Genomic DNA, 53574 nt, shown 5'->3' with positions numbered 1-53574 from the left:
CGGCAGTTAAGCTCACCTGCGCCGAAAATACTTGCCTGGAGACGGGCCGGGAAGATAGGTAGCGCCGACACAAAAAACGGACTTCTTAGGAAGTCCGTTTTTTGCATGCCTAAAAAAATGTGGGCAGCGATGCCACCTCACGAATCCCGTGGTTCAAAAAAGCCTATTGGTGATTTGAAACCCCATAAAGACCCCTTGTTGAGTTTCAAGCGGAGAGGTGTTGCAAGAGCGGCATCCTTCCACCGCCTGTCGCGTAACGAGATCTACAGCACAGTATTTTTCTATGGTCTGCCTTTAGGACGTAGAACAATTTTCTCCTCTACCTTCTGGTGCTCTCTGCACCCTCGATTCAGCAGCCTTTTACCATGTACTTGCCCTAGTGCTCTGCGGGATTTTCCCTTTAAAATTGGTTTTGCCTCTGGCAGCAGAATCATGGCATAGGTGTCATTCTGCTACTCCATAACAATACCCCCTGATGTAGTTTATTTTCCTACATCAGGGGGTATTTTGTCACGATCCGTTTTTACTGGTTCAGTTCACTTACAGGCCATATTCCTTGGCCAACTTTTGGAAGATGGGGAGGGCCTTTTCCACCTGCTCAGTGGTGGTGCAGAAGGCAATACGACACCAGCCGGGGCAGGCAAAGTCATCGGTGGGTGGGAAAAGGAGGTCGTAGGCCTGGGCCCGCTTGCAGAACTCATTGGCGTCGGGTACCGGGGACTTGAGGAGCAGGTAGAAGGTGCCGCCGGGTTCCACACAGGTGTAGCCCATGGAGGTGAGGCCATTGTAAAGCAGGTCCCGGTTGGTCTGGTAGATGCTCAGATCGGAGGTCAGGCCGTCACAGACGGCGGCCACCCGCTGGAAGAGGCTGGGGGCGTTGACGTAGCCCAGAACCCGGCCGGCACCGCAGATGGCGGCATAGACGGCCTTGTGCTCGGCCACCTTCTCGCCCACCAGCACATAGCCAATACGCTCGCCGGGGAGGGAGATGGATTTGCTGTAGGAGTAGCACACCAAGGTGTCGTCGTAGAAGTCGGGAATCCAAGGTACGGTGAAGCCCTGGAAGACGATCTCCCGGTAGGGCTCATCGGAAATGAGGTAGATGGGGTGTCCGTACTCCGCGGCCTTCCGGCGCAGCAGGTCGGCCATGGCGGTGAGGGTCTCGGCGGAGTAGATGGCGCCGGAGGGGTTGTTGGGGGAGTTGACCACCAGGGCCTTGGTCTTGGGGTCGATGGCAGCCTCCAGGGCCTTCATGTCGGGCTGGAAGGTGTCGTAGTCCGGGGGGACCACCACGGGGATGCCGCCGTTGCCCCGGACGAAGATGTCGTACTCGGTGAAGTAGGGGGCCATGAGGACGAACTCATCCCCGGGGCAGGCCAGAGCCCGGAAGCAGCAGCACAGACCGGCGGCGGCGCCCACGGTGATGTAGAGGTCGTCGGGGCCGTAGTGCATGCCGAAGCGGCGGGTAAGGGAGGCGGCCAGGGCCTCCCGGACGGACAGGTCGCCCTGAGCGGAGGTGTAGGCGTGGATGGAGTCCCCTTGAGGACCATCCAGAATGGTCCGGATGGTGTCGTTAACCTGGGGCGGTGGGGGCACGCTGGGGTTGCCCAAGGAGAAGTCCAGCACGTTCTCGGCACCCACTTCCTTGGCGCGGAGCAGGCCGTACTCCCGGATCTCACGCATGATGTTCCGGCGGCTGCCCAAGTGCACCATGCTTTCAGGCAGATTGCTCATTCTGACACCTCCAGATCCACGCAGCAGCGCTCTTTGAAGTGTTCCTTGGCCCAACCCTTGAAGGCCACATGGGGGGGATAGTCCTGATAGGCGGCCAGGGCCTCCAGACTGTCCAGGTCGCAGCACAGGCCCACGTCATGGGTACCCATGCCCTGGTCAAAGCCGATGTGGGCGCAGCGCAGGCCAGGGACAGCCCCCACCATGGGATCGAAGGTGGATTTCAAGAAGGCCAACAGTTCCGAACGGTCCACGTTCGGGTCGGCCAGATCCCAGAAGATCATATGACGGATCACGATTTTTCAGCTCCTCCACAAAAAACTCTCGCATGCGCAGGCGCATGCTCGAAGGGGGTGCAGCCTGCTGCGGTCGCACTCGCTGCGCTCGCACGCTTGCAGGCTGAGCAGTGTTTTTTCCGAGGCACATGTCCCCGGAAAAAACAGATCTGACTCTTTTCCGCCGCCTGCGGGCGGCGGAACTCTGCGAGGCGTTGCAAGCTCCCCCATATGACTGCTTTTCGACAGTTTATGGAAGTATTATAGCACAGTAAAGCGGAAAAGAAAAGGGGAAGTTAATTAGGGAGGATGGTGAGGAGAAGCTCGCCGGACTTGACGGAGGCACCGGCAGAGGCGAGGACCTGGTCCACGGTGCCGGAGATGCGGGAGACCACGGAGGTTTCCATCTTCATGGCCTCGATGACGGCCACCACCTGATTCTCCTCCACCTGGTCGCCGGGCTTGACACTGATCTTGGAGACCATGCCGGGGATGGAGGCGCCCACCTGGCCCTTGTCCTCGGGGTCGGCCATGACCACGGGGTGGACCTGGACTTGGGCGTTGGGGTCGGGGACGGCCACAGTGCGGCCCATACCGTTGAGGTCAAAGTGGACGTTCCGGGTGCCGTCCTCATTGAGGTCGCCCAGGCCCAGGTACTTGATGACCAGGGTCTTGCCGTCCTCGATGCTGATGAGGTTGGTCTCGCCCAGAGCCATGCCGTTGAAAAAGACGTGGCTGCCCATGCGCATGATGTAGCCGTATTCCTGGCGGTGGCTGCGGTATTCCTCGTAGACCTTGGGGTAGAGGCAATAAGAGAGGATGGCACGCATGTTGATGGGGTCTTTGGTCACGTTCTGGAGCTTTTCCCGAACGGCGTCGAAGTCGATGGGCTCCAACAGCTCGCCGGGACGGCAGGTGATGGGCTGTTCGCCCTTGAGAACCACCTTCTGGAGGCCTTCGGGGAAGCCCCAGGCGGGTTGGCCCATCATGCCCTTAAAGTAGCTCACCACCGAGTCGGGGAAGGTGAGGGCCTCGCCCTTTTCCACAATGTTCTCGGGGGTCAGATCGTGCTGGACCATGAAGATGGCCAGGTCGCCCACCATCTTGGAGGAGGGGGTCACCTTAACAATGTCGCCCAGCATGTGGTTGACCTGGGTGTACATGTTCTTTACGTCGTCGAACTGCCCGCCCAGGCCCAGGCTCTCTACCTGAGACTTCAGGTTGGAGTACTGGCCGCCAGGCATCTCGTAGCGGTAGATATCGGTGGAGGGGTTCTTCATGCCGGTCTCGAAAGAGGCATACCGCAGGCGCACGTCGGACCAATAGTCGGAGAGCTCCTGGAGCCGGACCGGGTCCAGACCGGTGTCCCGCTCCTGGCCTTGGAGGGCGGTGACCACGGCGTTGAGGGAGGGCTGGCTGGTCATGGAGGACATGGAGTCGATGGCACAGTCCACGATGTCCACGCCGGCCTCGGCGGCCATGAGGTAGGTGGCCACCTGGTTGCCGGAGGTGTCGTGGGTATGGAGGTGGATGGGCAGGCCCACCTCTTCCTTGAGGGCCTTGACCAGCTTCTTGGCGGCATAGGGCTTCAGCAGGCCGGACATGTCCTTGACGCACAGGATATGGGCGCCCCGCTTCTCCAGCTCCTTTGCCATGTTGACGTAATATTCAATGGTATAGCGGTCCCGCTTGGGGTCCAGGATGTCGCCGGTATAGCACATGGTGGCCTCGCAGACCTTGCCCTGCTTGAGGACCTCGTCCATGGCCACCTCCATGCCGGGAATCCAGTTGAGAGAGTCGAAGATACGGAAGATGTCGATGCCGCTCTTGGCCGCCTCCTGAACGAAGGCGCGGATAAGGTTGTCGGGGTAGTTGGTGTAGCCCACGGCGTTGGCACCCCGGAGGAGCATCTGGAAGGGGATGTTGGGGATCTTCTTCCGCAGTAGGTCCAGCCGCTCCCAGGGGGACTCGTGGAGGAAGCGGTAAGCCACATCGAAGGTGGCGCCGCCCCACATTTCGAGGGAGAAGGCGTCGGCGAGGATCTCAGAGGTGCCGTCGGCGCCCAGCAGCAGGTCACGGGTACGCACACGGGTGGAGAGGAGGGACTGGTGGGCGTCCCGCATGGTAGTGTCCGTGATGAGGAGCTTCTTCTGCTCCTTTACCCAGTCCCGTAGGGCTTCAGGCCCCTTTTCATCCAGCAGAGACTTGAGGCCGGCACCACGTTCCCCGGTGACGATGGGGAAACGGGGGATATCGAACTGAGGCCGCTCAGCGGAGGGATTTTCGATCTGGCGCTGGGCAATGTATTTGAGGACCTTGGTAGCGCGGTCTTTGCCGTACTGCATCTCGAAGAGCTCAGGGGTCTCATCGATAAATTTCGTATGGCACTTCCCGGCCAGAAAAGTGGGGTGGCTGAGGATGTTGCTGATGAAGGGGATGTTGGTCTTGACGCCCCGGATGTGCTCCTCACGGACGGCCCGGGCGGCACGGCGGCAGGCGCCCTCAAAGGTGTTGTCCCAGGTGGTGACCTTGACCAGCAGGGAGTCGTAGTAGGGGGAGATGACGGCGCCGGTGTAGGCGTTGCCGCCGTCCAGGCGGACGCCGCAGCCGCCGCCGGAGCGGTAGGCGGTGATCTTACCGGTGTCGGGGGCGAAGTTGTTGGCGGGGTCCTCGGTGGTCACCCGGCACTGGATGGCGTAGCCGTTCATCCGCAGGTCGGACTGCTTGGCCATGCCGATGTAGGGGTGGGAGAGAGGGTGGCCCTCGGCGATGAGGATCTGGGCCCGGACCAGGTCCACACCGGTGACCTGCTCGGTGACGGTGTGCTCCACCTGGATGCGGGGGTTCATCTCAATAAAGTAGTGGTTGCCGTCCCGGTCCACCAGGAACTCCACGGTGCCGGCGTTGACGTAGCCCACGTACTTGGCGATCTTTACGGCGTCGGCGTGGAGCTTGTCCAGGGTGTCCTTGGGGACGCTCCAGGCGGGGGCGAACTCCACCACCTTCTGATACCGGCGCTGGAGGGAGCAGTCACGCTCACCCAGGTGGACCACGTTGCCGTACTGGTCACCCAGGATCTGGACCTCGATGTGCTTGGGCTCCACCAGGTATTTTTCAATAAAGATGTCGTCGTTGCCAAAGGCCTTCCGGGCCTCGCCCTGGACCAGCTCGAAGGCGGGTTTGACCTCCTCCGGGGTGTCGCAGCGGCGCATGCCCCGGCCGCCGCCGCCAGCGGCGGCCTTGAGGATGATGGGGAAGCCGTAGGAGATGGCCTTCTCCAGAGCCTCGTCGGCGCTCTTCAGGGGCTCAGTGGAGCCGGGGATGGTGGGGACGTTGCAGGCCAGGGCAGTAGCCTTGGCGGCCAGCTTGTCACCCATCTGGGCCAGGATCTTGGAGCTGGGGCCGATGAAGGTGATACCGGCACCCTCACAAGCCTTGGCGAACTCGGCGTTCTCAGAGAGGAACCCGTAGCCGGGGTGGATGGCGTCCACATGTCGGCGCTTGGCCAGATCGATGATACCGGGGATATCCAGATAGGCCCCCAGGGGGGATTTGCTCTCGCCGATGCGGTAGGCCTCGTCAGCCCGTGTGCGGAACAGGGCGAAGGTGTCCTCATTGGAGTACATGGCCACGGTGCGCAGGCCCAGGTCGTAACATGCGCGGAAGATGCGGATGGCGATCTCTCCGCGGTTTGCAGCCAGGACCTTCTGGAACTTGCATTCTGACACTTCGGGGTCCCTCACTTTCATTCAAAGGTAGGTCGTGTTGCGAAAAAAAGGGCGGGCGAAAAACCGCCTGCCCCGCCGCCAGGCAACCCTTGCCGGCGTTTCACGACCGATTATAGCTGTGTATGATTATACGCCGAAAAGATTAGATTTGCAATCTGTTTCTTCCAATGATGCAAAACTTGTCAGAACGCACAGCCCTAAAGGGACTTTTCTGCCCTGCTTTTTTAAAGTGGACAAAAGTCCGCGATAGACGGACAACGTGGGATTTCAAGAGAAGGAGAGAACTATTTCGAGAGAAAACAGAGCAGGAGCGGTTAATGTGGACGGCCCACAAAAAGATTGGAGGCAGAGATTCAATGTTATGAAATTCCACCCTGTGGGGATAAAATAAAAATCCCACAAGCATGTGTTTTTTTAAAATCTGAGGGAAACCGATCCCGAGATAGGGCAGCGTGCATTACTTGACATGAAATACCTGTGTTGCTATAATATCCAAAAAGATAAAAGGAGGAAATTTTGTGAAATTATCCCGTATTGTTACCGGATTTGCTCTGTCTCTGGCACTGCTCCTGCCGAGCGCTGCACTGGCCGCCTCATCGGAGGATATTCTGGTGAAGGACAGCACCGGAAATATGGTTTACAGCGGCACCTTCCTCAATGTGCTGGGCAAGACCCAGGGCACGCTGGGTCAGGACTTTGCTGACAAGTACGAGGATACGCCCTATACTTATGGCGTGCCCGGCCCTGTCACCATCTATGAGGTGGCCCCCGGCGAGATCTTCCGCAGCGATATCCTCTCTCCCCCCAATGTAGTGCCCCTGAAGGTGGGGGCGGACGGCGCCCTCTATTGGGATGCCTCCAAGCAGAACACCGACTATTACAGCGGCTATGTGGACGAGATGGAGGGGCTGACCGGGTTCAGCATCACCGAAGAGGGCTACTACTTCCTCCATCCCGATGATCCCACCTACCTAGGCAATGAGCTGGTATTCATCTTCCATGTGACCAATGGCCAGGAGGAGGTCCCCGCAGAGGAGAGCTTTGCCAGCTTTACCGATGTGAAGGCGGACGACTACTTTGCCCAGGCCGTCAAGTGGGCGGTGGAGATGGAGATCACCACCGGCACCAGCGCCACCACCTTCAGCCCCGACGCTGACTGCACTACAGCGCAGATTCTGACCTTCCTGTGGCGTGCCAACGGTTCCCCGGCTCCCGCTGGCAGCAGCGATTCTGTTCCCGCCGGACAGTATTACTCCGACGCGGCCAACTGGGCGCTGGAACAGGGCTTAACCGACGCCTTTTATCCCGATGCTCCTGCCACCCGTTCCGCCACCGTGACCTACCTGTGGAAGCTGGCAGGTAAGCCCGCCGTAGACGTCGCCGCGTTTACCGATGTGGACGCGGGCGCGGAGTATGCGCAGGCCGTTGCGTGGGCGGTCAAGGAGGGTGTTACCTCTGGTACCAGCGCAACCACATTCAGCCCTGATAACACCTGCACCCGTGGGCAGATTGTGACGTTCCTCTACCGCGATTTGGCACAGTAAGCCGAAATGTCATAGCCGCCCCTGCCTGATGTTCAGACAGGGGCGGCTTTTTGTACAAAGAAAACCACGCGTTAGGCGAGTGGTCCAAAAGAAGCCAGCTGGCGATGATGAAGGAAGAAAAACTCCCTTTGCTATCATAAAAGTGCGGTCTGCCAACTGCACAAGAAAAAGCAAAGGGAGGTCATCCAGATGAATGATGTAAATCGTTTATCTCATATCCGGTGAACTTGCAAATATCATATTGTGTTTGCCCCGATGTAGAAAAGGAAAGTATTTTATAGGGAAAATCGCCAAGAGATGGGAAAGATACTGTACGCGCTGTGTAATTGGAAGAAGATCTGGATTATTGAAGCGAAAGTGTGTCCAGATCATGTGCATATGCTGGTAGGGATACCACCGAAAGTAGCAATCTCGGGCTTTATGCGATATTTAAAAGGGAAAAACAGCCGAATGATCTACGAAAAATATCCAGAACTGCGATACAAATACCGGAACAGAGGGGTTTGTTGCCCAGGCTATTATGCAGATTACAGCAGGGAAGAATGCGAAGAAGATAAAGGGTGGAGAACAGTTGACGATGGGAAACTTTTAAACCCGTTTATGGGTAGTAAGTAGTAGAACTCTCGCGGCTGACAGCGCGTACTTGCATGACGTGACGTGCAGGCTAGTAACAAAGTTTTTTTATTCGTGCCTATGGGCAGAGCATGGAGAGCAGGTCCTCTACCGTGCTGCCGGCGATGTAGTCCCCCAGGGGGAGAGAGCGGAGGACGGGGAGAAGGGCCTCCCGCCGGTGAGGGAGCCCCACCAGCCGTTGGGACAGGCCGGCGCTGTCCAGCTGTCCGAAATAGTCCCCGTAGAGGGCGGCGGAGCGGATGACGCCCCGGTCCACATCCAGCCGGGCGTCTACCAGGCCAAAGGGAAATTTGGCGGCCCTGCTCCAGGTGTATCTGGGGGCGGAGCCAAAGTTCCAGTCCCAGGTGGCGTACTTTTCCTCCCGCAGAGCGTCCACGGCGGCCCGGTCGGCCTCTGTCAGGGCGTAAGGTGTCAGGTCAGGCACCGTTTTGAGAAAATAGGCCCGGAGCCGTTCCAGAAATTCTCCCACCGCCATGGGGAAGGGGAGATGGGAGGCCAGATTGGTTACTCGGCTGGACACCGACTTGACTCCCTTGCTCTCCAGCTTGATGTCCCGGGGCCGGAGGGCGCCGGAGAGCCGGGAGATGTCGGCGGAGAAGAGAAGGGTGCCGTGGTGGAGGATGCGCCCCTCCCGGACAGCCTGGGCGTTGCCGGAGAATTTTTGGCCGTCCACCAGCAGGTCATTCCGGCCGGAGAGCTCCGCCGTCACCCCCAGGGTGGCCAGAAAGTCCACAATGGGCTTGGTAAACTTGGCGTAATTGTTGAAGTCGCCCGCCCCGCAGGGCTGGACCAGAGTGTAGTTGATATTCCCTAGGTCGTGGAAAACCGCCCCGCCGCCGGTAAGCCGCCGGACCACCGGGATCTGGTGGGCACGGACAAAGTCCAGGTCAATCTCCTCAAGGGCGTTCTGGTTCTTGCCGATGATGACCGAGGGGCCGTTCCGCCAGAGGGTGAGGACCTCCCCGGGAAAGCGGGTGAGCAGGTATTCGTCCAGGGCCAGATTCCAGGCCGGGTCGGTGCAGTTGTTTTCCAGAAGGTACAAAGGCGCCCCCTCCTTTCTTTTTTCCATTATGGGGGGTAGGAGGGGGTTTGTCAACGGCCCTGAAATGTGGTATGCTTAGTGGCAAGAAGGAGCGTGAGCACACAATGGAACTCAAACAGATCGCCAGCTTCCAGGTGGACCACCGGAAGCTCACTGAGGGTATGTACACCTCCCGTGTGGACGGGGATGTGGTCACCTACGATATCCGCATGGTACGGCCCAACTGCGGAACCTACCTGGGCTACGGTGCTATCCACAGCTTTGAGCACCTCTTTGCCACCTACGTCCGCAGCGGACCACAGTCAGACAAGGTGATCTACGCCGGCCCCATGGGGTGCCGTACCGGCTTCTACTTCCTGGTGCGGGATATGGAACCGGCGGCGGCCATCGACCTGGTTCGGGAGACCATGGACTTCATCGCCGGGTACGAGGGCCCCATCCCCGGCGCCACCGAGGCCGAGTGCGGCAACTACCGGGAGCAGGACCTGGAGGGCGCCCGGGCGGCGGCCAAGAAGATGATCCCCATCCTGGCCGGCTGGACGGTAGACAAGCTGGTCTACGAGAAATAAAAATTCCGGAAGTGAGCAACGCTCACTTCCGGAATTTCTTTTTCAGCCGGTACCAGAGGGTGTCGGGTTCGTAGCCCTTGGAGGCCCGGAAGGCCCGCTCGGCCTCCTCCGCCCGCTTGAGGGCGGCCCGTTCATCGCGGCCCATACTCTCCCAGGGCTGGAGGGTCATGTTCAAGCGGGACTGCATGACGTACCAGAACATCAGTTGCTCCTTTCCCGTGTGCGGCTGCTTCTATCCCTATATCGATGCAGAGATGGAAAACGTGACAGGAAAGACCACTTTTTCTGATTTCACAATATCACAGGAAAGGACGTCCGTCAAGGGGGGTTAGAACAGTGCCGAGAGCATCTGTCGTACCCGCTCCACACCGTCCAGGAATAGACCCATGCCGTAGTAGATGAGGACCACGCCACAGACCACATTGATGATCTTCAAGAGCTTGGTACCGATATGGGCGCGGAAGAGGGAGATGATCAGGGTGATGCCGAAAAACCACAGGAAGGAGGCGCTGGAGGAGCCCAGGATGAGCTGGAGGCTCTCCCCCGGCGCCACGCCGCCGGCCCGGAAGCCACCGAAGATCATGGTGCCGTCCAGGATGGCCTGGGGGTTAAACCAGGTGACCACGCAGGCCTTCACCGCCACGTCCTTCAGAGAAAGGTCTACCTCCACCGACTGGTCCAGGGTGGGCTCCTCCTGGATGAGTCCCACGCCGATGCGAATGACGATGATGCCGCCGCACAGCAGCAGGAGAAGCTGGAGGAGGGTAAAGCGTTCCACCACTGTGCCTATGCCGAAGAAACAGAAAAGGGCTAGGGTGATGTCGAAGAAGATGACGATGAGGGCGGTGAGGAGGGCCCGGCGCCGGGGCTGGGTGAGAGCGGTGTTGATGACGAAGAGGTTCTGCATCCCAATGGGGGCCACATAGGCTAGGCCGATGGCCAGACCCTGAAAATAGGCGGGCATGGGAAGGCTCCTTTCCTGCTTGCATTTTTGGGGAAAGCTGGTATCATGGTGTCTGTAACCGATGAGACGTCTTGCTCACTAGGTATGTATATCATACCACGCCGGATAAAAAGAGCAAGAACGCAGAATAGACTGACCAGGTCAGGAGGAGCTTACCTTGGAACAGCCTCATGAGAACTGTCCCTGTATGGAGACCTGTCCCCTCAACCGCGCCATGGCCCTCATTGGGGGGAAGTGGAAGATGCAAATCCTCTGCGCGCTCTCCAACAATGGCGCCCTGCGCTACAACCGCTTGAAACGGTCCCTGGACGGGGTGTCCAACACGGTGTTGGCCTCCGCCCTTCGGGAGCTGGAGCGGGACGGGCTGGTGGTCCGGCGGGAGTATCTGGAGGTGCCGGTGCGGGTGGAGTACACCGTCACCGAGCACGGGGCGGCGCTGCTGCCCATCCTGGACGCCCTGGGTGATTGGAGCCAAAGTGTGAGCTAACAAAAAAGGTGGGGCGGTGCCAACAGCACCGCCCCACCTTAATAATTAGGAGCATGCTCAGCCCCGCTGCTTGAGGAGCTGCTGCTTAATGTCCCAGAGCTTCTGGGAGAGGTCCACATAGTAATTGTGGGGATTCTCAAAGCGCTTGACCTCGTCCCACAGGGTGTCGATCTGCCCGGCGCACCAGGTGCGCATCTCCTCGATGCTGGGCTTCTCATATACCAGCTTACCGCTCTGGAAAATGGGCACCAGCAGCGCCCGGACGGTGAAGTCGGTGATGGTCTTGCGCTTCCAGGTGGCTTCGGGGTCGAAGAGCTCCAGAGGCTGGCTGGGATCGATGACCTCGTCGTGGACGCAGATGAGGTCAGCGATGGCCTTCCCCGTGTCGTTTTCAAAGAGGCGGTAGACCTTCTTGAAGTGGGGATTGGTGATCTTGGACGGGTTCTCGCTGATCTTGATCTTGGGCAGGATGGTGCCGTCGGGCTGCTCCACGGCGGAGAGCTTGTAGACGCCGCCGAAGACGGGCTCCGACTTGGAGGTAATGAGCCGTTCACCCACACCGAAGGAGTCGATACAGGCGCCCTGCTGGAGGAGGTCCCGGATGATATACTCGTCCAGGGAGTTGGAGGCCACGATCTTGCAATCCTTGAGTCCCGCCTCGTCCAGCATGGCACGGGCCTTTCTGGAGAGGTAGGTGAGGTCGCCGGAGTCCAGCCGAATGGCGCAGTTGGTGATGCCCTGGGGCAGGAGGACCTCCTTAAATGCCCGGATGGCGTTGGGGACGCCGGACTTGAGAACGTTATAGGTGTCCACCAGCAGGGTGGCGGAGTGGGGGTAGAGCTCACAGTAGGTCTTAAAGGCGGTGTACTCGTCGGGGAACATCTGGACCCAGGAGTGGGCCATGGTGCCGCCGGCGGGGGAGCCGTACACCCGGTCGGCCAGGGTGCAGGCGGTGCCGGCGCAGCCGGCGATGTAGGAGGCCCGGGCACCCAAAACAGCGGCGTCGGGCCCCTGGGCCCGGCGGGAGCCAAACTCACTCACCGGACGGCCCTGGGCGGCCCGGACGATGCGATTGGACTTGGTGGCGATGAGGGACTGGTGGTTGAGGATGAGGAGGACGTAGGTCTCAATGAACTGGGCCTCGATGGCGGGCGCCCGGACGGTGAGAATGGGCTCGCCGGGGAAGATAGGGGTGCCCTCGGGTACGGCCCAGATGTCGCCGGTAAAGCGGAAGGTGGTCAGGTATTGGAGGAATTCCTCGGAAAAGACCCCCTTGCTCCGGAGAAAGTCGATGTCCTCAGGGGTGAATCGCAAATCTTGGATATAGTCGATGATCTGCTCCAGGCCAGCGGCGATGGCGAAGCCGCCGCCGTCGGGCACATCCCGGAAAAAGACGTCAAAATAGCAGATCTGCTTGTCGATGCCGGTCTGGAAATAGCCGTTGCCCATGGTGAGCTCGTAAAAATCGCACAAAAGGGTGTAATTGTCGGTATGCTTCATGTTCCGTTCGTCCTTTCGCCTGCCGGTCCAGCAGGGGCGGTGTTATCGGTCAGTTACCGTAATGTGGATGCCCTCCAGCACGTCCAGGGCCTTCTGGTGAAGGTCGGGGTCATAGGAGGCAGTGAGCCGGGCGTTCACGGTGATGGCGGCGTTGGGAAGGGCCGCCTTCACCATGACAGCATTGGAGAGCACACAGATGTGGGATACCAGCCCGCACAGCTCCACCGCGTCGTAATCCCGCTCCCGCAGCCAATCAGCCAGATCCAGAGAGGGAAAGGTCTCCTTCTCAAAAACCGGGTCACCGGGCAGAAGGGAGGCCCCCACCTGTCCGTAGAGCTGCCAGCCGAGGGTGTCCTTCAGGCAGTGGGCCACCGGCAGCTTCTTCCCCTCCATGGTATCGGCATAGTCGGCGCCGTGGGTGTCCATGGTGAAGATGACGTCGCCGCCGCCGGCCCGGACCACCGCGATGCGCTGGGCGATGGGGCCGTCCAGGGCTTCCGCCCCGGCAAAGCCAAGAGTGCCGTCCACAAAGTCCTTTTGATAATCCACTACGATGAGCAGTTCTTTCACAGTGCCCGCCTCCTGTTCTGCTGGAAAAGGGGGTAAAGTTAACCTATATTATATGCGTTTTTTACGAAAAATGCAAGGCCAAGGTGCCCACTCTATGGCGCAGACGCACAGAATTTGGAAAAGCACCACAAGGATATTTATTGTTTTTCGATAAAAAATAATTGACAAACAATAGAGACAATGGTATCCTGTTCACGAAGGGAGGGCTGCCCATGCCCGCGACAAGTGTGCAGAAGCTGGCCAGGGTGCTGAAGGTTCTGGTCACCATCACCTTTGTGTGTAACCTCATTGCCCTGGTCCTGGTGCCGGGACTGGCCATGATGAAGGGTTTTCAGCCTCTGCTGGACCTGACGCCCTATGAACGGAGCTGGGAGGTACCAGCCCGTGTTTTGATTGTTTTCCTGCTGGGCTGGAAGTGGGTGTGGACCTCCAGAGCCTATGATGTGGTGCTTACTCTTTTCCTGCTCTTCTGTGGTGTCTGTACTGCTGTCATTCTGCGGCAGGGGCGGCGGGTACTGGACACCATTCTGGCGGGCAATCCTTTTCAGAACGCCAACGGGATCAGTCTGCGCCGGGCGGCGGTGTGCTGCTTTCTCATCTCGGCCGCAGCCCTGATCCGGCTGCTGTGGGGTTTCTGGTATTACGCCTCCATCCAGCCCCTCCTGACCTACAATGCCCTCTTTGTACCCATCTTCTTTATGGGCGGGCTGCTGTGTCTGGTCATGTCCGCCCTCTTCCGCCAGGCGGCAGAGTTGAAGGCGGAGAATGATCTGACCATTTGAGGAGGGGAGACAATGCCCATTGTGGTGAATCTGGATGTGATGATGGCCAAGCGCAAAATGAGTCTGGGGGAGCTGGCTCAGAAAGTGGATATCACTCTGGCCAACCTCTCCATTTTGAAGAACAACCACGCCAAGGCGGTGCGTTTCACCACCCTGGAGGCCATCTGCAAGGCCCTGGACTGTCAGCCCGGGGACATTTTGGAGTATGTGCCTGAGAGGGAGGAGTAGCACATGGTGACGTTGATCCTGTTGGGGGCCTTGACGCTGGGGGGGCTCTCCTGGGCACTGGGAGGCACGGCTATTTTCCAGCGGGGCCAGGGGCTGTCCGCCCTGAGCCTGGGGAGCTGTGCCCTTGCCCTCCTGCTGGCCTGTGTCTATTTTGGCGAAGAAATCCGGGTGCAGCATTGGGACAATTTGACAGATACCGCCGATGCCATGCTGTTTGCCGCCGCCGTGCTGACGGCTGTGGCCCTGCTCCTGAACGCCGCCGCCTGGCTCAGGGCGCGGCTCCGTGACCGCCACGCATAGAAAAACAGCCCGTCGGTCCTCTGGACCGGCGGGCTGTTTGCTTCATTTGTGGTAATCATCGCCAATACAGGCAAAGTTGGCGGTGAACAGGGCCAGGAGGTTGCCGTCTGAGTCGGTGATGTCCACCTGAACCACACAGCTCCGACGGCCCCGGCGGATCAACACGGCGTTGGCGGTGATGACGCCCTCACGTACTCCCTTGAGGAAACGAATGTCGGCGCACTCCGTGACATACTTCCGTCCGTCGGCCCGGCACAGAACACCGGAGGCAGCATCAGCCAGGGTGAAGTAGACGCCGCCGTGGAGTCCGCCGCCGGCGTTCAGACTGTCGGGGCCGATCACGGCTTGGGCGGTGACCCGGTCAGGCGTCACGGTGAGCACCGTGATACCGCTGTGGATCATGTAGGCGTTTTTCTGATTGGTATAGTCCTTCAGCTCATCCAGGTCCATGGGGCTCAGTCCTCCTCGGCCAGGATGATGTGACCATCCTCTACGTGGGAGACCACCGCCAGGGACTCCACCCGGATGCCCATGCGGCGGAGTACGGAGCCGCCGTCTTTGGTGGCCTTCTCGATGGCCACGCCCACACCGGCCACCTCGGCTCCCGCCTTGGAGACGATCTCCAGCAGGCCAAGAGTAGCCTGGCCGCTGGCCAGAATGTCGTCTACCAGAAGCACCCGGTCGTCCTCATCCAGATAGCGTTTGGACACCCGGATGGTGTAGGACTTCTCCATAGAGAAGGAATGGACCTCGGCGGTGTAGACCTCAGGGTCGATGTATCCGGTCTGGAATTTCTTGGCGTAGATCGCGGGGACACCCAGGTAGAGGGCGGTGAAGCAGGCCACAGCGATGCCGGAGGACTCTACGGTGAGGACTTTGGTGATCCGATCGCCCTTGAAGCGCTTGGCCAGGGCCTTGCCCACTCGGTCCAGAAGTTCCACATCCATGCAGTGGTTGAGGAACATATCCACCCGGATGATGTCGCCGTTTCCCACCTCGGCATCTTTTAAAATACGCTTTTTCAGTTCTTCCATGTCGCTTTGCTGCCTCCGTTCTCTCGTGAACGCATCAAAGAAAAGGTGTTTGGGTGAAACTCACCGGCAATGGTCCATGAGCCAGTGAAAGAGTTTGGCACCGTCAGCGGTGTCCGGCCGCCGGAGCGCATAGGACATGCGCTCCGGGTGAAACTGAACGGCTAGGATGGGGAGCGATGTGTGTTCCATGGCCTCTACGACGCCAGATTCGCTCCAAGCAGTGGCTGTGAAGCCATCACCAAGGCGATCCACCGCCTGGTGGTGGGCGCTATTGGCGACAAATATGGTGCCGTAGAGCGCCGCGAGAGTGGAACCCTCCAAAGTTCGGACAGGGTGCACCTTATCTTTGGGAATGCCGGGAGTGCGGCGGTGGAACAGATTGCCTACAGGGCCCAGGTCCTGGATCAGAGAACCACCGAAGGCCACATTCAGGAGCTGGTGGCCGCGGCAGATGCCCAAAATGGGTTTCCCGGCGTCAGCAAACGCCTTGGCTAGAATCAGCTCAGCCTGATCTCTGGCAGAATCGATGCCCTCGGAGCCTTGATTGGTCTGACCGAAGAGCGCGGGATCCAGATCGTCACCGCCAGTAAGCAGAAGGCCGTCGCAGGAAAAATCGGGAGCCGGGCAGTAACCACCAACGGGGATGCCTCCAGCACCTAGTATGGCTTGTTCGTAATTTATCCACCGTTCGTTAGAGGTGGAGACCAAAATGCGTGGTCTGTCCATAGTAAAGCCTCGCTTCCCAATATGTTCTGCCGCCGGGGCAGGCAGCACCCGCGGCGGATGATCTATTGGTCCATATTATAGCGGAAAGCCTCCAGGACTTCAAGACGCGGCATTGACAAAGCGAAAAAAATAGGGTATCTTTTATAAAGTACGCTGTACGCGTACCATTTCATATGCAGCGGTATCGAAGTGGTCATAACGGGGCTGACTCGAAATCATGTTTCCACTTTGGAAGTCCAAACTGCCGAAAAGCCAGTAACCATGCGGGTTTGCGGGCAAGTTCAAATCGTGAATTGGGGTCTGTTCTATCCTGTTGTTCTTCCCGATTTCCACGGCTTGAATTTTGCGGGAAAATGGCTATAATGAGAGTAGCCATCTGACGGCCACTTTGAGAGGTGTGTTTTGGGGTTCCGTAGTTACCGCTATCGTCCCTGATTTACCGTCATCATCCAAGCTGGTGTAATGATTCGAAATCAGGTTTTCCATGTGGAATGCCAAACGGCTGAAACCCTTGGAACCATGCGGGTTCCAGTCGAGTTCAAATTGAATAATGTTGCTTGTTCTATCCTGTTGTTCTTCCCGATTTCCACCGGCTGAATTGGTCGGCGGGTCGAGAAACAGGGATATAACATAAATTTGGAGATGTACCCAAGCGGTTGAAGGGTCCGCACTCGAAATGCGGTAGGTCGGGTCAAAACCGGCGCGAGAGTTCGAATCTCTCCATCTCCGCCAATGAGGTCTGCCAGCGAAAAGCTGGTGGACCTCTTTCTTTTTACGGAGAAACCGTAGACAGGTTTTGGAGCATGGGGGTCACAATATCCTGCTCGATGGCGGCGGCAGAATGCTTTTTCGTGGCGTATTGCAGATGACCGTAAATGTCCACCGTGGTCGAAATCTCGCTGTGGCCCAGCCATTCCTTCACCTGTTCCATTGGTACGCCGTTGGCCAGCAACAGCGAGGCACAGGTGTGGCGAAGATCGTGAAACCGAATGTGCCGCATATTGTTCTGGGCAAGCAGCTTTCCAAAGGTCGAGGAAACATAGTTGGGTTTGATGAGGTTGCCGATCACATCGACACAGACATACCCCAGGTACTCCTTGTTGTAGGCCCGCCCGCACAGCTTGCGGTTTTCTTCCTGCTGTTTCTTGGCCTCCAGCAACCGCTCCTTCAGGAAGGGAATCAGAGGATAGGTCCGCAGGCTGGACTTGTTTTTTGCTTTATCCTTCCTGACGGTGAGCCGTTCCCCTTTGACGCTGCAAGTTGTGACCGTGTGCCGGATGGAAACGCAGTCGTGGTTGAAGTCGAAGGCGCTCCATTTCAGGCCGATGACCTCGCTGCGGCGCAGGCCGTAGAAGGCGGCCAGAAGGACTACCAGCTCGATCTTGTGTCCCTTGATGATCTCAAACAGGTGCAGGACCTCGGAATCCAGGTAGTAGTCCCCTTTGAAGGGTTCGGGTTTGGAGATGATGATCCGGTCGGCGGGGTTGCCGGGGATCAGCTTTTTATCCACCGCATAGTTCAGCGCCCCATGGATCAGGGCGTGATAGTGCTTGACGGTGGATGGCTTGACGCGCTCCAATTCCTTTTCATAAAAGGTAAGAATATCGTCTTTGGTCAGGTCGCAGAGGGCAATGGGATGCTCCCGGAAGTACGGGGCGATAGGGTTGTTGAGCTGCTGTTCGTACCCCGCATAGGTCGAGAGTTCGATGGGCTTGCTGTCCATCACCCGTCCGGTGGCGGACTTGTACTTATACTCCAGCCATTGATACAGGAAATCCACAAAGGGAATCTCCGCGGACGGCTGGCCCCCCGGCGTTGCCGAAGAAACGGACTGCCGTGCAGCCGCCTCTTGGAGCAACTTTTCCGTCCATTCCTTTCGGATGGCGGGGAGCATATTGTTTGCCCAGGTCTTGTTGCCCTTGGCTTTTTTGTGAGTGGGAATCCATTTGGGTTTTCTCTTGCCATTCTCATCGGTAAGATTTAGAACCCAATAGAGATACCCTTTTTTCTCGGCCACATGGCCGGAGATCAGTTTATTGTTTTCTTGCAGGTGTACCGCTGGCATACTTGGTCGTTCCTCCTTTTGCGGTATTGAGTTCACCTACCAATGACACCTTTATTGTATCATCGGACAGAACAAAACTCCAGGTAAATCCGCGTCTGAATTGTTAACTTTCTGCGTCCATCCGGCGAATATCGACACCATAGCCTGTTACTCCACCAAAGTGGAACAGGTAATTTTCAAATAGCGTAGAATGTGGGCTTTGGGGATACGATAAGCCCGCCCAATTTTTAGGTATTCGATCTTGCCACCCTTGAGCAGCTTATACCCGGTCTTTGTGCTAACACCAAGCACCTCACACATCTGACCAATGTCCATCACATCCGGGTAATCCTTCAACATTAATCGGTAGGCATCCCTGGGAGAGAGTAGGCCGCCGTCATTTTCATACATTGTAAGTTCTCCTTTCGTTGGGGAATCCTATGCCGATGCTGACAGCCAGCGCCGCATCCACCTCCAGCATTTTTTCCTCGCTGATACGCCCAATGTAACCACGGAGCCGTTTCCGGTCTATTGTCCGCAGTTGTTCCAACAGCATCAGTGAGGTAGGCGCAAGCCCCGGCACATCCTCCAGCAAAATATGGGTAGGCAGGCTGCTCTTGGCTTTTCTGCTGGTGATGGCTGCCGCAACAACGGTGGGGCTGAAATGATTTCCCACATTATTTTGAACAATAAGAACAGGGCGGATTCCGCCCTGCTCGGAACCGACCACCGGATTCAGGTCTGCATAGAACAGATCACCACGCCGGATAGCCTTTCGCATAATCTGACCTCCTGAATATAAGTAAGCCGGAAACAGGGCAGGCCAAAAGACCTGCCCTGCATCCGGCGAAATACAAAATCCGATTTGTTTTCTGGATATGTGCCATTTGTCCTTGACACCCCGCACATATTGGGAAGTCATCAGCGGCCAGCAGCGAACCGGCCCACGGGAATCTCACCCCTCCGAGGATCTCTCCGAGCTGCCCCCATTGCGTGATCCTGCGGTCAAGCAGGGCTGTGGCTGGACAGGAGTACCATTATACCCGTTGCCGGTCATGGCCGCACCGGGTGCTGCCCGGTTTTTACAGGCTGCCGTTACTCGCTCATACGGAACAGGATTGTATGCAAGACCAATTATGATAATCAGGTGGGATCTGCTCATCATGTCCGTATATCATGGCGCGGCCCCTGAATCGGCTTCTGCTCATCGCACTGGCAAGGGGGAAGTTACTAATGAATGAGTATGCGGTTGTCAAGGAACAGGTGAAAGGAGAACACTCGAAAGAATGCCTTTCACCTATCGTCCTGAAACCGCAGGGGTGTCAACCCTGTGCCGCAAAATATTTTTTCAGCTTGTCAATCGCCAGGTTTATGGACTTGGCGACGGCTTGATGGCTTGTCCCTTCCATCCGACCAATCTGCCGGGTAGAAAGTCCCTGAAAAACATGAAGCCGGAACCGCCGCTTCTGAACCTCGGTCAATGCTCCTACTGTAAAAAGCTGCTCCAGGGCTTTCCAGGCATATTTACGGTTTTGTATTTCGACAATCCGTTCTTCCCATTCTTCATCCAAAGGACGGGTAGCGCAATGTTCTGTTTCCTCCAATCCATGAATCGAAACATCCTTACGGGTCTGGGCACTCTCTGCTCGATCCTGCTCATAGTAGATTTGATCGGAAACGGCTTTCAGCTCCGCAAAGTCATTTTCCGTTTTGTCAGGATTCTCCTTCAGATAATCCTCCAGTGTGATTTCTACAATTTCATTATGAAAGCGATAAACAATGTTTTTGCTGTTTTTGTTTATCGCATAGTCGCTTTTGCGATAATTATACAATTTAATTACCTCCGATTTTTTTTGAAAACAAATCGGAGGTGGCGGTCCCCTGATTCTTTGTTCAGGTGGCCTTAATTGAAAACGGCTGACTTTGTATCGAGATACAAAATCAGCCGCTTTCTGAATATGCGCATTGAGAAGTCCAATAGGGTAGGCAATACCGGCAGGCGGGGGGTTGTCCCCACTTGGGGCAAACTCCCGCGCACAAAAACGCTGGCTGACACCTATTGAAATTTGTATATTGAAAACAGTGTGTCGTTGATGTGGACCGAAAAGCAACTCATCAATGCCGCGAATTTTTTGATTCATGGTACCGTTACTCCTTGTCCGCTGATACAGACGGCGCGCAGTGGCTGGCATCATCCCCTTTCTTCTGTCAATATGGCAACTTTACATTGTCGCCTTTGCTGATGATGTATGGATAATCGAAGTTCTAAAAATAGGAGTCATTGGCGGTTTACCCCAAATTTATCAGCAATACAAAGAAAGCGACCCTTATCTATAAGATAAAAGTCGCCAAGTGGATGGAGTACATTATGATTCTGTTTCAAAGTCTCTCATTACTACTATAATTTATTTGTCGGGTAAAGCCTGTCAGCCGGACAGGCTTTATTCGTTCTCATGCCTTAGCTACAATGGAAGGGATAATTGGTCTGACGAGTCACTCCTTGGGCCTTTGCGTCCGAATACGAGACTGTCAGCCATCCTTCCATTGTTTAAGCACCTAATCGATCCAGCGGTCTAACGCATAGTTTACCAGCTTAATGCCATCCTTCTTATCCGTTTTCCGCGACGTAATGTGTTTCCACCGTAGTCATGCACGAGAATGGCATTGACGACGGAAACAAATATCCCCGCCTCATGGAGAGGCTTGGCAACTGGTTCAAAATATTTGCCGGTATACTCCATGATGACCTTTGTTTCACCTTTCAGACTTTTCAGGAATCTTGTCAATTCCTCAAATTCACTGAAGGTGTGATTAACCTCATAGGGCGAGGCCACGACCTCTCTAAAAGGACGCATAATGGCAATCATGCTTTTTCCTTTCGAGACATTAATTCCAACAGCGTTCATGTTCCACCTCCCAATATAGTGCGTAATTGGCAACCATCCATCTGGAACAACTCGAAAATATAGCCTAAACAGTCCTTCATATACACGGCCAGCGCAACATGAAGCTGTGGTGGTCAGCTTTGCTATACCCATTTTTGATTTGCAAAAAGTATTTAATTTTGCATTAGCAGGAAAAATGTATAATCCATTTTTTATAAACGAATAATAAAATTGATTTTGGACACATTATTTACTTCAAGTAAATAGAAAGAAGAACATCTTGTCATCAATTGCGCATTATGCTTTTTTAACATCTTAGCGCTGTCACGAAGTAATGATTCCTTATCAGATAATTACGGGCAATAAACGAAAATAGCTAATTTAATAATGCATAAACGCAAATAATACGATGAATATAACGCAAATAATATTCAATGCTTGGGAAATCTTTCTGATATGCTAGCCACCAGAGAGGTGGACTTATGGACGAAACATTCATCAGAAATCGGATTACTGAATTGCGTTTAAAAAGAGGGATTTCAGAATACCAGCTAAGCTTGGATTTGGGGCAGAATCGAAGTTACATCCAAGCTATTTCCTCTGGTAGAGCATTACCGTCCATGAAGCAGTTTCTGAACATCTGTGAATATTTTGAAATTACACCACTGCAATTTTTTGATACATCCGAAAGTAATCCACAATTGGTTAAAAAGGCATTGGATGGTATCAGGACACTGTCAGATGATGATTTGATTATGTTGCTCGGTCTTATCGCACGGCTAAATCAAGGGAAATGACGGTAGGTGCCCAACTGGCACCTACCGTTTATCTTGCTACATAAGAAATGAATTAAGAATATCTGCAAAAAAACCATGTGGTTTTCTGCTTGTTGAAAGATGGACCTACATGGTACAATAGCAGTGGGTACCAACTGGGGGTGGGTATGTTGATAATCTATCTACAAATGATTGAAACACCAGAAGAGAAGTCGAAATTTGAACGCCTCTATCTGGAGTATCGTGGCCTTATGTATCATGTGGCCTATGAAATTTTACATAATGAACAGGACGCAGAGGATGCTGTGCATCAGGCGTTCGTAAAAATTGCAGAAAACATTAAAAAAATTGATGATCCGGTGTGTCCAAAAACACATGGATATGTCGTTACTATTGTTGAGAACAAAGCAATAGATCAATATCGAAAGCGACAAAAAATTCAAACTGTTGAACTAATTGATGAAATACACAGCTCAAATGTACGTTATGACGGAGAAAATGCTCTAGCTTCGTGTATCTTGGAATTACCGCCCAGATATCGGGAAATGATTCTACTGCGTTACCATCATGGATATAGTGTTAGAGAAATTGCTAATATGATGGAAATATCTTTACCCGCCGCAATCAAACTAGATCAACGAGCAAAAAACAAATTGAGAGAAATATGTAAAAAGGAGGGAATTTTGTGATAAGTGAAGAGATGCTAAAAAGAGCAGCTGCGGAAGCCGATCAGGCAATCAGGGAGTCTCTTCCAGCGCCAGAAGAGTGCAAACATGAGTTTTCTCCATTGTTTCAAAAAAAGATGCACCGCATTTTTCGGAAAGCAAAGCACCCCGTCCTTTACAAGTTGCCTAAACGAGTGGCCTGCTTTATTCTAGTGGCAATTCTTTTCAGCGGCACGTGGTTGACTTTTGATGTTGAGGCACGCGCCGCATTTTTTGCATGGGTGCGTGAACAATATGAAACATTTGTTGAATATAGATTTACGGGACAGTTTCCGACAGAAAATGTGGACAAGCAATATGAGCCTACATGGTTGCCAGAAGGCTTTTCAATGCTTAAAACCCGTGTTGCTTCTGAAAAAACGTACATAGCCTATGAAAACGATTCTGGGGAGCGCATAACTTTTTCTTATTTAAAAGGAAATGATGCTTTAAGTTTGTTTCTTGCCTCAGATTATGAAAAAATATATTCCGTCCAAGTGGGGAATAATTCAGCAGAATTCTATGAAGCTGCTGAAGAATCATCTGCTAATGCACTCGTTTGGATATCAGAAGATGATATATGCTTCTGTATTATTGGGGCATTTCCAGAGGGAACTCTAGTAAAAATGGCTGAGAGTGTTCAAGAAAAATAATTTTAAATATTTTTAAATCCACTGTCCAAAATGACCTCCTTCATTCGTTTATAGGATATAAGCGCATGAAGGAGGTTGTTCTTTTTGAAAAAGATTATTGTTCCTATCTTTTTTGTCTTTCTCATGATTTTTTCTTCTACGGCCTATGCAGCTACACGACGTGTGGCACAAGTTGTCCCATCAATATCTTTTGATGGAACAACTGCTGTCTGTTCGGTGTTCGTAGTAGCTGATAGGTCTTCTGATTCGATTAAAGCTACGATAAAATTATGGCAAGGAACCCAGTGCATAAAGACTTGGGAAGATTCTTCTACTGGCGATCTTGACTTTAGCGGCGAAGTCAAAGTTTCGAGAGGAAAAACCTATAAACTAACTGTGGATACAAACATTTCAGGGAAAAATCTTTCAAGATTTTCGGTTGAAGGAACTTGCAAATAAGACATTCATTGCAATGACTTTTGTGATGTCGGTCCCGGCCTTTGCTGCTTACAAACAGAACATCACGCTCCCTGAAAACCAAGTTTGAAAAACGGCGGGTACTAGCAGCCGCACGGGAGACTATTCCACCGTCTATGCCCGCTGCCACTCTGTTTATCCTTCTTCTGGCCCTGATTTCTTCGGAAAAATTCAGTGCCGTGTGACTAATTCTGGCGGTACTCAAATTTGCGATTCGGCCTACGTTCTGGACGAGGGCAATGATGGCTACACGGAGATTACCATCAAAGAGGGCTATTTGGCCACATCTCCTGTGACTTTTCAATTCAGAGGTAATTCGAGCGCCGCCGCCAGTGCTGTTGTAAGTTACTATGGCCTATGAAATGGCGAATTCACAGAAAGTGAGTGGAATCGAATCAAGGATATGCTGCCGCCAGAACAACCGAAGGAAAGAAAGCGCGGACGCCCGGCAAAATATGATAACCGCACAGCATTAAATGGAATGTTGTGGAAGCCAGATGTGGGGCGCCGTGGAGAGAACTTCCGGAGAGGTGCGGTCCGTGGCAGACAGTATATGCCCGCTTTCGGAAGTGGAGAGATGCAGGGATTTTTGACGCAGTTTTCCAGGCTCTCGCTATAGACGGGGATTTTGAAAATATCTCCATCGACTCTACATCCTGTAAGGTGCATCAAAGTGCCAATGGCGGGAAAAAAACCTGAGAATAAAGCCATTGGTGTGTCCAGAGGCGGCAGAAATACAAAGATTCATACTTTAGTGGATGGTTTAGGCAATCCACTGGCTTTCATGCTCAGTTCCGGCAGTGACCACGATTCTATTCATGCGGTTTCCTTACCCTGCCAAGTCCCAATGGAAGGAAGTAACATTCTTGGTGATAAGGCTTACGGTGCCAAAGCGATCCGTGAGTACATCGTTTCGCGGAACGCCTCCTATACAATCCCGCCGAAGTGTGACGTCATCGATCCGTGGCCTGTGGATTGGCATTTACCTATTTTTCAAACAAGGCCTAGTTATGGAAAATGCGGCTATCATTTTCTAATAACTGGAATCCCGCCTTCTCTTGCTCCGTTTATCCCCAGAACATAATCATAGCACATTTGTTCAAAAAGAACAGGACTACCTTTTCGGTAGCCCTGTCTGTTTACCTAAGCCTTTATTTATCAAGGATATTGCCGTCTGCGTCCAATAGATAAATGGAAAAAATAGTGTCAAGAGATACAGGATTGGAATCGTCATCTTCTGGAGACCAGAACATACAACTCGTATCATATCGCCGCTCTCTAATGCCGTTATCCCATGTTCTTCAAAAGTGGACGCGGGAATGGTAAACTCCTCCAACAAAGCAAATTGGTCATCAATTTCTTCATCAGGAACAACTGGAGAGAGTAAAACTTCATCGGCATCCCAACGAACAACCTCGGCATTAAAAAATGGATTTACATTTTCATCGCTTTGTTGGGGGGAAGAACAAGCGCTTAAAAGCAGAAGGCAAGTAAAAATAAGTGCAAGTCTCTTCATAATAGATCAGGTGGTAATCTTGCTCTCCACATAGAGAGAGATTGTATTCCCCGTAGACTTAATTTTTGCGCTTGAATTCACATAAAGGGTGTAGCCAGTAATGTCATCAGGAGAATAATAAAAGCTGTTGGAGTACGGGGTTTTAGTCTCAGTATAGGTCTCCCCATTCAGAGTTTTAGACCCATAAGCCACCTTGCGGCTGGAAAGAGTTGTACCGCTCACAGTCCAACCACCACTCACACTAATTAACTCGTTGGTGGTTCCCAGTATATCGTTCAGGTAACGGTAGCAGTTGCAACTACATCATCCTTAGTGGTGGTGCCACTGTCGGTTTTATTTGCCCTGGCCACATAGGTCGCCACATAGGTAGTAACACCGGAAGAGCGAGAGGCCGGAATCTCTTTCACGGTCATATCTACATCAATGGCCTGGAGTACATTCCCGTCATCATCAGTAATCGCAGCAACAGCACCATCTAACATAGCGTCCGTATCAACGGCCTTCGGAGCTTCGGCCGCAGCCACCGGAATGGACAGGCACCCCACCAAACAACAAGCAGCCAGAACACTGCTCAAGACTTTCTTTTTCATAAGCTCACTCCGCCTTCAAATAAATCATTAACATACTTCCAATTTATGTTAATGTCAACATTACCCAACCATCATCCACGATGGGAAATTGGTTGTACTTAACAACGAACTGGTCGTAATCATACCCGTAGCCAACAACCCAATGTTCGCTATAGGTTGGAGCAGCATCGAGGTTAGAATGACTGGGTCGCCACCATCAATTTTCCCGGTATAGGTCGAAAAACTTCCGTTGGCTTTAGAGTATGCAGCCAATTCAGAATCAAAGTCCTGTTGCTTCAAATACTCAGTCAATGAACTCGATGCTGTTGGCGATATATGTAATTGTCTCATTGGAGATAGAACTGTCAATTTCAAAAGCGACATAAACGGACTTGTCGCTGTTATAGGAGAGAATACCGTAATTTGTTTTGGGGGCGCTTTCAGAATCGGAGGTAGTAGAAAGGACAGGAGAATAGTACACATCAACTGTGGCGGTTTCCCCCGCATCTGACTCTTTGACGACCGTATAACTGTTTTTGACATCAAACTGATAGTCATTCCCCAGAGCGATTTGATTGTAAATAGCCATCAACTCACCTTCGGTTCCTTCGTCCAACTCAAAGGTGTTGTAGCCGACAGCGCCGACACAATTCTCTTCTTCGTCATAGATACCGATACGGGACCAGACACCGCTATACAAATAGGTTTCTGCCTGGGGATCAAATTCACCAACGGACCACCCATCGGGGAGAGCAACTTGAATATTGAACGGCGTTACTTCAAAGATGGCTTTGTTAAAATCGGTTTTTTCGGCGTCGCTTTCAGGAAAAGTCATTTGTTGTAGAGTATACCCATCACCATCAGGCAAATCAGAGGAAGACTGGGGAGACGGATTAGCCTGCGTACAGGCGCTGAGCATCAGAAGAACTATGCCTAACGATACCGATAAGCCCATAAGTGGGCGCCATTTTTTCATAAAGATATGCCTCCTTATACAGAATTGATCTTCTTCTGTCCAAGCACCCTTGCTTGGACAGAAGAAGACAGGATTAGAAGTATAGTATGCGGATGAACATAGGTCCTAATCAGCTGTTGGTAATCTGAACGGTACCTACGTTGGGATTGTTATAGCTGGAATTATCGTAGTAATAATGCAGGATCTCTTTCCAGTCATATCCGAGGGATGTGGCAAGATAGTTGGAACCGTTCTGACGAAGTTGCCCGGTACCTTTGCCAGTCGAATTAGAACTGCCAGCAAAAAAGGCTGCGTAAAACAGCTTACCACCGGTACCAGAACTACTAACCATACGCCAACCATCCAAATCGCTTACAGCATCTCGGACAGTCTGGGTATTTGCGTTGGTGGTATTGAGCTTACTGCGGTAGTTGACATCGCCGTTCTTAATGTCGCAACCATAAGACTGACGATATTCTGCCTCAACAGCCCACCAGCCGCACATCTTGACTGCCATGATATTGGCTTTCAGAGCATCGGTATCATAACCCATGTTGCCAATCTCATTACAGGTCGCGTTTACAACAAACTCTTCAAAGCTCTCATTCTTATGCACAGTACCTTTTTCGTCCATCACGTTAATCGTGCTGGGCTCGGAACCACAGTCACAGAAGCCATAACCCTTACGAGGGGTAATGTTAGAAAGCGCAGTCACACCATTGAGTTCGCTGGGGCAACCAAGTAGGGTACCGACGTGCCAGCCATCATTGTCTTTGACAAGGATGACCAGATGGCTACTGGTACCATTGGAGAAGTAACCGTTATCCTCATTTACGGTAGTAGCCATATCGACCTTATAACACTCATAAGTGGACTCGTCGGCGAAATATTCCATGAGCTCCGGGTAAACCTTGGGAGCGTAGCTGTTGTCCACCTTCTCAACAGAGAGCACATCAACCGAATTGACAGTAAGAATACCAGTATTATTTTCCAGGTTGCTATCATTAGAAACGAATGCCTGATAGTCACTCTGGACGGAGGGGGCATAGAAGGACACCCAATCATTCCAATCCCCGGAGTTGATGCTCTCCAGGTAGTTGGTGATAAGGGCTTCGTTGGAACTCGTATCAGTATCCACCGCCAAAGCGCTGACCGAAAGGGACATAGCGATAGCCAAAGACATCACCACAGAAAGAATCTTATTGAGCTTTTTCATACTGCACCTCAGAAATTTGTTGTGTCAGTCGGCATCTTTTCAAAATCTATACCGTAGTTAGACTATATGTTCAGATAAGAAAGATGACTCGGCTAAAATTTGTCCTTCCGTTTTAAGTTTAGGATTAAAAGATCAGATTTACCCCCCTTTTTTGTGTATTCTGGATATAACCAGAATTTGCATATCTCTGAAGTTTTGAAGTAGAGATATGCTTTTTCATTGATTCTGACTTTAGCTGTGAGACGACAGGTGTTTCTCTTTGTGGCGTTGTCCTTATCCGCAGGTAGATCTCCACTTACAATAACAATAACAGAATATCCTGTCGTAGTTACATCAAAGGAGAGAGGGGCCAGACAGACGCACAGCAGGTAGTTACTTTATTATGACAAGATAGGCAACAGAACAGCAAATACCAAAGCCAAAGTCAGAAAATGTTTCCGAATAAAACCACCTCCTCCTTTGTCATACATAATAACGATGGAAGAAAGCAATTTTGGACACGCTAAAAAAATTTTGTAAAATCATCTTGCATAATGTCAAAAAAATTATTTTGAGCACTGTCCAAAATGACATTGCATATTCGTATATAGAGATGAACGCGTTCAAGATAAACATAAGTAATTACTTTTACAAGGAGGTGATTCCAATGTGGTTGGAATACTGTCCTTAGACAAATTGGAGCACTCGTATTCTTAATAAAAGGGAGGAATAAAGTATGAAAAAGCTGAAGATTTTGTTCTCCATGATCTGCGCCATTGCCATTATTTCTTCGCTGTGCGTTCCGGCTTTTGCGTATAGCGACGGCGACCGCGAAGTTCTGTACTATAACTTCAACATTGGTACCGATGAACTGGTCGGCTGCTCCTCGTCCAGCATGAAGCGTCTCTACAACCGCGAATGGGTCGTATCGGTGAGTAGCCGCTCCAATAACCGTTACGCCATCACCTATGGAATGCTTGACAACAACGCGACCGAGTGGGACAATGCGCTCGTGAGCAACACGACCTCGCGTTCCGGGACCGGGAACTTCGGTTCCACCTATCCTAGTTCTTCGTCCATCGGTTCTCGCCTTTACCTCGGTGCCCTCATCAATTTCAACGATGTCAACCGTGGCGTCAAGACAAGTGGCCAATGGAGTACGGATGCGGCTAAGTAATTTCCAATAATGCAATGGGTGATGGGAAGTGCACGGCAATTCCCATCACTCCTTGTTGCTTTATGGTGGTATATATGAAAAAAACAAGAATGATCTGGACCGGCACACTCCTTTGTCTTCTATTACTCACAGCCTGCCAGCCAGCCCCAGGCGAACCTGCAAACTCTGATACCGACAGCACTGCGGACACCTCTGTCTCACAGTCCGGCAATCCAGTTGAGGATGGCACAAATGTAGGAAACGATATAGCCTCCATTTCAGATGCAAATATGGAACTGGTGCGCAGCGTGAATGGAACCGCGATAGAAGAAACCATAACTACGGCTGATGGAAAGCAGATTCTTCTCAATGCTCAGGTAAATACCGAAAGTGTCGAAACTATTCAGCAGTATCAATATGAGGTGCTTCCTGTTACGGACGAACTGCGTGAAACACTATTCACTACATTTTTCGGTGCGCGCGCTTCTGAGGCCATTTATGACCAGCGCAACGATGTCTGGGAACTTCACAACTCTGAAGCAATCGGTGACTATTATCTCTATGAGCACACCATTGCTATGGCTGGGGAGAGCGTACCTGGAGAAGAAATCTTTACATTGGGATACCGGGATGTAAACCTATATCCCTTTGAAGATAACCTGTTGTCCTCCTCTGCGGAATGCGGTGTATCTATCCCTCTGGAGGATGTAATTTCTTTGTGCGGTACCATTACAGACGCCATTACTCCCCAAAACAGCTATACCGCAGACACCGTGCTGCCTTACGGCAACCAAGGGCGGCGGCCTTATTATAAGATTTTCTTCCGACGCACCGCAGACGGAATGCCCATCATAGGTTACAATGACCTTTATTTTTTGGTGGATAGTAATGGTATCCAAACAATCAGCGGTGCCCTTTACGGGCTGACGGCACAGCCGCTTTCCTCTGAACTTCTCTCCCTTGAGGATGCGGTCGCATCTCTGCGGGAAAACACCAGTCTTATTGATTTCTATGGTGAAGATACCCTTTCTGTCGGCGCCATTTCTTTAGAATATATTGTAACGCTGACAGAAACACAGGAGGCGGTTGCCATTCCTGCCTGGCGTTTTCAAATCGGAACGAATGATAACTCCTTGATGATCAACCGCAGGCGAGTTCTGGCAGTAAATGCTGTTACCGGGGAACTGATACAAGGAGAGCGAGGGATGTCCTTTTGAGTAAATCTTTGCGATTTCGGCTTCGAGCCGCCATCTTTTCCTGGCCGATGCTGGCCAGCATCATTGTAGGAGTATTTCTGCTTCTATGGAATCAGATTTACTACTGGATTCTATACTGTATCTCGTATGAACCGATTCCCCTGAGCGCCATGTGCACGACTTTTCTTGATTCCATTTTCCGGGCAAATGACCTGGGCGGTTTTGGCATATTTGCTACGATTCTGGCTGTCCTGCCTGCGTCCACTCTATTCTGTGAAGATTACAACAGTGGTTATTGCAAAGCAATTTTAAGTCGGGTGGAGCGGAGACGCTATCTTCAGGAGACCTTGCTCTGTTCCGGTATTTCCGGCGGGTTGGCTGTTTTTCTTCCCACTCTGCTCAGCGACATAGTGTGGATCATAAATGGGAAGCCAAACACTGGGGAACAGATGGGGATCAACTATTTCACTGTGTTCGATGAAACCGTGTACCGGGAACTGCAGTTTGTCTGGAACGGCCTTTTTCTGGTGTTGATCCTGCTCCTGCTGGCCTTTTTGTTCGGCGCATCCTGGTCTGTGATTGGGCTGTGTATCTCTGCGCTCATCCCAAACCGCTATATTACCTTGGCCACTCCTTTTGCGCTGTTCTTCGGCGCACATCTGATCCTCTACCGACTGGGAGAACCGCTGTTGTTCAGCCCTGCCAATGTTCTGATGCCAGCTACGGACTTCATTCCATTCCCAGCTTTCCCACTGTTGTACCAACTTGGAATGTTGGCATTGGCTTCCGCTTTGTGCTGGAAGCTGCTTGAAAGGAGACTGCGGGATGTTTAAGATCTGTGCACATCAATTTCGCCAAGCCTTTCTTTCACCGCGGCTGTACCTGGCACTGATTTTGGGCTGTGCCATTCAAATCATCAGCGTGTTTCCTCTGTTGGATTTTTCAAAAGCCATGGGTGAACCTCTTGGAATTTTTGAGGCATTCATTTATTTCAACACCGATACCTATACAGCGACCTGCGCCTTTCTGGGTGCTGTTCTGATGGTGTCTGATATACCATTTTCCAGCCAGAACGAAACATACACCCTTCTGCGAGTGTCCCGCAAGACCTGGGTTGCCGGAAAAGTCCTTTATTTGCTCGGTATTAGCGCAGTATATTATCTTGTGCTGTTTATCGCTGGCGCGTTGTTCATTTCAGAAAACGCTTTTTCCGCCAATGTCTGGAGCTTGCCTCTCACTGCTATTGTGCAGAATCGGGCACCTGAGCTGGCCTGGGAATATCAGGTTTCCTTTCCATACAGGCATCTGATGACGCTGACGCCAGTAATAGCCTTCGTATTAAGTTACCTGCTGAGCGTGTGCTATGTCTTTGTAATGAGCCTCATAATCTTCTGGCTTAATTTGCGCATCTCTAAGGTACTAAGCTACCTTGCTGCCGTACTGGTTCATGTGGCAGGGTACATTTTCACAATCGGTTTTTTGACTGATTCTTACCGAAAGTTTTCTCTGCTGGCGAACAGCTTGCTCATGTATCACAATGTCAGCGGCTCAGAGGCAGAAAACGCATACCTGACACTACCTCAATCGTTCCTGGTTTATGCGGCCACTGCTGTGGTTCTGTTTTTTTTGATTCTACATGCGATCCCTAGTTATGATTTCCGTATTACAGTGGGGACAAAGCAATGAAAGGACGCCTATTTACACGGGTTTTTGACCGTCATACCCTTACCTGCTATCTCGCTGCAATAGCCCTTATGCTGTTCCTTGTTGATGGCCATCGCTCCCCGCTGTCATTCTTCCTGGGTTTTTCTGCCCAGGACGGTGCCGGTGGGCTGGACATATTGAAAGCTATGGAATGGAATCTTTGTGTTCTGCCACCCATCTCGGCAAGCCTTCTTTTCCTGATGCCGGAACTTGGAACACTAAGTACCTATACCGTCTTGCGTTCCAAGAACATACGCCGTTGGTGGCTGATGCGGCTGGCTCCTGTGGTCGTGATCAATTATGTATTCTTCCTCTTTGCACTGGTCCTGCTGTCCCTGGTTCCTGGATCATATCTGTTGTCGACGGAATGGAGTGTGGCCATAGTGCTGTTCCCGTTGCACACAACACTTCTCTCTATCCTCTGTGCTGGAGGGATGATTCTGTTTGCCAGCCGAGCAGCAATCATCCTTTATCTTCTGATAGAGTGTGGTCTGTTAGTGGTAGGAACGGCTTACCCACCAGTCAGCCTATTTCTTCCACCCTACTGGGGTATGGCAAAGGCAATGGGCAACAACTTCAGTTCTGCGGTGGCAGTCAGCCTGTTTCTGTTGGTAGCGGTGAACCTTGGCATCCTATACTGGCTTAGCAAACATAATCCAGCAGCAAATCCACAAAGTAAGTAATTGGAGGAATTTTATGGAATCAATTATTGAAGTACAGGATGTTACAAAATCCTTTAAGGGAACCACTGTACTCCACAAAATCAACGTGTCCTTTGAGAAAGGCAAGATTCATGGGATCATTGGGCGAAATGGCTCCGGAAAAACAGTGCTGATTAAAACGATCTGCGGCCTGATCCACCCGGATCAAGGGAAGGTGGTTGTGGATGGAAAAGTTATTGGGAAAGATGTGGATTTTCCAGAAAGCATTGGTGCCATCATTGAAGCTCCCGGATTTCTTCCATCGGTCAGCGCCTACCGAAACCTATCTTATCTGGCCTCGCTGAGAGGATGCATTGGGAGAGACAAGATTCGTGCCGCAATATCCTTTGTTGGGCTCAACCCGGATGACAAAAAAGCGGTGGGAAAATACTCCCTTGGTATGAAACAGCGTCTGGGGCTAGCACAGGCCATTATGGAAGATCCAGACATCTTGCTGTTGGATGAACCAATGAATGGTTTGGATAATAGTGGTGTCTCTGAAATGCGAAACTATCTATTACAGCTCCGGGAAAAAGGAAAGACTATTTTGCTGATTTCTCATAGCCTAGAAGACATCAACACCCTTTGCGATACAGTTCATGAAATGGATCATGGCGTCTTAACCGAGAAAGAACACATTTCTTCCGAGTGTCTCGACCATAATCTTAAGAATTGAGTCATAAAACCTGCATTTTTTCGATCTCTACACCACTTTTTTCTTCATCCGTAAGTATCTGTTCACCTGTACGGTTCAAGGGGGTACAAAAATGGACTGCCCCCCAGTCCACATACGAATCGGGCGGCAATTCTGCCGCCCGATTTCTGTTTCAAAGCCATCTGCAAAGGAGTAGAGAAGTGCAGTCGGCAAAAGGACGGACTGCTCCCCAGGTGTGGAATCAGGGCCGTCGATAAGGTAAGATGTCGCGGTCGGGCTGAGTTGTCACTCGCAAGACGGCGGGAGATGACATAGGCCGCCGGACAACGCTGCCGGCGGACGGCGTGTTTTGTCACCGCCGAGCTGTTTTGCGGCCGGGTCATTTTGCCGCATAAAAGAAGGGAGAGGCCGGAGCCACTCCCTTCGTCCAGTATTCAAGATACCTCGCCTTCAAGCACGACCTGCACCATGCGGTCATCAATAATGGCCCGCCGGTTTGAGCGGCTCTGCTTTGACAACGGCCCCCAGTACCGCACACACTGGATGAAGCGGGCCTGCGGTCTGCTGGGCATCCGTCTGATCTACGCAAAGCCCAGAAATCCACAGGGCAAAGGCAAGCAGGAGCGAGTTTCGGTGTACCCGCTGGAACCGCTGGGAGCCATAGCCCTTGTCGTTGTAGATCTTCATCATGAAGGATGAGTACCCCGCGCGGCTGAGCGCATCCTGTAAGGTCGTCCGCTTCAAGAAACCGGGAGCGGCCTTTCCTTCCAGCTCTCAGGATTTGAATAATGGTAGGGATGCTCCTGCTGGGTAATTCTCGCCTGAGCTGAATGGCCTCGTCCAGCAAATCTTGGGGGATTTTGAAACAGTTGTGTGCCCCCTTGCTTTGCGGTTTGAGGGCTTCAAACCCACCGCTCAGATACCGTTCCAGGGTCCTTTGGGAAATTTGGCTGCGCCCACAGATCTCCTGCCGGAGCTGCGCCACCTGGCCGCCGTCCATGTTCTGGGACAGCAGGGAGCAATCATGGACATACGCTCCTCGGCAATCTCCGTGGCGAGCTTCTTGTCCTTCATTTCCGCTACAAGGTAGATGCTGCTCCTACTTTCTGTAAAATATGCCACTTGGCAAGGCGTTAGCCTCAACCAAGTGGCACATCATCAACTGGTCTTATCCCTTTTTTGCGTTTGTTTTCCATTTCCTTTGTCCCCTTCCTTTCCATTATAACGAATGCTTTTTTGTCCATCAATTCGGGAAAGGGGGCAGTTTGAACTGGACCCATTCACCAATACGCTGTTTCTGTCTTGTGGGCGGAAGCGAGACCGGATTAAGGGACTATACTGGGAACGGGATGGATTCATCCTGCTCTACAAGAGGCCGGAGCAGGGCACATACCAGTGGCGTATATCGGAATGTATATTCCCGTTCCTAATGTGGCAGAAAAGAAATACTCCAATAATACCCTCCTTCCCAAAGTAACACATTCCTAATTTGCTTCTTTGTCATCCCGACACTTTCAAGTTAGGCAAATTCATGTTTTCGAGTATTAACGACCATTGTGTTAATGAAATTCATAACTTCAATCAGCAAAAATACGGCGGATAGTCCTGTGGCTAAAACCCTGGAAGTCAGCAAGTATCCTTCCTATTTCTTTCTGTTTTTCGTACCGTGACTGAATATCAATGCCCGATGATGAGGCAGTAATTGTTTGAAGGTTTGCCATGAACCCTTAGTCGTAACTGCTGTCAACGGTATCGAAAGCTATACGAAATATTTTAGTTTCCTCCGACAATATCTTTAATGCATGTTGGCTGATATATAAATCGGGATCTGTGCCTCTCTCGTTTCCTCGTCCACTTTGAAAATCACCGTCCAAGAAACCATTTACCACCGTAAAGGTATGCTCACCATGTTCACCAATAACAGTAATTGCTTGTCCGGGCACATCCGTTGTGGTTCGTGGCGAACCGGAGCCTGCGCCGTTGGCCGTATCTCCCCAGGCTTCCAAGCCTGTTCCCCATACCGGCGCTCCACTTCCCGCACAATCTGAAAAATCTCCGCGTATTGCTCCATGGTGAACTGATAGCGTCCGCACATAAAACCACCTCCCGTCTGAAATAGTATAACACATCCGTCTGATAAAACTTCCAGACACAGGTATAATCCAGCCAACATTTCCCACTTGAAAGAAGAGAACGGTTGTTCTATTCTTTCTGAAGAGGAGGTGCCGTGATGGTACGCCATATTCTTCATTGCGATATGAACGCCTTTTATGCATCTGTGGAGTGCCAACGGCACCCGGAGCTGCGGAATCAGCCGGTGGCGGTCTGTGGCAGTCAGGAGGCACGGCATGGGATCGTGCTGACGGCCAACTATATTGCCAAACCTCGTGGAGTCAAGACTGGCATGGCCATCTGGCAGGCGTTGCAGTGTTGTCCTGACCTTGTAGTATTGCCCCCGGATATGGGTGAGTATATCCGCATCAGCAAATTGGCACGGGAAATCTATGAGGACTACACCGATCAGGTGGAGCCTTTCGGCTTGGACGAAAGCTGGCTGGATGTGACGGGCAGCGTGGGGCTGTACGGCTCGCCCATGACCATTGCGCGGGAAATCAGCAGGCGGATCAAGTTTGAACTGGGCATCACCGCCAGCATTGGAGTCTCAGACAATAAGGTCACTGCCAAGCTGGGCAGCGACTATAAAAAGCCGGACGCCATTACCCGTATTCGACGGGACAATTATCATGAGATCGTCTACCCTTTGCCGGTGGAGGATCTGCTCTATGTGGGACCGGCCACAAGCCGGAAGCTACGTGCCATTGGCATCAGCACAATAGGCCGGCTGGCGGAGGCCCCGTTGGACTGCCTGACCCACCGGTTGGGTAAGATGGGCGCCATTCTGCATATGTTCGCAAACGGGCGGGATGTTTCGCCCGTCCAGAAATCTGACCATGTGCCAAACGTGAAATCCGTGGGCAATAGCGCCACCACGCCTCGGGATCTGGTCTGCGACGCCGATGTTCACTTGATGCTGCTTTTGCTGGCGGAGAGCGTAGCCGCCCGGATGCGGGAGCTGGTTTCCCGCTGTACGGTGGTGGAGGTTTATGTCCGGGACAAGGATCTCCACTCGTTCTCCCGTCAACGAAAGCTACGGACGCCTACCTGCTCCAGCGCCGAGATCGCACAGACTGCCTTTGAACTGTTTCGGGCAAGCTACCGTTGGGAGAAGCCAGTGCGAAGCCTTGGGGTGCGGGGCGCCGGTCTGGTGGAGGCCGATGCCGGTGTGCAGTTGTCCCTCTATCAGAGCGATATCAAGCGGGACAAGTGGGAACGCATTGACAAGGCCGTGGATGATCTCCGGCAGCGGTACGGCTATATGAGCGTCCAGCGGGCATTAATGCTGACCGATCCGCAGCTGGGTGCCATCAATCCCAAGGACAGCCACACGGTACACCCGGTGGGATACTTCGGAGGGTGATCAACATGGATGCTCGGGAAAAACGATATGTGCCGGTAGTCGTGCGCTTTGACACGACCGGGAAAATGCGCCCGGTGCTGATTGAGTTTGATGAAGAACACAAATACACGGTGGACAAGATTCTGGATGTGCGCCGGGCCGCCTGTCAGAGCGTTGGCGGTGTGGGTTACCGCTATACCTGTCGCATTCAAGGCAAGGAAACTTATCTATGGTTTGAAAAAGGCTGCTGGTTTGTAGAGGCGAAGAAATAGAATCTTGAAATATTCTGCTGTACGCTGCGAATACTAAGAAAAAAGGAGAGGAGGCAGTGCTATGGCAGTATCACATAGAGGGGCGATTTCTTTTGGCATGGTGCATATCCCCGTAGGCCTTTACACAGCCACCCAAGACAACGATATTCACTTTAACCAGCTCTGCAAAGAGGACGGCAGCCGGGTTAAGTATAAGAAGGTCTGTGCTAATTGCGGGAAAGAAGTTCAGGCATCAGATATTATCAAGGGCTTTGAATATGAACCCGGCAAATATGTCACCATGACGGACGATGATTTTGAAAAAGCCAAGACGGAGAAAGACAAGACGATCCATATCCTTCATTTTACCGATCTTCACGCCATCCGGCCTGTCTATTACGATAAGACCTATCATACCATCCCCGAGCAGGGCGGAGATAAAGCATATGAACTACTGCGCCGGGCCATGATGGAAGAGGGCAAAATTGCTATCGCAAAAACAGTCATGGGCACCAGGGAAAAGCTGCTGGCCCTGATTCCCACTGAGGATGGCATCCTGGTGGAAACTTTGTTTTTTGCGGATGAAGTCAAAGAGGCTCCGAAAGAGATCAGCCACCCAGAGGTCAGTGAGGTGGAACTGACGATGGCGAAAACTCTGGTAGACGCCATGGTACAGGAATTTCAACCACAGGCATACAAGGATGAATATCAGGCCCGTCTGTGGGAGATCATCAATCAGAAGATCCAGGGCAAGGAGATCACGGTGCCCCAGGAGAGTGGGCAGGTTACAGTCATTGACATTATGGAGGCACTGAAGCAAAGCCTTGCAAATGTGGGCAGTGCGTCATGAGAGACCTGTTTGTGGTCAAAAATCTCAAGCCCATGCTGATCGGCGCGGAGAGCGGTCCTTTTGATGACCATGGCTTTATTTACGAATTGAAGTTGGATGGCGAGCGGTGTGTGGCCTATCTGGATCCACGGATAGGGACAGATCTTCGGAATAAGCGAAATATGAAGATGCTTCCCAAGGTGCCGGAACTGGCAGACCTCCACCAAAATGTGAGCCGACGTTGTATTCTGGATGGAGAACTGGCAGTGATTTCTGAGGGGCGCCCGGACTTCTTTGCCATCCAGCGCCGCAGCATGATGACAAATCCATTGAAGATTCAATTGGCTGCCCAACAGCAGCCCGCGTGCTTTGTGGCTTTTGATCTCTTATATCTGGACGACCATCTGACCACGAACCTGCCGCTCATGGAGCGCAAAGCACTATTGCAGAATGTGGTAATCCAGGATAATGCCCGGTTTGCCGTCTCCCGTTTTATTGAGCATGGCGGTGTTGCCTTTTATAAACTCGCCAAAGCGCAAAAGCTGGAGGGTATTGTTGCTAAGCGCCGGGAGAGCCGTTACTTCTTTGACAAGCGCACCAGGGACTGGATCAAGATCAAATACCTTCAGGATGAAGATTTTGTGGTGTGCGGCTATATCCAAAAAGAAAAGCATATGATCAGCATTGTCCTGGGACAGTATCGGGATGGGCAGCTCATCTACAAAGGCCATGTGACTCTCGGCGTAGGCGGTGAAAATTTTCGCCGTATCCGGGAACAGCCCACTTTGCCTGCGCCACCCTTTACCGTACCTTCCGGCAACGAGCAAGCAGTATGGATAGAGCCGTGTCTCGTCTGTACTGTGCAGTATATGATGAAAACAGAGAGCGGCGGTCTGCGGCAGCCGGTATTTAAGGGGCTTCGGCCCGATAAAGCTCCGTCGGAATGTACGGAGAAATTAGAATCCGGGGTAGATTCCTAAACAGGTATCTGCCCCTTTTCTTATTGAACATTAAGTCCAAAACAGAAATATATCCAATGGAGAAATCCGCCTGTCTTATACCGAATTTTATATACTGTAACAGCCATGAGCAAAACTCGAAAAACATAGTAGTATCAATGGATTCCGGGCATGGCTTAAAACCGGAATCACTCCAAAAGATATAGAAAGCAGCCAGCGCCAAGTGGTAAAATGAAGTTATCACAGCGAAAGGGGCTGGCCGCAATCTACCGACAGGAAATCATTCAGGATGTAACGCTGTTCACATCCCAAAGTGCCGCAGCATTTTACAATAAACTCTTCAGCAGCCTGGATTTCACGCTGCCCAGAGCGGCGACTGGGCGGCGGGGCTTCCCGAAAGAAGCCATGGTCTGCGCTTTCATCGTGATGAAGTGTGAGGGCTAATCACCGATCTGGTGGATTATCTGGACAACAACCGGCTCATTGCCCATTACTGCGGCTTTAACATCATGGAGCCTCTGCCGTCCCGCATGACGGAAACTCTTATACCTCTTTACCAGCTCGGCTCCCTGCCGCGCTTGGCCTTTGCGCTCTTTTTTGCTGGTTGCTCTGCAATCTGCTCCTGTTTACCCTCTCCACTTTTTCATTTAGGCCATGTTTTGCTCATCTCTATTTTTGTCTTATTCCAGCATACCACAGACACGGCAGGAATACCAGCGCCGGAATAATTTTCCTACGCATTTAGACCCACTATCCAGAGGGCATTTGATAAATCATTCTGCCACCCCACCGGCCACCACCGAAAAGCCTTGATTTCCGTGGGCTTTTTGCCCTCTAAATGCGTAGACAGGAGGGGCTTTTCGGCTCCCTGTTTTCAGCACATAGTTTGTTGCGCTTCTACACTCTAATAATTCATATTCTGTTCCTTGTATTCTTCGAGGAAATGAAATATAATGGAATAGATTGTCGGAGGTGTGAACATGGATTACATGACGCTCAAAGAGGCAAGCGAAAAATGGGGCGTTTCGTCCCGTCAGATAAATTACTACTGCACCGATGGACGTATCCAAGGTGCCGTGAAAATGGCCGGTGTCTGGCTGATTCCAGCGGATACGCAAAAGCCGGTAGATCGGCGCAGAAAGAAGCGTGGTGATAAATGTGATAAAAATTGCGATATGTGACGATGAAGAAAAGGCCGTTGCCCTGCACGAAAGGATCGTCAAAGTCTGCTTGCAGTCGCAAGGTATCGGCTATGAAATAACGACCTATACCCAAAGCCGCAATCTGCTTTGCGACATAACCGATGATGGCTTTTTCTATGACCTGATTTTGCTGGATATAGAAATGCCGGGAATTAGCGGTATGGAAATTCCACAGCAGATCAAGAACTTTCTGCCCAATGTCAGAATTATCTTTGTAACCTCACACACGGAATATGCGATTGACGCCTTTGAACTATCCATCTTTCGCTATGTACCGAAAAACAATCTGGAAGTAAAGCTGACTGCCGCCGTGACCGATGCCGCCAAACTGATTGAATTGGAGGCCGGTCAGGAGTACACAATCCAGACGACAAACCGCATGGAGAAGATACCCTATAAAGATATTTTCTATATCCAGCGGGACGGAAAAAACGCCAGCATCGTGTCCAGTGCCGGGACTGCAAAGGTAAGAAAGAGTTTGCAGCAGGTGTTTGACGAGCTGAGCACCCCGGAGTTTATCTTTATTGACCGTGGCTGCATTGTCAATATCATTCAGATTATGAAAATCAGCGACGGGATGGCGGTACTAAAGAATGGCGAACAGTTGCCCATCAGTCGTTCCCACTTACAGGAGGTAAAGCAGAAAATCAATCAGTTTTGGGGGGCGCATATATGATGGAATGGATTCAGATGATTTCCTACTTTCTTACCAATGAGCTGCGCCTATTTTTAGGGCTTTTCCTTGCTGCAAAGGTGATGGACTTCCTGCCGAAAAGAAAGATACTGCTTTTTTCTGCTGCTGGCGGTGTTCTAGTTACGGCTCTACAAATAGCAGGATTTCCGACTATTGGTGTTTTGACCGCCGAATTACTGGTGATAACTGCGGGCACATGGTATTACCTGCGGGACAAGTTGAACCTTTGTCTGTTCCTGATTTTCTTTTATGAAGTCGGCGTAGGGCTATGGGACTTCCTGCTGCAAGCGGGTTTGGGTATCATGTTCCGTTCGGAAAATTTTATCAATCCAAATGCTCTGGAATACCTTGCGGGTATTTGGCTGGTACGCCTTTTGATGTTAAGTGGTGCAATCACGCTGATAAAGCAAGACCACCAAAACGCAGGGACGCTTCGGGCTTTGTCTATCCTCGTCATTCTGGGAATGTTTGGTGCCGTAACACTGTCGGAGCAGACAATCCTACCGCTGAACGAAGATCAGGTAGGCACATGGATTATTCTTTCTATAATATTGCTGTTTGCAATCTTGTTCTATCGTGTCAACCAGCAGCGCGAAATGGAGGCGGAGATTGCAAAACTAAAACAGGAGCAGGCGGAAATTGTAGAGCGCGATTATCAGGCGCTGCGCCGTACTTATGCGGACAATGCAAAACTGTATCACGACCTGCACAATCATATTGAGGCCATTTATCAGTGCCTTACACAAGGCGATACCCAGGAGGCCGTGCGGTATTGCGAGGACTTGCGAACCCCTGTCCGGGAAATTTCGCAAACGGTCTGGACAGGCGACAAAGCCGTTGACTACCTAATCAGCAGCAAAATGGCATTGGCCGAGCAGAAGCAGATCAAAACAAAGGTCAATATCGAATATCCCCACAATACCAATATCCGCAGCGTTGACCTGACAACCATTTTAGGAAACCTGCTGGACAACGCTTTGGAGGCAGCCAAAACAGCTCCGGATCGCCTGCGCTTTCTCAATCTGACGATCCGGCGGATCAATGCCATGCTCATTATCAAAGTGGAAAACGGTTATGGCAACACTCCCACAGAGGAAAACGGGAAGCTGCTGACTTCTAAAACGGACAAAGCCTTTCACGGCTGGGGGCTGAAAAGCGTACAAACAGCGGCCGATCGCTACGATGGAACCATCAGCACCGATTACAAAGGCGGTGTATTTCAGTCTATTGTCACCTTGTCCTTCCAGCCGGTCAAAACAGCATAATCCTTGTTTCGACAAATGGCAGGCGGCCTTATTGGCTGCCTGCCATTTTTTCGCGGTCAAAAACCTACCATTCGTGGACATTCCCGCAGGATGCACCGTTTTGATGTATGCTTATCTTGTAAATAGAAACGTGCATAATACAACATAGGAGGTAATTTGTATGCGTCACTTTTATTTTCGTCTGATCCTCGGCATCGTGTTCATCGGCTGCATGATTTACAGCTTCGTCACCATGAACATCCCCTTTGCGCTGATGTACCTTTTCCTCGGCGGTGCGTTCCTGCTTTCCGCCTATTCGCTCTGGAAGAAAGACAAAGACAATCGGAGGTAACGCGGTATGGACAGCAAGACACTTCTTTCCCTGAACAATTTAAGCGTCTGGTACACCGCAGATCATCCCGTCCTTTCTGATTTTTCGCTGAATTTAGGGGCAAATGAAGTTGTCGGGTTGATCGGGCTGAACGGTGCTGGAAAAACCACCTTTATCAAGACCGTGGCTGGTCTGCTGCCGGGCTACCATCTGGACAGTGCAGCATGGGACGGTCATTCGTTCTCGTTCCGCGACAAAGCGTTCAAACGGAGCCGGTACATTGTCTTTGCGGAAGATCGGTCTTTTCAGTATTTCACATTCCGGGAATATCTGGCATATGTGGCCGCGTCCTACGGTGTGCCTCTGCCGGATGTGTCCGAGCTGGTAAAAGGCTTTCACTTTGAAGATTATACCGATGTTCTCTTAAAGGAACTGTCCACTGGCAATCTGAAAAAAGCCTATCTGATTACGGCGTTTGCCCTGCGGCCCAAGCTGCTGCTTTTGGATGAACCCGTGAACGGGCTGGATTTTCAAGGCACAGAGTTCTTGTATCAGCTCATGGGCGGATATAAGCAGTATGGGACACTCCTGTTTTCTTCCCATATCTTAGAAAGTATCTGCCTGACCTCTGACCGTGTGTTAGTTTTAGAGCATGGCGGGATCAGCCGGACATTCACCGGCGCGGAGATCGCTGCCGGAAATATCCGAGAGGTGCTGACCGATGATGAAAACCGTTAAAGCTCTCTCCAAACAGTTCTTTGGTGCAAAGTATGAAAGCGCCGGAAAAAGCCTGATGGCCGCTGCGATCCTGTTCGTTGCGATCTATGCGGCTGAATTTCAGATCGAGATTGCACCATTTATTCTCTATCTGACTTCGACCTGTTTTACCGCCAGTATCATGTGGCAGATGTTGACCGGGAAGCGGCACATAGAAGCCATGCAGGGAATGTTTATGCTTCCCTTTGATAATCGCAGTTTCGTCTTTTCCTATGTATCGGTGCTGGGCGCACACACCCTGATTACCAAGACGCTGCCCATTTGGACGCTGTTCTTCGCCGCTGCTTCATGGAGCGCATGGGAAATCATGCTTGCGATTTTTTGCGGCTGTATGGCCTGTACGGTAACTGCGGCAGGGTATCGGATGCGCCGGAAAGGTCATATTGTACTGCCAATCCTTTGGGCCGCTGGTATTCTGGCTGTGATTTTGCTGGTGCGGCAATGGGCGGCGGTTCTGGCTGCGGCCATGGCCAGCCTTGTGGCCGCGGTGCTGTATCTGGCTTTTGCGGATGCCTATGATTTTTACAGTGCTACCGTGTCAAAGAAAGCTGTCCGGCATACAGGCCATACCGGGAGTGTGTTCGCCTACCTCACTCGGTATCTGATGACAAACAAAAGCTATCTTATCAATACTGTGGGTTTATGTGCGATTGCCTGTTTTCTGCCGCTGCTGTTCGGAGAATTTGGGGGGCTGAATCTGTTTCCCATCGGCCTTGCGCTCCTCTGCTTGAATACTCCCATCTGTACGCTGCTGTCCTGTGACCCGGATTTGGAGCAGGCCATCCGGGTTCTTCCCGGACAGGCAGGCCGGTTTTGCCGGAGATATTGTCTGTTCATTTTTGCTGTCAACGGGATGATTGCCGGTATCTATCTGTGCAGCTGGCAGATCATTCATGGCGGGATCGGACTTACTCATGTGGGAACGGTTCTTCTGTTTTCCCTGCAAAGCGCCATTCTGTCGGTCATTCTGGAATGGAAACACCCGATCCGTGGCTGGAAAACAGAAAGCGATTTGTGGCACCACCCCCGCAAGTATCTTGTCCCGCTGGGTATGCTGCTGGCGGCCTTTGTTGGCACATATACGCTGATCCTTTGGGTATGGTTTGCTGTATTGCTGATTGAGTGCGGCGTTTCACTCTATTGGGCAAGGAGGGAATGAGAATGAAAAATACAAGGTGCTGCCCGAAGTGCCATTCGGGAAATATCGTGCGTGTGCCGGATAATCCGGCTCGACACGCCAGCGGTAACAACATTTATACTACGACCATGACCCTGTTCGGTAAAATTCCCGTTATTCGCTATGTCTGCTGTGACTGCGGTTATGTAGAAAACTGGGTCGAAAACCAACATGAACTGGACAAGATAAAAAAGACATTTGGATAAGGAGGCATCGCTGCCTTTCGGCCTCTTGCTTCCGGCGCATCCGCACGGCGCAATTCGGGCAGTATTTCGCCCGGTTGGATTTCGGTGTAAATGCGGCCCCGCACACGGCGCACCGCTTCATGTTGTCCCGGCTCTGGATAATCTCGGCATACAGCGCCCCGTCCAGCGGGAGAACAGCGGCACGAAACCACCGACACAGAAGCGTATAGGAAATGCTCTGAACGCATACACATTCCTCTCCGTCGTCCAGCAAGAGGCAGTTCCCGTCACAGTAGTTGCAGCACTCATGCGTCAGCTTCCGGGCCTTGCGGTATTGAGGGTAATTCATTCTCGGTATGCTTATAGCTCTTGTGCCTGCGCCTTTCCCGGCGTCACCCGCAAAATGCTGTCCACATTCTGCTTGATGATGCCGTATTCTTTCAGCTCTCGCTTGACGCAGTACTGTTTATACAGCCGCGCTTTCTGCTGTCCAGCTCCCGGTACTCGGCTTTCAGGGCGGCCAGATCGGGCAGCCTTGTGATTCCGGCGTCCTTGATAGCCTCCTTGCGGTATTCCAGCACCACGGGCCGCAACTGCTTGTAGGTGGTGAGGTTCTTTATCGGCATCGCCATATCCCCAAGACGCCGTTCCACGTTTTTGAGGGCCGCAGCCGCCGCGTCGTTGGCCGCGCTGATCTCGGCCACCTTGCTTTCCAGATCTGCGTATTGGTCTATGTCGTGTTCCGTCAGGAAGTTCAGCGTCCTTGCGGCCTGCTTCAAGTTGTGGAGCTTCGCCCACTTTTCATAGCCCGCCGATTGCTGGGCCTTGATGTTGTTTTCCAGATCAATCCGCAGAGAAATTCCCTTACGCTCTATGGGCGCTCTGGTGATAACGCGGCCTTTGATACGCTCTTTGATCGCTTCTTCGGTGTAGGCTTCCCCCAGCGTCTTGCAGCGGGTGAAGCGTTCCTGTCCGGGAGCGCGGAAAGAAATAAATTAGTCACAGATCAACAACTGTGGTTCCATCTGTTATAACACCTATTGTTTCAATTCCATCACGGGATAGCGTGATATAACCGTTTTCTATTTTCCCGGATACTGACTGTGATTCATACAATGTAGTATCCAGTTTATCTGTATTTAATCGTTCTACCATTGCCATTTTAGGGGCAGTATAAAGGGCTGTTGATTTTAGGTTAATTGTTGAGGCTGTCTTAATCCACATTTTTATTTTTATACTATCATCCTGTAAAGCAAAAGTCATTACTGATAGTATTTATTTATACAAATAGTATCTACCTGTGTGTAATTTTATTTCTTCATCCGTAAGTATCTGTTCACTTGTACGGTTCAAGGGGGTATAAAAATGGACTGCCCCCCAGTCCACATACGAATCGGGCGGCAATTCTGCCGCCCGATTTTTGTTTCAAAGCCATCTGCAAAGGAGTAGGAACCCCCAGTCGGCATAGCGGCAGACTGCTCCCCAGGTGTGGGATCAGGGGCTTCACAGGCATCCGCAGGGGCGCTCTCCGGCTCATCAGGACAGGGCAAGGCAGAGCATAGGGTATAGAGGTTGCTGGTCTGGCCGCCGTTCTTACGCTCGTCAAACCGGGCCTGTTTGACGATATATCCCGCCTTTACCAGCTCATCCAGCGCCCGCTTCACAGTAGACACTCCATAGCCGCACTTGGCAGCTATGGTCTTGATAGATGGAAAGCACTCGCCCTCCTTGTTGCAATGCAGAACCAGAACTTGCAGCACAAGCCGCGCTCTGGGCTTCAGGTCAGAAGAAAACGCCCTCTCCATATACTCAAACTTTGCCATATTCCAATCCTCCCAATCATGTCTTGCTGTTACAGGTGCTTTTCTCCTGCAATATATTTCTCCACCAGCGGCCGGTAGATCTGCCCGTTGGACCGTTTCGCAAACAGGTCGTGGGATGCCTCCGCAATCTGCACAGCTTCCCCAAAGAGTTCTACACAGTATTCCTGAATTTCCTGCGGTACACAGATCGCCACCGGGCGCACTTCCAACCAACCGCACTCGGACAATGCCTTATGGAACAACGGAATCTCATAGGGCAGGACACTCCCGCACAGGAGCCGGTGTTCCGCATCACGGAAAATAGAAGTGGGCGTCTGCATCACACCGCAGTCATAGATGATGAATTGATATTCCTTGTCCGGTTCGTTGGTCAGGTAACAGTCGATCCCGTCAATGGTGTAATGCTCTCCATCTGGCGCCGCCTCATAGAGATTCAGCAGAAGTTGAAGGTGGCGGTTCTGATTGACTTCGATATACGCCACCTCCGCACCTCTGGCCGCCAGCCAGGACGCCAGGTTAAAGGCCGTCACCGTCACGCCGCTCCTGCGCTGCGAACCGGCCACGGCAATGCGGATATTCCGGGCGTTCCAGCGGTATGGAACAATCTCGTCCGGTTCCGGGGCTTTCTCGCACCGGGTAACTGGCTGTTCATAGACAGGCGCCTTTCCCACATACCGCTGCATCCCATCTTCGGAAAGGGCTTCTGTCAGCTCGTCCAGAGCGTCCTCCATCGTTTCAGCCGTAATCAGATTTACAACACCGATGGACAAAAGCCGCTGCACCTCGCCATTCATATCCTCGCAGCCGGAGAGGATGACGATGATCCGGGCGGAGAACATCATCTGAAAGGATTGCAGGGCAAGGGTGAAGTCATTGCCGCTTTCCTCAATACACGCCGCATCCACCACAAAGAATTTGGCGTTGGCATAATTGCGCATATCCTTTGTGACAAAACATTTCAGGCTGAACCGGCCGACCAGCTTCTTGGCGGGCAGAGTCATATTCCGCACAGCGGGGTCGATCAGGTTACTTTTCTGGTTACTCGTCAAGTACAACAGCATAGGATTCACCTCCCATATTTTCAGCACTGGTTTTGTCATCCGCCCCACCGGTCAGCAAGAGGACGATGCCCACCACTACGATCACGATGTAGATAAACAGTTCAATCAGCTTGTTTCGGTTATTCATATCGCACCCCTTTAGTAGATCGCCCACAAGGGACCGCCTGCTGCGGCGCCCTTTCTGGCCTCATCCAGAATGATTGATATATCCCATTCCTGTTCGCTTCTTTTTTTACTGGCAGGATCGGCCACCAGGATTTTTCCTTCAGAGGTCACTCCACGCAGCACCATAAAGTGACCGCTGGATGTGAAGTGGCCTTTTGACATGAGTGCCACAATCAATTTCCCGGATGCCAAAGCATCCACCACGGCCTGCGGGTCATCGGTGCTGATGCTTTCCCATTGAAGCCCAAAGCCCTCCGCAGCCCCCGGTATCAACGAGTGATAGGACCCGTTGCCGGAACACCAATAGCCATTCTGATACGCCCATTCTGCCATTGTGGGGGGATCAACGGTCTGGTCTGTCAGGCTGGATACCACAATCGCCATAGAGGTCGGGCCACATCCATAACCGCCGATATTATCGGTTCCATACGGAAGATCGGCCCACCGCTCATCCAACTGGTTGTAGTAGACAACTTCGGTTGCCCCATCTGTAAAGATGACACCCTCATAGCTCTGGCCACTACCGTCTACATAGTCTTTCTCATAAATGCCGAGCTGCTGGTTGTAGCCGTACTCCTTCTGAAAATCCTCCACCACGCTTACCTCATCTCCAATCAGCCATTGGGACAGCACGGAAAAGGGGCTGGTAATGAGGTACAGGATGAAGGCAATCAAAAGCAAAAGCCCCAGAACCGGGGCCAGGATCATAAACAGGATTCTTTTCCGGCTCTCGGAGTCGGTAGCCGCCTGCATAGCTACCTTTGCCAGAATTTTTGCAGTCAACGGATCAACAGCCAAAAAATCACCTCCATAATCAGTCCGGTTCCATACCGGGGGCTTCCATCATCTGCTCCATTTGCAGATTGAACGCCTCCCGCCGTTTACCGGCGCTGTCGTCAATCTCAAACACCTTTTCTCCTTTGTCATTTTCCCGGACAGATACCATGTAGTCCCCATTGGCGATGAAGCAGGCCGTAAAGAGCGCCCGAATCGCCGGGGCAGGCATCCGCGAAATCTCAAAAGGAGTAGCAGCACACTTGCTGTTCCAGGAAAAGAGGTTGCGGGCGGCATCCGCCGTAATCTTCATCCAGTCATATTCAAACCCCTCTTTCCGCATCATCTTTGTAAAGTCGATTCCCTCCGGGCAGAGGTAGCGATCCATCTTCTGAAAGAGAGCCGGATGGGAAGCCATCAGGAAAAGGGCGGCATGGTAGGAAGCATCCAAATCACTGCCCCTCCAGCGTATGGAAGCCATCTTGTTGACCAGGTATTCGTATCGTTCCGCATGATTCATCTGAAAACCTCCTGTGTGGAATAAGTAAGGCGGCCGGGATTGCTCCCGGCCGCCACCAAATTACCGGCCGCCAGCCTTGCCCATATAGGAAAACTTGTAGGCCGGAATCTCAAAGTTTACATGAAGCCGCTTGGACCCAATGATAAAGAGCGCGTGTCCGCGCCGCTTGCTCTCCAACAATTCCTGCTCCGCGTCCGTCAGGTTGTAGAGGTCTTTGGTTTCCTGAAGGTTTTTGCCGTCGCAGCCCATCAGAATTTTATAGCACGGAATATCCAAAAGGGCCTGCCCGTACATTTTGACCTCCGGGGCCAGGAAATCCACCACGGAATGAGAAATGATTGCCAGTCCAGCTTCATACTTTCTTGCCCGCTTCTCCACATTGCGCAGGAACACCAGGGATTGCGGAACCTGCGGGTCGATCATCAGATATGCCTCGTCACATACCAGCAGGCAACGCTCATTCCGGTCGCGGCTCATTTCTTCCCAGCACCAGCTCAACAGGTTCAGATACTGCGTGCGCTTGACATTATCCGACGCATTTTGCAGGTCGTGGGTATCCAGGCAAATAAACCGGGAATTGGCCTCCAGCGTGGTGTGGCCGTTCCACAGAAAGCTGTCGCTGCCCGCTGCGGCGTCGTACAGCAGCATTGCCAGATCACGATATACCGGATTCTCTTTGTTGGCTTCCGCTTTCTTTTCCAGCAGGGCGTGAAGGTCGGACAGAATGGGAAAATCCGTGGCCTTGAGCTGCCGAATATCCGTTTCCCAGAAGATGCCGAATTGATTGTAGAGTTCAATGATCGTCTGCTTGAGGATCGCTTTCTGCATATCCGTCAGGCTGGGCAGATACAGGGAAAACTCGATCTCCAGCGTTTTCATGTGCAGCGCCATATCAGACATTCCGTTTCCTTCATCGGTATAGAGTTTGTCGGTTTCATCGTCATCGTCACGGGGCGCAGGTCTGATCTGCAAAAGGTTGGAGCGGCCGTTTTTTCCGCCGCCAGCATTGAGCCAGCTTCCGTTCAGGTTCCGGCACATATCCTTATATTCAGATTCCGGGTCGATGCACAGGATTTTCGTCCCCTTCATGTATTCCGAAAGCATGATGTGCTTCACAACGGTACTCTTGCCGATACCGGCCACACCCATAATCACGAAGCTACTATTGGTGCGGTCGTTTCCGCGCTCCCAGGTATCCAGAATCACCAGGCCGCCGTTGCTGTCTTTTGCAAAATAATAGCCCCGGCCATCGTTGTAACCGGAGCTGGCAAACGGGAATCCGCCCACAAAGGTACTCATGGGAATAATGCGGGACACAATGCTGTCCACCGTGGAGTTGGCCGGATAGGTGGGAGAAATGCTCTGGAACCCTTCCTTTTGGAGATTGGCGAGGGTGCGCACCTTGCACTTCTGGATGTTGAAGGCGCTCTCCACACGGCGGCAGACCTTTGTGAAGTTGGCCTCATCTTGTGCAATCGGCATCACGGTCAGCGACATCATGGCAACCGTTTCGCCCTCTTGGTCGATCCGCTGCATGATTTTCTCGCCGTCCTCGGCGGCTTTCTCGGCGCGCTGCCGGGTCAGCGGGTCTTTGGCACTGTCAGCGGCGCCGCGCTGTTGGACAATGCTTTTGGAGATTGCGGAAATGAGCGAACCATTGTCAATGGGGGTAATCCCCACCGAAACAATGGTGCTGGGGATGTTGGTGATCTTGGAAAGCCACCCCATATCCACCTTCTGCGGATAGCGGACGGCGCCGTACACCTTGCCCAGATTTTCACCGATGACCAAACTGTTTCGCTTGATTTCCAGCCCCATCGGGGTAATGACATTTAACAGCGCTTCATTGACGGGAAACGCTTCTTCTTTTTTCTTAGAACCTAACAATGATCCACCTCCAACTGTTGATTGCGGTAAGGCACCCCAATGTAGTCCAGCACAGCGCCGCACCCCAATTTATTGATGCAGTAATCATACTGCTGGGGATGCGTCACCTGCATAAGCTGAAATCGGTTCGGCTCATGCTCCAGATGAACGCCGTACATACAATACATACACCCCGATCTGGAAACACCGGTGGTTTTCAGAATCGGGGTGCCGTTCTTCTTGCGGCTTTCAACAATGTCCCCATAGATGGGAGCATAGGGAATGCCGGTCATTTTCAGATACCGCAAAATATCTTCTTCCAGCCAGAACGCAAGGGGCTGACTGAGAGGCCGCTGGCGCTCGAAGCCGTTGCAGCCAAACTTGATCCAGGATTGCTCCCGCAGCTTGCTTTCGCAGGCCAGGACACCCGTAATCGGGTGCCGCCCAGACTGCCTTTCAAATTTGTTCAGCGGCGCTTTTTTCATGTGGTAACAACACCTTGCCGAAATCTTGAAGGGAGCGTCCAGAAGGTATTTGTAATTCTCGCAGTTGTAGATCGACTTCTTTCCGTTCTTGTCAAGCAGTTCTCCATTGAGCCGTGCCAGACGGTAAGGTTGTCCCTTTCTTGCGCCGTTGATAACATCCGAAACCTCTTTGGAGATGATCGGATAGCCGTACTTCTCAAGAATCTGAGTGAACGGATAGCGCGGGCGAAGCCAAATAACATTGTCCTTCGTTTTTACGAAATCGCGCAGTTCGGGGTATTCCAACCCCGTGTCAACATACACAGCAGGAATATCAGGGTAGACCCGCCGTGCCAGATCAAGCAGCACGGTGGAGTCTTTACCGCCCGAAAAGCTGATAAAGACCTGCCCATCGTACCGCATATACCATTCCATGATTCTCGTCTGCGTAACTCTGATTTTTCTTTCGAGGCTCCAACCCTGCATGATTTTCAAATCCTGCCGGGTGTGCTTCATACTTAGACAACACCTACACTTTCCAAAATCGGGATCGCAGCATTGATGCCGGAATCCTCCAAATGCACATAGGCGGGGTTGTTGACCAGGTTGCACAGCCGGACAATATCCTGCTGTTGCAGAATCTCGGTCTGAATGCCGCTGTCCGAAAAATATCCGCCGAGCAGCTTGAGCTTCTGAAGCAGATCGCGCTCAACGCCATCGCTTACCCTATTCCCGACCATCATCCGGCAATCGTGGACAAAGAACTATTTGAAAAGGTTCAGGCTGTGCAGCGCCGGTTTTCCTTGCCGAACAAGAAAACCAGGGAGTACCCACTGAAAGGCAAAGTCTATTGCGGCTGCTGTGACCATACGCTCTCCCGCATCGCTCAAAAGAAACCGTTTTATATGTGCCGCCATTCTACTGCCGATGTGAACAGCCGCTGCCGCGATGTCCGGGCAGATGCTGCCGGTCTGGAAGAAGCAGTCCTCCTCACTTTGAAAAAGCAGCTGGAAATCCTGTTGCCCGTACATGAAGACGGCACCATTCACCTGGAGGCCACCGCTGCCAAATGCTCTGAGTATGAGAAACAGCTGGAAGCCTTGAGGGACCAGAAGCAATCTCTCTTTGAACGGTATCTCCTGGGGCAGATCGAGCTGGACACTTATAAATCGGAGAAAGCAGTTTATGACGCAGAAATACTGAAAGTCAAAAATGCCTATGCTGCTGTCACCGCCCAGGCAAAACTGAAGCGAGAAGAGCAGGCCCGTCAAAGCATCCGACAAGAGATTGTTCACTCGATTGCGGAAGCGGATGTGCTGACCTCGGAGTTGACCGATCTGCTGATTGAAAAGGTGTATGTATTCCCCGACAACCGCATTGAGATTGTTTACAAAGTCCATGACCTCTTTGAATAATTGAAGATACAAAAACGGAAAACCCAGGCCATCAAATCCATCTTGGTAGCTTGGGTTTTCTGCTTTTCGGTGCTTTTATAGTTAAACAACAAGTGGTACAATATAGTTAATTCTATTTGCTATGAAAGCCGTACCAAGGAAAACAAAATGGGAGATCGAATATTTAACGATGTGAAAAGTTATATACAACGGCAATCTCAAGGATGATACACAACATTAAGTGAAAACAGACAACACTTTGATAATTTGGGCGTTGATATACGCGTCTGAAATATCAAAACGGATACTGATGTATATTGGTGGGTAGTGGAGGGCGATGGGATTTCAAGGAATCTATATCCCCAAAACAGAAAAGCCATAATGAATAAAAATCGCACCAATTCTATCGAGGAGCAATAAGTATGAACTTAATTCAAAGAATAAAAATCGAAAATATTAAAGGTAAAAGCAGCTTTGAAGTTTCTTTTACTAATCTTACTGCCAACCAGCCCAATATTGTGGTTGCTCCTAATGGATATGGGAAAAGCACGATAGCTACGGCCTTTAAAGCAGCACAGCACGGGAAATTAAAGCTTGATCCCAGAGACATATACCAGCAGGATTCAGACAATCATCCAAAATTAAAAATAGAATTGCTGGGCGATCATGCTGGCATTTATATGGCATCAGACACCGAAAGTAATATTTCTACAAACATTTCTCTTGGAGTTATAAACAGCCCTTTATATGCCAAAAGTACCACAAGACATTACGGCTCAAGAACAGCATCGACTGCTGACTTACGAATTGAAGATGTAATGGTCTATCCCAGTATTCCGGAAAGACGCTCATTTGATTATTCATATAATCAGATCAAAAGAGATTTTGGAAGTAAAGGGAAGTTATTTCTTAATATATCAGAAATGCTTTCTATCTATGGAAATATTGGACTAATGCTTACAATAAGAGAGAACCTTAACAAATGCATAATTCAAACCAGAATACAGAGTAGTTTTAGGGAATCTCTGATTTAATCCGCACTACCATAAAGGCTCCGGATGTGGGATAATAACACTATCAACGCAATGGTGGTGTATGGGGATGAAGAAACAGGAAACATTTA

61 protein-coding genes, 1 tRNA gene and 4 pseudogenes are annotated in these 53574 nt (G+C 51.7%); 36 read left to right on the top strand and 30 right to left on the bottom strand.

The features are described 5' to 3' along the window. Positions 1–441: hypothetical protein (locus ACTNBK_RS08800; protein ID WP_441145359.1), on the top strand; the 441-nt coding region annotated here is incomplete at its 5' end. A gap of 99 nt (positions 442–540) precedes the next feature. Here the strand turns inward: ACTNBK_RS08800 and ACTNBK_RS08795 are convergent. The 3 genes from ACTNBK_RS08795 to ACTNBK_RS08785 form a co-directional block, all read right to left on the bottom strand. Next, positions 541–1734 (bottom strand): pyridoxal phosphate-dependent aminotransferase, encoded by a 1194-nt coding sequence (locus ACTNBK_RS08795; protein ID WP_441145358.1) that lies wholly within the window; start codon positions 1732–1734, stop codon positions 541–543. Further along, the gene (locus ACTNBK_RS08790) at positions 1731–2027 is read right to left on the bottom strand and encodes a Dabb family protein (protein ID WP_441145356.1); all 297 of its coding nucleotides are present in this window, start codon (positions 2025–2027) and stop codon (positions 1731–1733) included. The genes ACTNBK_RS08795 and ACTNBK_RS08790 overlap by 4 nt, the downstream gene beginning before the upstream one ends. A gap of 275 nt (positions 2028–2302) precedes the next feature. Further along, on the bottom strand, positions 2303–5755 hold the full coding sequence (locus ACTNBK_RS08785; protein WP_441145354.1) for a pyruvate carboxylase: 3453 nt from the start codon (positions 5753–5755) through the stop codon (positions 2303–2305). A 497-nt stretch (positions 5756–6252) separates the two neighbouring features. Between ACTNBK_RS08785 and ACTNBK_RS08780 the strand changes: the two genes are divergently transcribed. Next, positions 6253–7278 (top strand): S-layer homology domain-containing protein, encoded by a 1026-nt coding sequence (locus ACTNBK_RS08780; protein ID WP_441145352.1) that lies wholly within the window; start codon positions 6253–6255, stop codon positions 7276–7278. A 240-nt stretch (positions 7279–7518) separates the two neighbouring features. Continuing rightward, a pseudogene (tnpA, locus tag ACTNBK_RS08775) lies at positions 7519–7893 on the top strand (IS200/IS605 family transposase). Between the two features lie 76 nt (positions 7894–7969). On the opposite strand, the gene ACTNBK_RS08770 reads toward tnpA, so the two are convergent. Continuing rightward, on the bottom strand, positions 7970–8953 hold the full coding sequence (locus ACTNBK_RS08770) for a lipoate--protein ligase (RefSeq protein ID WP_441145350.1): 984 nt from the start codon (positions 8951–8953) through the stop codon (positions 7970–7972). Between the two features lie 104 nt (positions 8954–9057). On the opposite strand from ACTNBK_RS08770, the gene ACTNBK_RS08765 reads away from it, so the two are divergent. Further along, positions 9058–9522: an S-ribosylhomocysteine lyase gene (locus ACTNBK_RS08765; protein ID WP_441145349.1), complete on the top strand. Its 465-nt coding sequence runs from the start codon at positions 9058–9060 to the stop codon at positions 9520–9522. Between the two features lie 22 nt (positions 9523–9544). Here the strand turns inward: ACTNBK_RS08765 and ACTNBK_RS08760 are convergent, their stop codons facing one another. Then, on the bottom strand, positions 9545–9724 hold the full coding sequence (locus ACTNBK_RS08760; RefSeq protein ID WP_441145347.1) for a hypothetical protein: 180 nt from the start codon (positions 9722–9724) through the stop codon (positions 9545–9547). A gap of 126 nt (positions 9725–9850) precedes the next feature. After that, positions 9851–10486 carry a LysE/ArgO family amino acid transporter gene (locus ACTNBK_RS08755; RefSeq protein ID WP_441145345.1) on the bottom strand — a complete coding sequence of 212 codons (636 nt, stop codon included), beginning with the start codon at positions 10484–10486 and terminating at the stop codon, positions 9851–9853. Between the two features lie 157 nt (positions 10487–10643). Between ACTNBK_RS08755 and ACTNBK_RS08750 the strand changes: the two genes are divergently transcribed. Continuing rightward, on the top strand, positions 10644–10973 hold the full coding sequence (locus ACTNBK_RS08750) for a winged helix-turn-helix transcriptional regulator (protein WP_441145343.1): 330 nt from the start codon (positions 10644–10646) through the stop codon (positions 10971–10973). 57 nt (positions 10974–11030) lie between these two features. Here ACTNBK_RS08750 and ACTNBK_RS08745 read toward each other — a convergent pair whose 3' ends face one another. Together ACTNBK_RS08745 and ACTNBK_RS08740 are read right to left on the bottom strand one after the other, a co-directional pair. Continuing rightward, positions 11031–12473, bottom strand: a complete 1443-nt coding sequence (locus ACTNBK_RS08745; RefSeq protein ID WP_294515793.1) for a nicotinate phosphoribosyltransferase — start codon at positions 12471–12473, stop codon at positions 11031–11033. Positions 12474–12515: 42 nt separating this feature from the next. Then, a complete protein-coding gene (locus tag ACTNBK_RS08740; protein ID WP_441145341.1) occupies positions 12516–13043 on the bottom strand; it encodes a cysteine hydrolase family protein in 528 nt (175 codons plus the stop codon). A 212-nt stretch (positions 13044–13255) separates the two neighbouring features. On the opposite strand from ACTNBK_RS08740, the gene ACTNBK_RS08735 reads away from it, so the two are divergent. Genes ACTNBK_RS08735 through ACTNBK_RS08725 form a run of 3 tightly spaced genes read left to right on the top strand, consistent with a single transcriptional unit; the run spans position 13256 to position 14353 of the window. Next, complete coding sequence (locus ACTNBK_RS08735; RefSeq protein WP_441145339.1) at positions 13256–13825, top strand: DUF2975 domain-containing protein; 570 nt, start codon at positions 13256–13258, stop codon at positions 13823–13825. Positions 13826–13837: 12 nt separating this feature from the next. After that, positions 13838–14053 (top strand): helix-turn-helix domain-containing protein, encoded by a 216-nt coding sequence (locus ACTNBK_RS08730; protein ID WP_294515796.1) that lies wholly within the window; start codon positions 13838–13840, stop codon positions 14051–14053. 3 nt (positions 14054–14056) lie between these two features. After that, entirely contained in the window at positions 14057–14353 is a 297-nt protein-coding gene (locus ACTNBK_RS08725) for a hypothetical protein (protein ID WP_441145337.1), read from the top strand. A 42-nt stretch (positions 14354–14395) separates the two neighbouring features. Here ACTNBK_RS08725 and ACTNBK_RS08720 read toward each other — a convergent pair whose 3' ends face one another. Genes ACTNBK_RS08720 through ACTNBK_RS08710 form a run of 3 tightly spaced genes read right to left on the bottom strand, consistent with a single transcriptional unit; the run spans position 14396 to position 16113 of the window. Then, entirely contained in the window at positions 14396–14803 is a 408-nt protein-coding gene (locus ACTNBK_RS08720) for a PaaI family thioesterase (protein ID WP_441145336.1), read from the bottom strand. 5 nt (positions 14804–14808) lie between these two features. Further along, positions 14809–15387: a xanthine phosphoribosyltransferase gene (locus ACTNBK_RS08715; protein WP_441145334.1), complete on the bottom strand. Its 579-nt coding sequence runs from the start codon at positions 15385–15387 to the stop codon at positions 14809–14811. A gap of 60 nt (positions 15388–15447) precedes the next feature. Beyond that, on the bottom strand, positions 15448–16113 hold the full coding sequence (locus ACTNBK_RS08710; protein WP_441145332.1) for a gamma-glutamyl-gamma-aminobutyrate hydrolase family protein: 666 nt from the start codon (positions 16111–16113) through the stop codon (positions 15448–15450). A gap of 638 nt (positions 16114–16751) precedes the next feature. Between ACTNBK_RS08710 and ACTNBK_RS08705 the strand changes: the two genes are divergently transcribed. After that, positions 16752–16845 (top strand) — tRNA-Ser (locus tag ACTNBK_RS08705). Between the two features lie 40 nt (positions 16846–16885). Here the strand turns inward: ACTNBK_RS08705 and ACTNBK_RS08700 are convergent. The 5 genes and pseudogenes from ACTNBK_RS08700 to ACTNBK_RS08680 all read right to left on the bottom strand — a co-directional run. Further along, positions 16886–18178 (bottom strand): tyrosine-type recombinase/integrase, encoded by a 1293-nt coding sequence (locus tag ACTNBK_RS08700; RefSeq protein ID WP_320864526.1) that lies wholly within the window; start codon positions 18176–18178, stop codon positions 16886–16888. Positions 18179–18325: 147 nt separating this feature from the next. Further along, entirely contained in the window at positions 18326–18568 is a 243-nt protein-coding gene (locus tag ACTNBK_RS08695; RefSeq protein WP_320864527.1) for a helix-turn-helix domain-containing protein, read from the bottom strand. After that, the gene (locus ACTNBK_RS08690; protein WP_320864528.1) at positions 18561–18938 is read right to left on the bottom strand and encodes a type II toxin-antitoxin system PemK/MazF family toxin; all 378 of its coding nucleotides are present in this window, start codon (positions 18936–18938) and stop codon (positions 18561–18563) included. The genes ACTNBK_RS08695 and ACTNBK_RS08690 overlap by 8 nt, the downstream gene beginning before the upstream one ends. A gap of 541 nt (positions 18939–19479) precedes the next feature. Beyond that, on the bottom strand, positions 19480–20298 hold the full coding sequence (locus ACTNBK_RS08685) for an RNA polymerase sigma factor (protein ID WP_441135578.1): 819 nt from the start codon (positions 20296–20298) through the stop codon (positions 19480–19482). A 421-nt stretch (positions 20299–20719) separates the two neighbouring features. Next, positions 20720–21063: pseudogene (locus ACTNBK_RS08680) on the bottom strand (IS110 family transposase); the annotation flags it as partial. Between the two features lie 461 nt (positions 21064–21524). On the opposite strand from ACTNBK_RS08680, the gene ACTNBK_RS08675 reads away from it, so the two are divergent. The 6 genes and pseudogenes from ACTNBK_RS08675 (at position 21525) to ACTNBK_RS08650 (ending at position 24715) form a co-directional block, all read left to right on the top strand. Continuing rightward, positions 21525–21839, top strand: a complete 315-nt coding sequence (locus ACTNBK_RS08675) for a helix-turn-helix transcriptional regulator (protein WP_441135577.1) — start codon at positions 21525–21527, stop codon at positions 21837–21839. A gap of 146 nt (positions 21840–21985) precedes the next feature. Then, on the top strand, positions 21986–22507 hold the full coding sequence (locus ACTNBK_RS08670; RefSeq protein WP_320864532.1) for an RNA polymerase sigma factor: 522 nt from the start codon (positions 21986–21988) through the stop codon (positions 22505–22507). Then, entirely contained in the window at positions 22504–23175 is a 672-nt protein-coding gene (locus ACTNBK_RS08665) for a DUF4367 domain-containing protein (protein ID WP_441135576.1), read from the top strand. Before ACTNBK_RS08670 ends, ACTNBK_RS08665 begins: the two co-directional genes overlap by 4 nt. Positions 23176–23259: 84 nt before the next feature. Further along, positions 23260–23613 (top strand): hypothetical protein, encoded by a 354-nt coding sequence (locus ACTNBK_RS08660; protein ID WP_320864534.1) that lies wholly within the window; start codon positions 23260–23262, stop codon positions 23611–23613. 403 nt (positions 23614–24016) lie between these two features. Beyond that, positions 24017–24330: pseudogene (locus ACTNBK_RS08655) on the top strand (transposase); the annotation flags it as partial. Next, positions 24311–24715 carry a transposase gene (locus ACTNBK_RS08650; protein WP_320864535.1) on the top strand — a complete coding sequence of 135 codons (405 nt, stop codon included), beginning with the start codon at positions 24311–24313 and terminating at the stop codon, positions 24713–24715. The pseudogene ACTNBK_RS08655 and the gene ACTNBK_RS08650, both read left to right, overlap by 20 nt. A 30-nt stretch (positions 24716–24745) precedes the next feature. Here the strand turns inward: ACTNBK_RS08650 and ACTNBK_RS08645 are convergent, their stop codons facing one another. From ACTNBK_RS08645 to ACTNBK_RS08630, 4 genes are all read right to left on the bottom strand, one after another. Further along, positions 24746–25147, bottom strand: coding sequence for a hypothetical protein (locus ACTNBK_RS08645; protein WP_441135575.1), 402 nt, complete (start codon positions 25145–25147; stop codon positions 24746–24748). Between the two features lie 275 nt (positions 25148–25422). Then, complete coding sequence (locus ACTNBK_RS08640; RefSeq protein ID WP_320864537.1) at positions 25423–25737, bottom strand: hypothetical protein; 315 nt, start codon at positions 25735–25737, stop codon at positions 25423–25425. Positions 25738–26020: 283 nt separating this feature from the next. Continuing rightward, the gene (locus tag ACTNBK_RS08635) at positions 26021–26692 is read right to left on the bottom strand and encodes a hypothetical protein (protein WP_320864538.1); all 672 of its coding nucleotides are present in this window, start codon (positions 26690–26692) and stop codon (positions 26021–26023) included. 109 nt (positions 26693–26801) lie between these two features. Beyond that, a complete protein-coding gene (locus ACTNBK_RS08630) occupies positions 26802–27887 on the bottom strand; it encodes a hypothetical protein (protein WP_320864539.1) in 1086 nt (361 codons plus the stop codon). Between the two features lie 715 nt (positions 27888–28602). Here ACTNBK_RS08630 and ACTNBK_RS08625 point away from each other — a divergent pair. The 8 genes from ACTNBK_RS08625 (at position 28603) to tnpB (ending at position 34755) form a co-directional block, all read left to right on the top strand. Next, positions 28603–29043, top strand: coding sequence for a hypothetical protein (locus ACTNBK_RS08625; RefSeq protein ID WP_320864540.1), 441 nt, complete (start codon positions 28603–28605; stop codon positions 29041–29043). Between the two features lie 74 nt (positions 29044–29117). Next, positions 29118–30239: a hypothetical protein gene (locus ACTNBK_RS08620; RefSeq protein WP_320864541.1), complete on the top strand. Its 1122-nt coding sequence runs from the start codon at positions 29118–29120 to the stop codon at positions 30237–30239. Further along, entirely contained in the window at positions 30236–31051 is an 816-nt protein-coding gene (locus ACTNBK_RS08615) for a hypothetical protein (protein ID WP_441135574.1), read from the top strand. Before ACTNBK_RS08620 ends, ACTNBK_RS08615 begins: the two co-directional genes overlap by 4 nt. Then, a complete protein-coding gene (locus ACTNBK_RS08610; protein WP_320864543.1) occupies positions 31044–31904 on the top strand; it encodes a hypothetical protein in 861 nt (286 codons plus the stop codon). Before ACTNBK_RS08615 ends, ACTNBK_RS08610 begins: the two co-directional genes overlap by 8 nt. Further along, entirely contained in the window at positions 31901–32605 is a 705-nt protein-coding gene (locus ACTNBK_RS08605) for a hypothetical protein (RefSeq protein ID WP_441135573.1), read from the top strand. Before ACTNBK_RS08610 ends, ACTNBK_RS08605 begins: the two co-directional genes overlap by 4 nt. A gap of 13 nt (positions 32606–32618) precedes the next feature. After that, positions 32619–33299 carry an ATP-binding cassette domain-containing protein gene (locus ACTNBK_RS08600; RefSeq protein ID WP_320864545.1) on the top strand — a complete coding sequence of 227 codons (681 nt, stop codon included), beginning with the start codon at positions 32619–32621 and terminating at the stop codon, positions 33297–33299. 462 nt (positions 33300–33761) lie between these two features. Continuing rightward, on the top strand, positions 33762–33977 hold the full coding sequence (locus ACTNBK_RS08595; protein WP_441135572.1) for a hypothetical protein: 216 nt from the start codon (positions 33762–33764) through the stop codon (positions 33975–33977). 529 nt (positions 33978–34506) lie between these two features. Further along, positions 34507–34755 carry an IS66 family insertion sequence element accessory protein TnpB gene (gene tnpB, locus ACTNBK_RS08590; RefSeq protein WP_414600679.1) on the top strand — a complete coding sequence of 83 codons (249 nt, stop codon included), beginning with the start codon at positions 34507–34509 and terminating at the stop codon, positions 34753–34755. A gap of 250 nt (positions 34756–35005) precedes the next feature. On the opposite strand, the gene ACTNBK_RS08585 is transcribed toward tnpB, so the two are convergent. Beyond that, positions 35006–35371 (bottom strand): hypothetical protein, encoded by a 366-nt coding sequence (locus tag ACTNBK_RS08585; RefSeq protein ID WP_320864547.1) that lies wholly within the window; start codon positions 35369–35371, stop codon positions 35006–35008. 137 nt (positions 35372–35508) lie between these two features. Here ACTNBK_RS08585 and dinB point away from each other — a divergent pair, with 137 nt between their 5' ends. From dinB to ACTNBK_RS08530, 11 genes are all read left to right on the top strand, one after another. After that, positions 35509–36756 (top strand): DNA polymerase IV, encoded by a 1248-nt coding sequence (gene dinB / locus ACTNBK_RS08580; protein ID WP_320864548.1) that lies wholly within the window; start codon positions 35509–35511, stop codon positions 36754–36756. A gap of 5 nt (positions 36757–36761) precedes the next feature. Further along, entirely contained in the window at positions 36762–37007 is a 246-nt protein-coding gene (locus ACTNBK_RS08575; protein WP_320864549.1) for a hypothetical protein, read from the top strand. 61 nt (positions 37008–37068) lie between these two features. After that, the gene (gene ku / locus ACTNBK_RS08570) at positions 37069–37836 is read left to right on the top strand and encodes a non-homologous end joining protein Ku (RefSeq protein ID WP_320864550.1); all 768 of its coding nucleotides are present in this window, start codon (positions 37069–37071) and stop codon (positions 37834–37836) included. Further along, positions 37833–38795 carry an ATP-dependent DNA ligase gene (locus tag ACTNBK_RS08565; protein ID WP_320864551.1) on the top strand — a complete coding sequence of 321 codons (963 nt, stop codon included), beginning with the start codon at positions 37833–37835 and terminating at the stop codon, positions 38793–38795. The genes ku and ACTNBK_RS08565 overlap by 4 nt, the downstream gene beginning before the upstream one ends. Positions 38796–39754: 959 nt before the next feature. Continuing rightward, positions 39755–39955: a helix-turn-helix domain-containing protein gene (locus ACTNBK_RS08560; protein ID WP_320864554.1), complete on the top strand. Its 201-nt coding sequence runs from the start codon at positions 39755–39757 to the stop codon at positions 39953–39955. Beyond that, a complete protein-coding gene (locus ACTNBK_RS08555; RefSeq protein WP_320864555.1) occupies positions 39933–40652 on the top strand; it encodes a LytR/AlgR family response regulator transcription factor in 720 nt (239 codons plus the stop codon). The genes ACTNBK_RS08560 and ACTNBK_RS08555 overlap by 23 nt, the downstream gene beginning before the upstream one ends. Next, the gene (locus tag ACTNBK_RS08550) at positions 40649–41935 is read left to right on the top strand and encodes a GHKL domain-containing protein (protein WP_320864556.1); all 1287 of its coding nucleotides are present in this window, start codon (positions 40649–40651) and stop codon (positions 41933–41935) included. Before ACTNBK_RS08555 ends, ACTNBK_RS08550 begins: the two co-directional genes overlap by 4 nt. 160 nt (positions 41936–42095) lie before the next feature. Beyond that, on the top strand, positions 42096–42266 hold the full coding sequence (locus ACTNBK_RS08545) for a hypothetical protein (protein WP_320864557.1): 171 nt from the start codon (positions 42096–42098) through the stop codon (positions 42264–42266). Positions 42267–42272: 6 nt separating this feature from the next. After that, a complete protein-coding gene (locus ACTNBK_RS08540; protein WP_320864558.1) occupies positions 42273–42983 on the top strand; it encodes an ABC transporter ATP-binding protein in 711 nt (236 codons plus the stop codon). After that, on the top strand, positions 42967–44181 hold the full coding sequence (locus ACTNBK_RS08535; RefSeq protein ID WP_320864559.1) for a hypothetical protein: 1215 nt from the start codon (positions 42967–42969) through the stop codon (positions 44179–44181). The genes ACTNBK_RS08540 and ACTNBK_RS08535 overlap by 17 nt, the downstream gene beginning before the upstream one ends. A gap of 2 nt (positions 44182–44183) precedes the next feature. Beyond that, positions 44184–44405, top strand: coding sequence for a hypothetical protein (locus ACTNBK_RS08530; protein WP_320864560.1), 222 nt, complete (start codon positions 44184–44186; stop codon positions 44403–44405). On the opposite strand, the gene ACTNBK_RS08525 is transcribed toward ACTNBK_RS08530, so the two are convergent. The 9 genes and pseudogenes from ACTNBK_RS08525 to ACTNBK_RS08485 all read right to left on the bottom strand — a co-directional run bounded on the left by ACTNBK_RS08525 (position 44314) and on the right by ACTNBK_RS08485 (position 51573). Then, entirely contained in the window at positions 44314–44733 is a 420-nt protein-coding gene (locus ACTNBK_RS08525; RefSeq protein ID WP_320864561.1) for a cysteine-rich VLP domain-containing protein, read from the bottom strand. The two genes, ACTNBK_RS08530 and ACTNBK_RS08525, sit on opposite strands and share 92 nt — an antisense overlap. Positions 44734–44744: 11 nt before the next feature. Next, positions 44745–45379, bottom strand: a pseudogene (locus ACTNBK_RS08520) (relaxase/mobilization nuclease domain-containing protein); the annotation flags it as partial. Positions 45380–45733: 354 nt separating this feature from the next. Continuing rightward, on the bottom strand, positions 45734–46207 hold the full coding sequence (locus tag ACTNBK_RS08515) for a helix-turn-helix domain-containing protein (protein WP_320864562.1): 474 nt from the start codon (positions 46205–46207) through the stop codon (positions 45734–45736). A 29-nt stretch (positions 46208–46236) separates the two neighbouring features. Further along, positions 46237–47268 (bottom strand): hypothetical protein, encoded by a 1032-nt coding sequence (locus ACTNBK_RS08510; protein WP_320864563.1) that lies wholly within the window; start codon positions 47266–47268, stop codon positions 46237–46239. After that, positions 47246–47395 (bottom strand): hypothetical protein, encoded by a 150-nt coding sequence (locus ACTNBK_RS08505; protein WP_006354152.1) that lies wholly within the window; start codon positions 47393–47395, stop codon positions 47246–47248. Before ACTNBK_RS08505 ends, ACTNBK_RS08510 begins: the two co-directional genes overlap by 23 nt. A gap of 11 nt (positions 47396–47406) precedes the next feature. Continuing rightward, entirely contained in the window at positions 47407–48231 is an 825-nt protein-coding gene (locus tag ACTNBK_RS08500) for a C39 family peptidase (RefSeq protein ID WP_320864564.1), read from the bottom strand. Positions 48232–48247: 16 nt separating this feature from the next. Continuing rightward, positions 48248–48727 (bottom strand): hypothetical protein, encoded by a 480-nt coding sequence (locus tag ACTNBK_RS08495; protein ID WP_320864565.1) that lies wholly within the window; start codon positions 48725–48727, stop codon positions 48248–48250. A gap of 60 nt (positions 48728–48787) precedes the next feature. Next, positions 48788–50614 (bottom strand): VirB4 family type IV secretion system protein, encoded by a 1827-nt coding sequence (locus ACTNBK_RS08490; protein WP_006354149.1) that lies wholly within the window; start codon positions 50612–50614, stop codon positions 48788–48790. Beyond that, a complete protein-coding gene (locus ACTNBK_RS08485) occupies positions 50608–51573 on the bottom strand; it encodes a phosphoadenosine phosphosulfate reductase family protein (protein WP_025543799.1) in 966 nt (321 codons plus the stop codon). The genes ACTNBK_RS08490 and ACTNBK_RS08485 overlap by 7 nt, the downstream gene beginning before the upstream one ends. Positions 51574–51635: 62 nt before the next feature. Here ACTNBK_RS08485 and ACTNBK_RS08480 point away from each other — a divergent pair, with 62 nt between their 5' ends. Both ACTNBK_RS08480 and ACTNBK_RS08475 read left to right on the top strand, forming a co-directional pair. After that, positions 51636–52472 carry a recombinase zinc beta ribbon domain-containing protein gene (locus ACTNBK_RS08480; RefSeq protein ID WP_441145329.1) on the top strand — a complete coding sequence of 279 codons (837 nt, stop codon included), beginning with the start codon at positions 51636–51638 and terminating at the stop codon, positions 52470–52472. 401 nt (positions 52473–52873) lie between these two features. Then, positions 52874–53485: an AAA family ATPase gene (locus tag ACTNBK_RS08475; protein ID WP_441145328.1), complete on the top strand. Its 612-nt coding sequence runs from the start codon at positions 52874–52876 to the stop codon at positions 53483–53485. Positions 53486–53574: the final 89 nt, after the last annotated feature.

Origin of the sequence: Intestinimonas sp. HCP28S3_D6, from assembly GCF_052065695.1 — a bacterium.
Taxonomy (GTDB): domain Bacteria; phylum Bacillota; class Clostridia; order Oscillospirales; family Oscillospiraceae; genus Intestinimonas.
This window is presented reverse-complemented; position numbering and strand designations above follow the sequence as displayed.

Coding starts and splice junctions, on each gene's coding strand:
- ACTNBK_RS08650 (WP_320864535.1), top strand. CDS start 24,311: ATGGCGGGAAAAAAACCTGAGAATAAAGCCATTGGTGTGTCCAGAGGC.
- ACTNBK_RS08575 (WP_320864549.1), top strand. CDS start 36,762: ATGGATGCTCGGGAAAAACGATATGTGCCGGTAGTCGTGCGCTTTGAC.
- ACTNBK_RS08745 (WP_294515793.1), bottom strand. CDS start 12,473: ATGAAGCATACCGACAATTACACCCTTTTGTGCGATTTTTACGAGCTC.
- ACTNBK_RS08515 (WP_320864562.1), bottom strand. CDS start 46,207: ATGGCAAAGTTTGAGTATATGGAGAGGGCGTTTTCTTCTGACCTGAAG.
- ACTNBK_RS08690 (WP_320864528.1), bottom strand. CDS start 18,938: ATGCGAAAGGCTATCCGGCGTGGTGATCTGTTCTATGCAGACCTGAAT.
- ACTNBK_RS08765 (WP_441145349.1), top strand. CDS start 9,058: ATGGAACTCAAACAGATCGCCAGCTTCCAGGTGGACCACCGGAAGCTC.
- ACTNBK_RS08735 (WP_441145339.1), top strand. CDS start 13,256: ATGCCCGCGACAAGTGTGCAGAAGCTGGCCAGGGTGCTGAAGGTTCTG.
- ACTNBK_RS08485 (WP_025543799.1), bottom strand. CDS start 51,573: ATGAAGCACACCCGGCAGGATTTGAAAATCATGCAGGGTTGGAGCCTC.
- ACTNBK_RS08480 (WP_441145329.1), top strand. CDS start 51,636: ATGCACATAGGCGGGGTTGTTGACCAGGTTGCACAGCCGGACAATATC.
- ACTNBK_RS08525 (WP_320864561.1), bottom strand. CDS start 44,733: ATGAATTACCCTCAATACCGCAAGGCCCGGAAGCTGACGCATGAGTGC.
- ACTNBK_RS08475 (WP_441145328.1), top strand. CDS start 52,874: ATGAACTTAATTCAAAGAATAAAAATCGAAAATATTAAAGGTAAAAGC.
- ACTNBK_RS08755 (WP_441145345.1), bottom strand. CDS start 10,486: ATGCCCGCCTATTTTCAGGGTCTGGCCATCGGCCTAGCCTATGTGGCC.
- ACTNBK_RS08530 (WP_320864560.1), top strand. CDS start 44,184: ATGAAAAATACAAGGTGCTGCCCGAAGTGCCATTCGGGAAATATCGTG.
- ACTNBK_RS08535 (WP_320864559.1), top strand. CDS start 42,967: ATGATGAAAACCGTTAAAGCTCTCTCCAAACAGTTCTTTGGTGCAAAG.
- ACTNBK_RS08495 (WP_320864565.1), bottom strand. CDS start 48,727: ATGAATCATGCGGAACGATACGAATACCTGGTCAACAAGATGGCTTCC.
- ACTNBK_RS08785 (WP_441145354.1), bottom strand. CDS start 5,755: ATGAAAGTGAGGGACCCCGAAGTGTCAGAATGCAAGTTCCAGAAGGTC.
- ACTNBK_RS08730 (WP_294515796.1), top strand. CDS start 13,838: ATGCCCATTGTGGTGAATCTGGATGTGATGATGGCCAAGCGCAAAATG.
- ACTNBK_RS08625 (WP_320864540.1), top strand. CDS start 28,603: ATGAAAAAGCTGAAGATTTTGTTCTCCATGATCTGCGCCATTGCCATT.
- ACTNBK_RS08715 (WP_441145334.1), bottom strand. CDS start 15,387: ATGGAAGAACTGAAAAAGCGTATTTTAAAAGATGCCGAGGTGGGAAAC.
- ACTNBK_RS08510 (WP_320864563.1), bottom strand. CDS start 47,268: ATGCTGTTGTACTTGACGAGTAACCAGAAAAGTAACCTGATCGACCCC.
- ACTNBK_RS08595 (WP_441135572.1), top strand. CDS start 33,762: ATGGCCCGCCGGTTTGAGCGGCTCTGCTTTGACAACGGCCCCCAGTAC.
- ACTNBK_RS08560 (WP_320864554.1), top strand. CDS start 39,755: ATGGATTACATGACGCTCAAAGAGGCAAGCGAAAAATGGGGCGTTTCG.
- ACTNBK_RS08635 (WP_320864538.1), bottom strand. CDS start 26,692: ATGAAAAAATGGCGCCCACTTATGGGCTTATCGGTATCGTTAGGCATA.
- ACTNBK_RS08645 (WP_441135575.1), bottom strand. CDS start 25,147: ATGAAGAGACTTGCACTTATTTTTACTTGCCTTCTGCTTTTAAGCGCT.
- ACTNBK_RS08760 (WP_441145347.1), bottom strand. CDS start 9,724: ATGTTCTGGTACGTCATGCAGTCCCGCTTGAACATGACCCTCCAGCCC.
- ACTNBK_RS08675 (WP_441135577.1), top strand. CDS start 21,525: ATGGACGAAACATTCATCAGAAATCGGATTACTGAATTGCGTTTAAAA.
- ACTNBK_RS08610 (WP_320864543.1), top strand. CDS start 31,044: ATGTTTAAGATCTGTGCACATCAATTTCGCCAAGCCTTTCTTTCACCG.
- ACTNBK_RS08640 (WP_320864537.1), bottom strand. CDS start 25,737: ATGAAAAAGAAAGTCTTGAGCAGTGTTCTGGCTGCTTGTTGTTTGGTG.
- ACTNBK_RS08540 (WP_320864558.1), top strand. CDS start 42,273: ATGGACAGCAAGACACTTCTTTCCCTGAACAATTTAAGCGTCTGGTAC.
- ACTNBK_RS08725 (WP_441145337.1), top strand. CDS start 14,057: ATGGTGACGTTGATCCTGTTGGGGGCCTTGACGCTGGGGGGGCTCTCC.
- ACTNBK_RS08565 (WP_320864551.1), top strand. CDS start 37,833: ATGAGAGACCTGTTTGTGGTCAAAAATCTCAAGCCCATGCTGATCGGC.
- ACTNBK_RS08685 (WP_441135578.1), bottom strand. CDS start 20,298: ATGAATCAAAAAATTCGCGGCATTGATGAGTTGCTTTTCGGTCCACAT.
- ACTNBK_RS08710 (WP_441145332.1), bottom strand. CDS start 16,113: ATGGACAGACCACGCATTTTGGTCTCCACCTCTAACGAACGGTGGATA.
- ACTNBK_RS08550 (WP_320864556.1), top strand. CDS start 40,649: ATGATGGAATGGATTCAGATGATTTCCTACTTTCTTACCAATGAGCTG.
- ACTNBK_RS08620 (WP_320864541.1), top strand. CDS start 29,118: ATGAAAAAAACAAGAATGATCTGGACCGGCACACTCCTTTGTCTTCTA.
- ACTNBK_RS08795 (WP_441145358.1), bottom strand. CDS start 1,734: ATGAGCAATCTGCCTGAAAGCATGGTGCACTTGGGCAGCCGCCGGAAC.
- dinB (WP_320864548.1), top strand. CDS start 35,509: ATGGTACGCCATATTCTTCATTGCGATATGAACGCCTTTTATGCATCT.
- ACTNBK_RS08545 (WP_320864557.1), top strand. CDS start 42,096: ATGCGTCACTTTTATTTTCGTCTGATCCTCGGCATCGTGTTCATCGGC.
- ACTNBK_RS08720 (WP_441145336.1), bottom strand. CDS start 14,803: ATGGACCTGGATGAGCTGAAGGACTATACCAATCAGAAAAACGCCTAC.
- ACTNBK_RS08670 (WP_320864532.1), top strand. CDS start 21,986: ATGTTGATAATCTATCTACAAATGATTGAAACACCAGAAGAGAAGTCG.
- ACTNBK_RS08600 (WP_320864545.1), top strand. CDS start 32,619: ATGGAATCAATTATTGAAGTACAGGATGTTACAAAATCCTTTAAGGGA.
- tnpB (WP_414600679.1), top strand. CDS start 34,507: ATGCTTTTTTGTCCATCAATTCGGGAAAGGGGGCAGTTTGAACTGGAC.
- ACTNBK_RS08505 (WP_006354152.1), bottom strand. CDS start 47,395: ATGAATAACCGAAACAAGCTGATTGAACTGTTTATCTACATCGTGATC.
- ACTNBK_RS08700 (WP_320864526.1), bottom strand. CDS start 18,178: ATGCCAGCGGTACACCTGCAAGAAAACAATAAACTGATCTCCGGCCAT.
- ACTNBK_RS08630 (WP_320864539.1), bottom strand. CDS start 27,887: ATGAAAAAGCTCAATAAGATTCTTTCTGTGGTGATGTCTTTGGCTATC.
- ku (WP_320864550.1), top strand. CDS start 37,069: ATGGCAGTATCACATAGAGGGGCGATTTCTTTTGGCATGGTGCATATC.
- ACTNBK_RS08695 (WP_320864527.1), bottom strand. CDS start 18,568: ATGTATGAAAATGACGGCGGCCTACTCTCTCCCAGGGATGCCTACCGA.
- ACTNBK_RS08605 (WP_441135573.1), top strand. CDS start 31,901: ATGAAAGGACGCCTATTTACACGGGTTTTTGACCGTCATACCCTTACC.